Here is a 57671-nt window from a genome sequence, read left to right as displayed (position 1 = left end):
GGCACCGGTCCGGAGCAGGTTCGTGTCCCGGATGTGACCGGTCAGCGTGAAGAGGTGGCGAGGCCCAACATCGAAGGTGCCGGGTTCGTCGTCCAGATCACGGAGATCGATTCGGGACTGCCGAAGGGACAGGTCGTTTCGACCGACCCGACCGGCGGCACGTCGGCCACCAAGGGTTCGACCGTGACGCTGCGAGTGTCCAACGGCAACCAGGTCGCGATGCCTGATCTGACCAACAAGACGGTGTCCGAGGCGTTGACCACGCTTCGCGCAGCCGGCTGGGCGGGAACTGCATCGCAGCTGGTGCAGAACCAGAGCACGACGCTCACCCCGGAAATGGTGGGCAAGATCGTCTCGCAGACGCAGCCTCCGGGCTCGGAGATCTCCAAGGACGCAGTCATCACCGTCAGCGTCGGAGCGCTCGGAATCCCCGGCCGCTAGCAAAGTGAAAAAGTGCCTCCCGGAGATTTCCGGGAGGCACTTTTTTGTGGACAGGTGTCAGAGAATTGCGGGCAATGCGCCACCGAGCGCCGACGCGACCTCGGCCTCGAGGGCTGCGACGAGCCCTTCCGGGGGCGCCTCACCGCAGACTGCGAGCCAGTTCGCGAGCATCCGGTGCCCACCCTGAGTGAGTACGGACTCTGGGTGGAACTGGACGCCGTGAATCGGCAGTTCGCGGTGACGCATCGCCATCACGACGCCGCTCTCGGTGTGTGCGGTCACCTCGAGTTCCTCGGGAATGGTGTCCTCGAGAACCGTCAGCGAGTGGTAGCGGGTAGCGGTGAACGGATCGGGCAGCCCGGCCAGGACGCCGACGTCCTTATGATGAACCAAGCTCGTCTTGCCGTGAAGCAGTTCGGGTGCGCGGTCGACGGTTCCGCCGAAAGCCGCACCGATCGCCTGGTGTCCGAGGCAGACGCCGAGCAGCGGGGTCTTGGTGTCGGCGCAGACCTTCACCAGATCCATCGTCGCTCCCGCGCGCTGCGGAGTTCCGGGGCCAGGACTCAGGAGAATGCCGTCGAACTGCGCTACTGCACCCTCGAGGTCTGCCGTCAGTTGTGGATCGTCGTTGCGCCAGACCACGGCTTCGGTTCCGAGCTGGCCGAGGTACTGCACCAGGTTGAACACAAAGCTGTCGTAGTTGTCGACGACGAGAATCCTCATGAGAGCAGGGTAAACGCCCGTGCTATCCGCCGGTATAGGCGGGGACCGTGATCTGCGACGGTGTCGCCTGCGTGTACCCGAGGCCGAAGCGGGTCGCGTACTGCTTGTAGATCCGAATGCCCGGTTCGGCAGCGAGTGCCGCCTCGAGGCGCGCAACATCGCCGATCGCGCTCATCACGTACGGCGGGCTGTAGGTACGGCCGTGAAGAAGGAGGGTGTTTCCGATGCACCGCGGCGCCGACGTACTGATGATCCGTTGGTCCTGCATGCCCACCGCTTCGGCCCCGCCGGCCCACAGTGCGTTCAGCACGCTCTGGACGTCCTGCTGATGCACGACGAGGTCGTCCGGGGTGGCGTCGACCGGATACTTGCCGTCGGCGTTGCGCGGGGCGTCCGTCATGGTGACCACGACGCCGGGGCCGGTCATCTCCGTCAGTCCCGCGTCGGCGGAGATGTTCTTGATGTCACCGAGAGCGGCGGCCACGCCGGCGTCGGACCGAGCGGCGTCTTCCTGCAGCGAATCGAGCTGAGCGGCAAGTTCGTCCCGGTCGGCCGAAACTTTTTCGGCATTGGCCTGTGCACTGCGGACCAGATCGGAGAGCCTGGTGCTTTCGGTGACCTGAAGCTGATTTTCCTCGGCGGATCTCTGCGCCGTAGCGACCATCAGACCGGCTACCAGGCAGACGGCAAGAACACCGATGTGCCAGACGGTTCGTGAAGATTCACCCGAAGACACGTGGCTCCTCCCGGATTGTGCAGGTCGGCCGGTGACCAACTGGACACAGCTACGTTAGCGTGTAGGTAACACATGCAGGTCACACCGTAGAGCGAGGACGCCATGCCCAAGTCGAAGGTCCGTAAGAAGAACGACTACACAGTCAACCCAGCAAACCGCACTCCGGTGAAGGTGAAGATGGGTCCGTCGAGCACGTTGTACGTCTCCGTGATGCTCGGATTCATGCTTCTCGGCCTGGCGTGGTTGATTGTGTACTACTTGGCCGCGGATTCGATCACATGGATGAACGACTTGGGAAACTATAACTTCCTCGTCGGCTTCGGCTTCATGGTTGTGGGCCTTGTAATGACCATGAGATGGCGCTGACCAGCGATTATCTGATTCGGCTCGGATCGTGACCGTCTCTCAATTACATGGGTGTCATTCATCCCCATTGTGGATAACTCCTGTGGACAACCTAGGAAGTTATCCACATGCTCGAGGATGAATTTCATCCACAGCCTCGTGACAACGCCACCGAGGTCGTCTCGTGGGCCACTCCGATGGGTGTTGTCTACGCGATGTTCGGCGGCGGAATTGCCCTCGCGATCGCCTCGATAATCGCGCCCACGGAGCCTGCCGGACGCTTCCTGCTCGCCCTCGCGGTGATCGGGCTGTTCGTGATGGGCGGCCTCGCCCTGCGTCAGCGCCCCCGCCTGGCGGTGATCGACAACGCAGGAACCAAGTCGATCGCGGTGCAGCGATTGCGCGCCCGCCACACGTTCACCCGCGAACAGATCGACCGCGTGCGTCTCGTCCGCTACCCGCGTCTGGGTCGACGCGTCCCGATGCTCGAGATCGACATCGTCGACCGGCCCACCGACACGGAGAAGCTGTTGATCTTCGGACGCTGGGATCTCGGTACGACGCCGGAGGACGTCCTGGACGTGCTTACCGTCCACGGTTTGGTGCCGCCCGAGAAGTAAGCGCGGGTTACATGGCCAGTGCCGCGAGGTCCGGCTGCACGATGTCGAGAGCCTGCTGCGGCACCGCGACGGCGTCGCTCGACCATCCCCAGATCGAGTACAGCTCGCGGCCGGGGTCGGTGTACCCGTCGCGGCCGTGAAGCACCCGGTAGTTGTCGATGCAGATCATCTCGCCGGCTTCGGCACGGAACATCGGCCCGCTGTCTCGCACGTGAATCACGGCCTCACTCCACTGCTTCACCAGCGGCCACTGCGCTTCTTCCGATTCACCGGCGATCGGCGCGAGGTACGGGTGGTACCGAACCTGGTTGCGTCCACTCGGCACCGTCCGGGCGATCGGCGCAAATGCGTTCTGCGGGAAGTTCGGTTCCGAATGGTCGATGTCTGTGCTCCAACAGAATTCGGCCAGCTCCGCTGTTGCAGGATCGAAGGCGAGCAATCGCGTCAGTTTGACCGCGTCGATGAGAAACGAGTCGCCCCCACTCGGGTACGCCGGGCGCTTGCACCACAGAAACAGGTAATCGGGAGCGTAATCGCCGAAAGCGAAGCCGTCGTTGTGGGCGGTCATCCGCTCGCCGGAGATACCGAACGAGCGCTTGCGCCCGCGTTCGTCCACCGGTTGCGTGTCGACGACAGCGGCTTCGGCATCCTGACTTCTGGCGCTCGCCTCGAACTGGCGGCCGACGCGAATGCACTTCTCACCGAGCAACTTCGACGCGAAAGCAATGGCGTCATCCTCGGTGTGCAGCCCACCGAAGACCGCGGCGCCGTCCAGCGCGATTGCCGCCCGGACGGCCTCGACCGTGTCCACGCGCCGCGGAACAACACTTGCCAGCGTCAAATCGGAAGAGAACATTAATCACTCCATACGTCGAGTTCGCCAAACGGTTCAACTCGAGCGTAGGAACTCGTCATTTCGACGGCGTAACCCCGGAAACCGATTCGGTTACGGAGCCAGCCTTCAGATCACCCAGCCTTTCAAATCACCTTGCCCGGGTTCATGATTCCGTGAGGGTCGAGTGCGCCCTTGATTGCATGATGCATCGCGACGACGGCCGGTGACAGTTCCTGTGCCAGGCCACCCATCTTCAGTAGGCCGACGCCGTGTTCACCGGTGACGGTTCCGCCCAACTCGAGGGCATTGTCGATGATCTCGGCAAAAGCCGCCTGAGCACGCCTCCGCGCCGCTTCGTCGTCATGTGGCGTGATCAGCAGCGGATGCAGGTTGCCGTCACCCGCGTGCGCGATGTTCGCGATGTGCGTGTCGTGCCGGGCCGAGATGGCCTCGATCCGTGCCAGCATCTCCGGGACCGCTGCCTTGGGGACGCAGATGTCCTCGGTGAGCACCGGGCCGAGCCGCTCGAGGGCGGGGTACGCCAGACGCCGGGCGGAGAACAGGGCGTCGGCCTCCTCCTGGTCGGTGGATCTGGCGCTCCAGGTGGCCCCGGAACGGTTGAAACAGGCCAACATTCGCTCGGCTTCGGCGTCGCCGATCTCACCAGGTGTGTCGATGCGGCCGAGCAGGACCACCTCGGCGTCGGCCGAGAGGCCCATGTTCTTCCAGGCGTCGACGGCAAGCAGACACTGTCGATCGATCAGCTCGAGGGCAGACGGCGTGAGCCCGTCTGCGGCGACGGCCTCGACGGCCTTGCCCGCAGCAACGATGGAGTCGAAGTATCCGACGATGGTGCGCTCGGGATCGCGCTGAGGACGTAGCTTGACGGTCACCTCGGTGATCACCCCGAGAGTGCCTTCGGAGCCGACCATGAGCGCGGAGAGATCAAACCCAGCCACTCCCTTGGCAGTTCGACGCCCGAGCCGAACCAGCTCACCGGTTCCGGTAACCACCTGCATGCCCAGCACGTAGTCCTTGGTGACGCCGTACTTGACGCAACACAGGCCCCCGGCATTGGTCGCGACGTTGCCGCCGATCGTCGACCAGGGTGCGCTCGCCGGATCGGGCGGATACCAGAGGCCGTGCTCGGCGCACGCGTCGCGGAGGTGATCGTTGACCACTCCGGGTTCGACCACGGCCAAACGCTCGAGGGTGTTGATCTCCTTGATCGCGTTCATCGCGTCGAAGGCGATCACGACGCCGCCTGCGACTGCGTTGGCTCCACCCGACAGACCGGTGCCTGCGCCGCGCGTGACGACGGGCGCACCGTGGGCGATGCACGCCTGCACAACTGTCTGTACCTGCTCGGCTGTGCGCGGACGGACCACGGCGACGGGCATCTCGTAGGGAGCCCACTCGGCGTCGTCGTGGATGTAGCTCGCCATGATGTCGGGGTCGGTGATCAGTCGATCCGCATCGATCTGCGAGCCGAGCGCCTCGAGGAGTGTCATGCCTCCACGATAGTGACGGCGGCTACACCACCCCATGTAGATTTACTCCGAGAAACCGGAAACCGTATGGACATTCTCTCCATACTCATCGTTGGCCTGACAAGTTGGCCTGACAAGGGAGTGCGGATGCACGAGAACTGGCTACAGCTTCTCCTGGCCGAGGCATCCACCGAGGAACTGATCGAACACCGCGATCAGTTGGCCGCCGGGTCAGCCCCCGAGACCGCTGCCGAAATCGAGCGAGAAGCCCGATCCGCACTCCAACTGCGTAGTCTCCTGGCTCAGCGCCGACAACGTGCCACCGAGCTGGGCGCACTCAACGACATCGCGTCGCTGCTGACCACGATGCACGATCACCACGCCCTTCTGCAGGAGATCGTGGACCAGGCCAAACGGCTACTCGGCGTGGATCTTTCGTACCTCGCACTGATCCACGACGACATCCTGATCATCGAAGTCACCAGCGGGGCGTACACCTCGCAACTGCTCGGCCTCACGGTTCCGTTCCGAGAAGGCCTCATCGGTCGTGTGGTCGAGAATTCTTCTCCTGCTTGGTCTCCCGACTACCGCAACGATCCCTCGTTTGCACACATCGGGCCCGCCGACGACGCAGCGCGAGCCGAGAACATGCGCGGCCTGTTGGCCGTGCCGCTGACATTGAACGGCAAGATCCTGGGTGCCCTGTGCGCGTGCAAGCGTCAGGAGCGCCGATTCGGCAACGAGGAAGTTGCGTTGCTGTCCGCCCTCGCAGCTCATGCCTCGGTAGCCATCGAGAATGCCCGCTCTCTCGAACGCTATCGCGCGACGGTTGCAGAAGTGAATGCAGCGAACACCGAACTTGCCAAGCGCACAGCACTTCTCGAACAGACACTGACCTGGGACCGATCGCTCACACAAGTTGTCCTGCGCGGCGGCGGTGTTCGCGAACTCGTGGAAGAAACCTCCGCGTCGACGGGTTCACCGGTGTTCTTCGTGACCGGAACGTCGGAGATCCCACCGGGACTGCAACGGGTGAGCGATAGCGTCAACCGGGTCTTCGACATCCTTGCCGCTGACCGACGCGAGCAGGAGGTGACGCTCATCGTCGGTGAGCAGTTCCTGTTCGCCACCGAAGTGCGCAGTGCCGGTGATCAACTCGGAGTTCTGTTCCTACTCTCGCGTCATGAACCCACCGCCGCCATGAGATTGGCACTCGAAAGGTCAGCCCCGGCCATTGCGCTTGCCCTGGTAGGCGAACGGGCGGCCAGGGAAGCCACTCGCCGAGCACGCGACGCATTTCTGGTCGATCTGATCACCAGGCCTGCGCCGACGCCGGCCGAAGTCACTGGTCAGTTCCGCCTGGCTGGACTCAACCCCGACCGCTCGTACACCGTCGTGGTGGCCCGCCCGGCCGACGCCGTAGACCGTACGCGTCGCAGTATCGAGGAAATTGCATTCCCGTCAGGAACTGTTGTTGCCGAGCATGGTTCACGGGTCATCGCTCTGATTCCGGGAATGTCACCAGTAGAGGTTGCGGCGGCGTGGGTGCAGCCGGCGGAGAACCCGACAGTGGGAATCGCCGATCCTGCGGTGGGAGCGGAAGGTCTGGCGCGAGCCTATGTCGAGGCACAACACACCGTCGACGTCCTCGAGACTCTCGGTCGGGCCTCGCACGTGGAACCGGCAAGTTCACTCGGCATCTACCGAATTCTCCTCAGCCGCACCGGCCGCGAAGAACTCGAATCGCTGACGCAGCGGTCCCTCGGTCCTCTCCTCGAGGAGGAGCAACGACGCGGCGTTCCACTTCTGGACACCCTGGCGTCGTACCTGTCGCACAATTGCAAACATTCTGCGACCGCCGCAGCGCTCGCGATTCACGCCAACACTCTGTATCAACGCCTCGAATCGATCGACCGATTGATCGGCACACAGTGGCGTCAGCCGGACCAGGCGCTCGATCTTGCGCTCCTGATCCGGCTGCGTGCCAGTGCGGGGAAACTCGGTCAGATCTGAGCGGGCTTGCTCGATCGCTTGGCCAGCGCCACCACAAGAATTGCGGCGCAGAGCATCACGGCGCCCACCACCCACAGGCCTGCCTTGGCATTTCCGGTCACATCGGTGAGCCAGCCGGTGATGTACGGAGCACCGAAGCCCGACGCGTTGCCGATCGAGTTGATCATGGCGATACCCGCGGCCGCACTGGCACCCGTCAGGAACGTGGTGGGCAGGTACCAGAAGACGGGGAGCGCACAGAGCACGCCGACGGCGGTGAGCGAGACCGCAATCATGACGGTGAACGGTGAATCCAGGTACAGCGCAATCGGAATGGATACCGCACCCAGGAGCGTCGGGGCAGCAACGTGCCACATCCGTTCACCGGTCTTGTCGGAATGGCGGCTCCACAGCACCATCGCGACAGCGCCGATCGCGTAGGGGACGGCCACGATCAGGCCTGTCTCGACGAGCGAGAAATCGGTGTTGAACGTCTGCTTGAATCCCGCGACGATGCTGGGTAGGAAGAAGCTCAAAGCGTAAAGGCCGTAGGTGATTCCGAAGTAGACCAGACCGAAACCGATGACGCGGGGATCGCGCAGGGTCTTGCCGGCCGACTGGTGACCGGCGTCGCCGAGTTCTTTCTCCTCGTCGGCCATGGACTTCATCAGCCAGGTGCGCTCCTCGAGGGTCAACCACTTCGCGTCGGCGGGACGGTCGGTGAGGTAGAACCAGACGACAAACGCCAAGATCACGGCGGGCAGACCCTCGATCAGGTACATCACGCGCCATCCGGCCAACCCGAACAGGCCGTCGCCGTACTGGATGATGGCAGCCGAGAGCGGGGCACCGAGCGCCGACGAGAGCGGAAGCGTCAGCAGGAACAAGCCCATCAGGCGTACGCGGTACTTCTTCGGGAACCAGAAGGTCAGGTAGAGAAGAACTCCGGGGAAGAAGCCTGCCTCGGCGATTCCCAGCAGAATGCGGAGGAAATAGAGGCTTCCCACGTTGGGCACGAATGCCAGCGCAGCGGCGAGGATGCCCCAGGTGAGCATGATGCGCGCGATCCACAGCCGGGCGCCGAAGCGGTGCAGGGCCAGGTTGCTCGGCACCTCGAACAACAGATAGCCGACAAAGAAGAGTCCGGAGGCGAGGCCGAACATCGTCTCGGTCATCCCGAGGTCGGCGCTCATGGTGAGCTTCGCGAAGGCGATGTTCGTACGATCCAGATAGTTCACGAAATAGAGCAGGATCAGGAAGGGAATCAGCCGGCGCGCTACCTTCTTCACCACGCGAGATTCGATCTCGCTCGGTGCAACCCCACCGTCAGTGGTGGTGCTATCGGTGGAGGTCATGGCAGGGGTACTCCTCGGAAATGGTCAGCGTTGCTATCTACGAAGTGACTCAAGCCACAGTAGAAGTACCGATGTCCTCAACCTATGTGGACAATCTCTACAGAAGCCGTCCCTGCATGTGCGTTTACTCCAGACGATCCGGCGATCGACCCGCAGCAGCCTGACGAACGTCCCTGAACAGTCGAAGGCGACAAACCCGCCTGAGCTGGGGGTTTAGCGCTACGAGCACCGAGTCACTGGCTAGTGTTATCGGCGAAACAGCCAGAGCAAGTGCGGATGCACCGCGTGACTTGAAGGACAGAACATGACGAAGATGGTTCGGACCACGGTGACCCGCCGGTCCTCCACCGCAGTCGCTGCCACCATCGCGGCGGTCGCACTATTCGCCTCCGCCTGCGGCAGCGACTCCGACAAGACCGACTCCGACAAGAGCGCTGCCGGCGCCTCGTCCGCTACATCCTCGGCCACCGTCGGCGGGAAGACGCTCGACGCCAAATTCGAGACGAAGTGCGCAAAGGACGGCGGCACGACAGTTATGACACTGCTCGACGCGGAAAATGCCACCTACGGCATGTTGACCGTCACAGCCATCATCGATGAATCCGGCACGGTTCAGACTGCTGGAATCGCCGGAAGCGAGGGTGGATCGAACGGTCTGCCGTACACCGCCGGATTCGCACCGGGACTGCCCGGCGGATCTGCCAGTGCCAAGCAGGACGGCAATACCTTCGTGGTGACGGGCGAGGGAATCGGCGCCCGGGACAAGGGCAACCCGATGGAGACGTCGAGCTTCGAGATCACGTTCGCCTGCGAGTCCATCATCGGCGGCTGATCCATAGAACGGCTGGGCCCTAGGATTCTTGCTAGCTGATTCCCAGCTGTTCGCGCAGTTGGACGACGCGGAGCACGATGACTCCCAACGTCACCACGGTGACGGCACCAAAAGCGATCCAGCCGATCCGCACTGCTTTCACACGGTTCTCACCGGCGCCCAACCACTGCGGGGCGTACAGGAAGGCAGCGGCCGTTGCGGCACCTGCCACCAGACCTCCCGCGTGACCCCAGAACGAGATCCCGGGCAGCGAAATGCTGATGATCACATTGATCGCGATCACCGAGATGATCGGGACCGGGCTTCGACGCAAACGCAGTAGAAGGACGGCCTGTGCGCCCATGATGCCGAAGATCGCACCCGACGCTCCAGCGGTCCAGGACAGGGCCGTGAGCGAGGAGAACACCGGCTGGAACGCCATCACCGAGGCGGAACCGCCGAGGAGCGAAACCAGGTAGATGCCGATGTACCGGGAGCGGCCCATCACGATTTCGGTGTCGCGCCCCAGGATGTAGAGGGCGTACATGTTGACCGCGAGGTGCAAGATGCCGAAGTGCAAGAACCCGGAGCCGATGAGCCGGAACCAGTCACCGCTGGCGACCAGACCCGGATTGAGTGCCCAGTTCGCGAAGATCGACGAGCCGACCTGATTGTTCATGATGCTTCGCGACTGCGCGAAGGTGGCGAGGAACGCCAGGACGTTGAGCCCCATCAAGGTGTACGTCACGATCGGGACCGCACGGGCGGGGCTCACGGTGTTTCCGGCGACGCCCCGAACGGGGCGGACATCACGTTGGCCGGCAGCTACACAGTCAACACATTGGTATCCCACCGCCGCCTCGCGGAGGCAGTCCGGGCACGCCGGACGTCCACAACGATTGCAGGAAAGTGCGGTAGGTCGATCTGGATGGCGGACGCACCGCGGTTGGGGCGGGATGCCCTCACTCGCACCGCCGCCCCAACCGGGGTTCGTCATCTGCTTGTTTTACCTGTTCAGGAGATGGTGATGCTGTTGATCACGACGGGCTCGACCGGACGATCGCCACGATCGACGGCGGTGGAGGAGATAGCGTCGACAACCTTCTTGGAATCGTCGTCGAGAACCTCACCGAAGATGGTGTGGCGACGGTTCAGGTGCGGCGTCGGGCCGGTGGTGATGAAGAACTGCGAGCCGTTGGTTCCCGGGCCTGCGTTGGCCATGGCCAGCAGGTAGGAGCGGTCGAACTGCAGTTCCGGGTGGAACTCGTCACCGAACTTGTAGCCCGGGCCGCCGGTGCCGGTTCCGGTGGGGTCGCCACCCTGGATCATGAAGCCGTCGATGACGCGGTGGAAGATGGCACCGTCGTAGAACGGGCCGGTCTTGGTGCCGGCGGCGTTTGCGGTGGTGTACTCCTTCGAGCCGTCGGCGAGGCCGACGAAGTTCTCGACGGTCTTCGGCGCATGGTTGCCGAACAGAGCGATCTTGATGTCGCCGCGGTTCGTGTGCAGCGTTGCGGTTGCGGTCTGATGAGTTGAAGTCACACCACCATCGTGCCATTGCCGGCGTTCTCGCGGATGCCGCCCCGTAAAACTCTCCCTGTCCCCGCCTCACTGTTATGGCACAGTGAAGTCATGACACGAGTGACCGAGTCCCTCAGCACGCAGTTGCCCGACACCTTCGATCACGCGCGCGCCCGCGTCGAGGACACCTTCGACGAGACTGCCGCCTACCTCGAAGAGACAGCGGCTCGTATCAAGGAGTCCGAGGCAGCCGACAACGCTCGCCGCATCGCCGCGGTGGTCGCCACATCGGTCGCTCGCGGCGCCGGGCAGGTCGGGTTGTTCCTGGGTCGTCAGGGCAAAGTCCTCGCCAAGAAGGGCGTAGAGCGCGCAAAGGCTATCCCCACGAAGTCCGCGGAACGCACCGAGAAGCCTCGCGGCCGCAAGCGCGTCGCCGTGTTCGTCATCGCCGGTGTCGCGGTGATCGGTGGCGCGGTGTTCTTCAAGAGCCGCCGACGCGAGCATCCGCCGGTCGCTTCCGCACCCCCTCGGCTCGAAGAGAACTCGGCCGAGAAGACCGCTTAGTCGACACACGAAAAGCCCCGGAACAGATTGTGTTCCGGGGCTTTTCGATGTTCACGTTCAGCAGTTGGACGGTGCCGGGACGTTGTTGAAGCGATCGATCATGTACCCGACGGATTCGGGTGTACCCACCAGGTACGGCGTCGCATGATTGATTGCCATGCCCGGAATGATCGGGGGCAGTTCGTTGACGGAGAACTGCACCGTCGCACCCTTGCCGCACCAGTCTCGCGCCAGTTGCTGTCCCTGGCCGAACGGAACGATGTCATCGGAGCGGCCATGCTGAATGAGCACGGGCGACTCCGGCGTCAGCTTGCCGATCTTCTGCTCGTCGAGGATTGCCTGCGCCATGGGTAGACGCGCCAGAACTGCGGAGAGTGATTCACCGGAATTGGTGAAGCTCGACGACTGCTGGAAGCCGAACTGCAATCCACTTTCGGCGACGCACTGGTTCTTGGTGGCGGCCAACATCTGTCGGCCGCGATCGTTGATCTCGGCGTCGAGCAGCGGCTGAACCTCGGGGTACTGCGCAAGGATCCCGTTGAGCGCGTAGCCGATCACTCCGGTGAGGAACGTGCCGTCGACCTGCTGCAGCGTCGCCGCCAGATCGGCGGGCGGCGCACCTGCGTACGTGCCCTTGAGATCAAGCTCGGGAGCATACGACGGCTTCAATTCCGTTGCGGCAGCGGCAGCTCCACCACCTTGCGAGTAACCCCACAGTCCGACGGGGCCGTCGGCGGGAATGCCCGTGTTCGGGAGCTGCTGAGCGGCACGCACCGAGTCCAGAACCGCGTGCGCTTCGGCTTCGCGGTTGACGTAGGTGTGATCGCCAGGAGTTCCGAGGCCTTCGTAATCGGTGACTACGACGGCGATGCCGTTGAGCAGCAACGTGTTCACCCAGATGGACTCGTAGCCGACCATGACGTCCGTCGGGAACTGGTACTCGATACCGGTGTTGAACAGTTTGGACGGAGCGCATTGATCGCCCTGCCCATGCGTTCCTACCGCTGCGGCAACCAGTGGACGCGCCCCCTGCCCGGTCCACGGGTTCGACGGTTCCAGGTAGGTCCCCGTCACGGCAACGGGAGCACCCTTGGCGTCCTCGCTTCGGTACATGATCTTGGTGGCGGTTGCCGGCCACGCACCGTTCGATCCGGGCACGCTCAGCAGCAGTGGTGACGGCTCACTCTTGATGAGATCTCCGTTGGCACCTGCCGGAAGCTCCGACGGCGGCGTGTAGAAATCCGCCGGCTCCGCCATTGCGGCAGGGGCCGTCACAGCACCCATGACCAGTGCCGCGACGGAAACCCCGGCCGCCCACCATGCTCTGCTCTTCACGTTTCGATCTCCCCACGCTCGCCTGCGCTGTGGCTTGGCACACAGCGAACGCAGAGTAACACATACCTCACGTAACACTTTTTCGTGAGGTTTTCGCCTTAACAGGCTGACTTACAACCGTTTACGACTACTTCGTGGGCTCCAGATTGGAGGTCAGCAGCGAACGAAGCTTGTCGGTATCAGCCGAGGTCCACGCCTCGGGGTGCAGGATCTTGGCCCACATGTCCGCTGCATCCTCGCCGTAATTGTGACCGTGCCCGGACGGGACGTCAGCCGAGAAGACCATGTCGAGGGTTACCTGCCAGAAGGTCACGAGAGGTACCCACGTCATTCCCGGATCCACGTCGCGACCCAGCGGTTCCTTGAGCCAATCCGGCTTGTTGAGCAGCAGGTCGAAGGACCACCATGTGATCGGGTCGCTGGCGTGCTGCCAGTACACGATGCGATCGTCGTCCCAGTCGGACTTCAGCTCCAGATCTTCCGGATCACCGGCAAACCGAATCGCCTGGCCACCGTCGATCACCGGCAGGATCTCCGGTGAGCCCGAGTCGCGGCTGTCCGTGATTTCCTGCCACTGAGCAGTGAAGTTGGGGGTTCCGACCCACAGTGCGCCGTCGACGCGCGTCATCATGTCCTGAGCGCCGGCAAATGCGGCCTGGCCACCGTAGGAGCCGAGGCTCTCACCGAAGACAACCAGCTCGGGTCGCGTCTCCACGGGCAGGTCGATCCACTTGGCGTACACCGCGTTGAAGAGTGCGCGACCGGCAATCATCGGCGTCTCACGGTCGGCGATGAAGGCCAACGGACTCGGAAGGAACGAGTACTGCATCGACGCGATCGCCGTGTCCCCGCCCTCGACGTACTCGAACGCCGACGCGACGTCCTCGTTCACCCAACCGCGGCCGGTGGTCGTGACAACTGCGAGGGTTCCGCGGTCGAATCCGCCGGTGCGCTCCAACTCGTCGACGACCCGCTGTGCGACACCGTTGATCGAGTCCGAGGATTCGCGTCCGGCGTACACCCGGATCGGTTGCTTCGCTTCACGTCCGGTCAACGCGGTGATCTCGGCCGCGGTGGGACCGCTGCCCATGAAGGTGCGCCCCTCCTGGCCGAGCGAATCCCAGGCTTCGGCGGACATCGGTGAACCACTGCGCTCAGCGATCAAGGGTTGTTCGATGCCGTCCGGTGTTTCATGATCCGCACCGGAGAAACTCCAGTTCGCGAAGGCAATCAACCCGTTGTACAGCGCACCGTTCACGATGAAGATGCCGAGGGCGAAGATGACGATCAAGCTGCCGACCTTCGCCGCTTCGAGGGGAACGAACCGAAGTGCGACGGCGGTGAGCTTGTTGGTGGTGAAACGAAGACCACGGCCTGCCTCGAGCAGGATGAACCAGATTCCGAGCGAAATCAGCAGCACCAGAAGGTAATTCGCCTGATTGGTGCGAGGAGCTTCGACAAGATCGCGAACGATCTGCTGCCACCACGAACCGAGGACCAAGAACGTCGGAACCAGAATGACGGCCGCGACCAACAGGATTCGCCAGCCGATCTTCTTGGTGCGATCCGACCACTGCGGTTCGACGCCGCACTTGCGGATCATCCAGGCAACCGTCACGCCGACGCCGTATCCCATCGCGAGCGAGATGCCCGTCGCAACGCCCTGCAAGTACCACGCGCGCGGCAACAGGGACGGACTCATCGACCAGGTGAAGAAGACCAGAGCAAAGGCAAGCCCGACCGGGTGCAGCGTCTTGCAGTAGAGGCGCAGCCGTTCCCACACACGTTTCATGCCGGAATCGTATGCGCCCCGTGCCCGAATCAGGTCACGAAGCGCACACGCGTCCAGTCTGTTTACGGGGCGAAGCGCAAAATCGCGGCAACTGCGCCGCCGCCCGGAATGTCCTCGGCGCGAACAGCGAGGACCCGAGCACCCGTCAGGAGCGCACGACGAGCGATCTCGTCGACGACCCCGTATGTACTTCCGTTGGTCGACTCACCGGTCGTGAGAGCGCCCGTCTGGGGATCGAGACTTCCGGGTACAACGGAGTCGATGTCGATGAAAATGGTGTCGACCTGTCCGTACGTCGCGGCCGTTGCCACGTCGGCGACGTCGGTTTGAGTACGTCCCTGTTCGGTGCGCACATTGAAGGTGTCCCGCACCGCCGCCAACTGCTCGGCGTGGAAATCGTCGAGCGCCGGTCGCGATCCGTCCGCCACCTCCTGCGTCGACAAGGCTTCCGGATTTCCCTCGACGGTTGTGTCGACCAGGTGGCGGTACGAATTCACGGAGCGATACACCGACGCGATAGGTTCGGCAGCGGCCAGGATCAAGGGGACGTCACGGCCGGCGAGGACACCACGGACCTCGTGATCGACTGCGCGGGCGTACTGATTGACGCGCAGCTTTCGGCTGTCCGAACCCGAGAGCCGACCGGCTTCAGTTCGGCTGTTGATCGAGGACTTACCAGCGTGATCGGCAGCGTTCTTCGGCATTCCCTGAACACGAACCTCGTCGGCCGGCTGATCGGCGGCGATCTCGATCAATCGCACCGAACCTTCGGCGAGAGCGAGAACAAACGCCGTCTGGGGGAAGGTCACCGAACGGAGCAGTGGCTTGAGATGAAACCGATCGCTGACCGTTTCGAGCGCCTGCAGACGGTTGGGGAGGCGGAAGGTCACCAGACGCTCCGGCGTCGCGTACGTGACCAATGAGCGCGACTGGAAGCGCCAGAAATCGTCGTCGTCGTCGAGCTCTGCGTATTCGGCCTCGAACAGCTTGCGCTCGGCCGGATCCTCCACTGATGCGAGTGCCGAGCGGACCTGGTCCTTGAAGGCGATGCGCGCTTTGTCATGATCCTGCGGCGCATCTTCAGTCGGAGTCACGATGGTGATGCAGGTGGGCCCTTCCACCTCCGCGAGTGCGGCAATTTCACCGTGGCTGGGAATGTCGTTGTGAAGCACTACGAACCTCCTGAAATTGGGTTCTCCTCACGCTACGCCCGGCTGGTTATGACCACTAGACTTTCCGGAGAATTCGGGACGAACGGTCCATAGTGGGCGCTGTTCTGGCCACCCCACTCCGAGCGAACGGCATGTTCATCGCCTTCAGTGCGCCGAAAGTGCCGTTCGCTCAAAAGGGGAGGGCCACGAGTCGGACACCGGTTGGCCGGACATCGGCACATCGGCATACAAAAAACACCCTCCCGGATCCCGGGAGGGTGTTTTCTTACTGTGGAGCCTAGGAGATTCGAACTCCTGACATCTGCCTTGCAAAGGCAGCGCTCTACCAACTGAGCTAAGGCCCCGTTCGGTTTTCTGACCGGAGTCAGAGTACCTAGGTTCTATCCTGTTTCCAAATCGTGCCAAACCTTGTCTCCGCGCTGACTTTTGATCAGCTTGGTGACCCCGAGAGCTACCAGAATTCCGGCCCCGACAAGCAGGAAAACCTTCATTCCAGCAACCCTTCTTCGGCACATGGGAGTGGGCCTAGGAGGACTTGAACCTCCGACCTCTTCATTATCAGTAAAGCGCTCTAACCACCTGAGCTATAGGCCCCTGAACCGATTCCAAAGATTACCCCACCGGGCCGCTGACACCAAAACGGGCCCGGCGGAGCAATGTTTTCGCAGGTCAGTCGCGGTCGGCGAGAGTTACCTCGACGCCGCCAACCAGGTCGCTGCAGAGGTTGTAGATGAACGATCCGATCGTGACGAGTGCCGTGAAAAGCACCATGTTCGCGATACCGATCAGCGCGGCGTAGCCGAACACCTGGCCGGCCGTCACCAGACCGTCGGAGCCGCCGTCGGCAACGATGTCGGTGAACGCGTTGTTCAGGCGATCCCAGACGCCCATGCCGTCGAGAACGACGTAGAGCAGTCCGACGGCCACCATCCACACGAAGAACAGCGACACCGAGATCACGGACGTGATCTTGAGCGTGGACCACGGGTCGATACGACGGATCTGGACCGTTGCGCGCAGTGGCGCACCGTCCACGACCGAAGCCGATACGGCGTGAGTTTTCTCACCCTTCACCGCAGCAGGCAACGGATGCTTGGCCTCGGAGAGGTCAGGCATGTCCTTCGGCAGATCCTTGCGATCGATGTGCCGAGTCGGCCCGTCGATCGCGGCGGCTTTTGCTTTCGGATTAGCGACGGTGGGATTGGCGACCGTGGCATTTGCAGCCTTGGGATTTGCGCCCGAGGGTGCAACAGCCTTGGCTGCCGCTGCGCCGGCGACGCCACCGGTAGCTGCGGCAGCCGCCGTTCCTGTCACGACGGGACGTGCCGACGGGTTGCCGGCAGGACGGCCTGTCTGTGCACCCGCAGCAGGGCGACCCGCCTGCGGCTGTCCCTTCGGCGCACCACCCTGTGCGGCGGTTTTGGCCGGACCACCCTGTACCGGACCACCCTGTGCCGGGCCTGCCGCTGCAGGACGCTGCGGACCCGCAGGCGGCTTACCCCCAGCAGGAGCTGCCGGTCGACCTGCAGGAGCACCAGCGCCGGCCGCACGCGTGATGTTGGTCTGCGGCTGACTTTGCGGAGCCTGATTCTGCGGTGGCTGAGCCTTCGACGCCGGGGCCTTGGACGCCGGATTCTGAGCAGCGGGGTTCTGAGCTGGCTGACCCTGAGGCTGGCCTGACGGCTGGGGTCCCCGCTGCCACGGCGGTGCCTGGCTGCCACGAGCCTGATTGGCGACCGGTTGCGGCGGAGCCTGACCATCACCCTTCGCCGGGGTTACCGGCGCAGCCGGAGCCACAGAAGGAGCGGAAGGAGCCCGACCCTTGGCCGCACCCGCGGCGTCGGGAGCCGCAGCCGCCGGTTTCTGGGCCGAATCCGACGGGCCGCGAGGCGGCTCCGGTGCCTTGGGCGCCGGAGCTGCCTCGGAAGCTTTGGGTCCGCCGTCCGCTGGAGCTGCAGGTTTCGAGGTCTGCGGCCCCGCCGGAGCAGTTGCCTGCTCCGGCTTCGGTGGCGTCGAACCTGAAGTGCTTTCACTCTTCTGGTCACTGCCCGGCTGGTTGGGAGTGCTCACTAGGACTCCTTAGCTCCATCGGCATTGTCTGCGTTGTCGGTGGTCTCTGCAGCGAGCTCTTCGGGCTCGTCGGCGTTGCGCGCAATCGCGAGCAATGTGTCGCCTTCGCCGAGGTTCATCAGACGCACGCCCTTGGTCTGGCGTCCCGCCTTACGAACCTGCTTGGCAGCCGTCCTGATGACGCCGCCGCCCGAGGTGATCGCGTACAGCTCGTCGTCGTCGTCGACGATGAGCGCACCGACCAGAGTGCCACGTTTCTTGTCGTACTGAATCGTGAGCACGCCCTTGCCGCCGCGACCCTGCACCGGGTAATCCTCCATGCCGGTTCGCTTGGAGTAACCGCCCGAGGTGGCGACCAGGAGGAACGTTCCTTCACGAACGACGTTGAGCGAGAGCAGCTCGTCGTCACCGTTGAAACGCATGCCCTGGACACCGGAAGTGGCGCGGCCCATCGGACGCAGTGCCTCGTCGGTGGCCGAGAAGCGGATCGACTGGCCCTGTGCCGAGACCAGGAGCAGGTCGTCGTCGGCGGAGCAGAGAACAGCGCCGACCAGTTCGTCTTCACCGCGCAGGTTGATGGCGACGATGCCACCGCTGCGGTTGGAGTCGAAGTCGGTGAGCTTGGACTTCTTGACCAGACCGTTGCGAGTGGCGAGCACCAGGTAAGGCGCGTCTTCGTACGTCTTGATCTGGATGACGGACTGGATGCGCTCGTCCGGCTGGAAGGCCAGGAGGTTGGCAACGTGCTGACCGCGAGCGGTACGGCTCGCCTCGGGCAGCTCGTAAGCCTTCGCGCGGTAGACGCGGCCCTTCGTGGTGAAGAACAGCAGCCAGTCGTGCGTCGAGGTGACGAAGAAGTGCGAGACGATGTCGTCCTGCTTGAGGCCGGCACCCTGAACACCCTTGCCGCCGCGCTTCTGCGATCGGTAGAGATCGGTCTTGGTGCGCTTGGCGTAACCGGTCTCGGTGATCGTGACGACGACGTCTTCACGGGCGATCAGATCCTCGTCGTTGACGTCTCCGTCGGCGGCGATGATGCGGGTACGACGGTCGTCGCCGTACTTGTCGACGATTTCCTTGAGCTCGTCACGAACGATCGCGCGCTGACGCTCCGGGCGAGCCAGAATGTCTTCGAGGTCCGCGATTTCGAGTTCGATCTCGGCCAACTCGTCGACGATCTTCTGACGCTCGAGGGCGGCCAGACGACGCAGCTGCATGCCGAGGATGGCGTCGGCCTGGATCTCGTCGACGTCGAGGAGTTCCATCAATCCGGCGCGAGCGATGTCGACGGTCTGCGACGCACGGATCAAGGCGATGACCTCGTCCAGAGCGTCGAGGGCCTTGACCAGACCGCGCAGGATGTGGGCGCGCTCCTGTGCCTTGCGAAGCAGGTACCTGGTACGACGAACGATGACCTCGAGCTGATGCGTCGTGTACAGACGGATCATCTGGTCGAGGCGCAGCGTGCGCGGCACTCCGTCGACGATGGAGAGCATGTTGCAGCCGAAGCTGGTCTGCAGCTGGGTGTGTTTGTAGAGGTTGTTCAGCACGACCTTGGCAACGGCGTCACGCTTGACGGTGACGACGATGCGCATGCCGACGCGGTCCGAGGACTCGTCGTGGATGTCGGAGATGCCACCGATCTTCGCGTCACGAACCTGCTCCGCGATGGAAGTGATCAGGTTGTCCGGGTTGACCTGGTAGGGCAGCTCGGTGATGACGATCGTGGTGCGGCCCTTGGCATCTTCTTCGATCTCGACGACGCCGCGCATACGGACTGAGCCACGGCCGGTGGTGTAGGCATCCTGGATGCCCTGTCCACCGACGATGAGCCCGTGCGTCGGGAAGTCGGGTCCCTTGATGCGCTCCATGACGGCCGCGAGGGTGGCTTCCTCGTCCGCCTCGAAGTTCTCGAGCGCCCAGTAGATGGCCTCGGCAACTTCACGCAGGTTGTGCGGCGGAATGTTGGTGGCCATACCGACGGCGATGCCGTTGGAACCGTTGATCAGAAGGTTCGGGATACGGCTGGGCAGAACCGTCGGTTCCTGCGTCTTGCCGTCGTAGTTCGGGGTGAAATCGACTGTCTCGTGGTCGATTTCGCGCAGCATTTCCATCGCGAGCGGCGTCAGCCTGCACTCGGTGTAACGCATGGCGGCTGCGCCGTCGTTGCCGCGGGATCCGAAGTTTCCCTGACCGTCGACGAGCGGGTAACGCAGTGACCACGGCTGGGCCATACGGACCAACGTGTCGTAGATCGAGGAGTCGCCGTGGGGGTGGTAGTTACCCATGGTCTCGGCGACCGGTCGGGCAGACTTCACGTATCCGCGGTCTGGGCGATATCCGTTGTCGTACATCGCGTAGAGCACGCGGCGGTGCACCGGCTTGAGTCCGTCGCGGACATCCGGCAGAGCGCGACCGACGATGACGCTCATGGCGTAGTCGATGTAGCTGTTCTGCATTTCCTGCTGGATGTCGACCGGTTCGATCCGGTCGTGTTGCGGACCGTCCGGTGGCAACGTGGTGTCGGTCATGAGCTCACTTTCTTAAAAGAGGGGGCAAGCCCCTGTGCGCGGAAAAGGAGTCCGGGGACTCCGCAACCGCTCACAGGGCCGCAGGCCTACACGTCGAGGAAACGAACGTCCCGGGCATTGCGGGTGATGAAGCTGCGTCGTGCTTCGACGTCTTCGCCCATCAGCACGCTGAACAGCTCGTCGGCAGCAGCCGCATCGTCGAGCGTGACGAGACGCAGAACGCGCACCGTCGGGTCCATCGTGGTTTCCCACAGCTCCTTGGCGTTCATCTCGCCGAGGCCTTTGTAGCGCTGGATGCCGTCGTCCTTGTTGATCTTCTTGCCGGACTCGAGGCCTGCCTTGACCATCGCGTCGCGCTCGCGGTCGGAGTACGCGAATTCCGGCTGCGCACCCTTCTGCCACTTGAGCTTGTACAGCGGCGGCTGCGCGAGGTAGACCTTGCCGTGCTCGACGAGCGGCCGCATGAAGCGGAACAGCAGCGTGAGCAGCAGCGTTGCGATGTGCTGACCGTCGACGTCGGCGTCGGCCATGAGCACGATCTTGTGATAGCGCAGCTTGGCGATGTCGAACTCGTCGTGGATGCCCGTGCCGAACGCGGTGATGATCGACTGGACTTCGGTGTTCTTGAGGACGCGATCGATACGCGCCTTCTCGACGTTGATGATCTTTCCGCGAAGCGGGAGGATCGCCTGGTACATCGAGTCTCGGCCGGACTTGGCCGAGCCGCCTGCGGAGTCGCCCTCCACGATGTAGATCTCGGACTTCTCCGGATCGTTGGAGCGGCAATCGGCGAGCTTGCCTGGCAGGCCACCGAGGTCGGTCGCACTCTTACGACGGACCAGCTCACGCGCCTTACGCGCGGCGACGCGGGCCTGCGCCGACGAAACAGCCTTGTTCACAATGGTTTTCGCGTCGGCGGGGTTCGCCTCGAACCAGTGCGCGAGGTGCTCGTTGCACGCCTTCTGTACGAAGGACTTGACCTCGGTGTTGCCGAGCTTGGTCTTGGTCTGACCCTCGAACTGGGGTTCACCGACCTTCACCGAGATGATGGCCGCGAGTCCTTCACGGATGTCGTCACCGGTGAGCTTGGGATCCTTGTCCTTGAGCAGCTTCTTTTCGAGCGCGTACTTGTTGACCGTTGCGGTCAGTGCGGCGCGGAAGCCCTCTTCGTGGGTACCACCCTCGTGGGTGTTGATCGTGTTGGCGAAGGTGTGCACGGACTCCGAGTAGCCGGAGTTCCACTGCATTGCGACCTCGAGCTCGTGGCCGGTGCCCTTGGCGGTGAATCCCACGACCGAGTTGTGGATCGGGGTCTTGCTCTTGTTGATGTGCCGAACGTAGTCCTCGAGTCCACCGGGGTAGTGGTAGATACGGGTCTTGGACTTACGCGGCGCTGCCTGAGCAGCTTCTTCGGCTTCTTCGGCAGCAGACTTGGGAGCCTCGGCTACCTCGGCAGCTTCGTCGTCGATGACCTCGGCGCGCTCGTCGGTCAGCGTGATGGTCAGGCCCTTGTTGAGGAAGGCCATTTCCTGCAGACGACGCGCAACGGTCTCGAAGTTGTAGCGGGTGGTCTCGAAGATCTCGGGATCAGCCCAGAAACTGACGGTGGTGCCGGTCTCCTTCGTCGGGTCGCCCTGTACGAGCTCTCCCGGCTTGGAATCGGTGTACGTCTGCTGCCACCGGTAGCCGTCGACCTTGATGTCGACGTCGAGCCGGGTGGAGAGCGCGTTGACCACCGAGATACCGACGCCGTGCAGACCACCTGAGACGGCGTAGGAGTCGGAGTCGAACTTGCCGCCGGCGTGCAGCTGGGTCAGCACGACCTCGACGGTGGGTACTCCGGAGGCGTGCATGCCGACCGGGATGCCACGGCCGTCGTCGATGACGCGGATTCCGCCGTCTTCGAGGAGGGTGACCTCGACCTTGGTGGCGTGTCCGGCCATCGCCTCGTCGACCGAGTTGTCGACGACCTCCCAAATGAGGTGGTGCAGGCCGCGTTCACCGGTGGAACCGATGTACATGCCTGGACGCTTACGTACCGCCTCGAGTCCTTCGAGGACGGTGATGGACGACGCGTTGTAGTCCTTGCTGGAAGTGCTTGTATCTGACTTCTGGGCAGCCACGGGTGGGTAGCTCTCCTTCTCCGTCAATACTCGAGCGCAGCCGTCAGCAAGCCCTTGCGGGTGTCGTCGGAGCGGGTTCGAGAATGTTGCCGCTAGTTACCGTTGACCATCTTACTGGTAAGCACCGACTAGAAGCGGCCAATGACACCCCTGGCTGCGCCGCAGACGAATTTTTACGATCCCCTGAAGGTGAAACGCTAGGAACTTTGCTTCTCCGAGCGACGCTCTCTCAGGCTCGCGATAAATGCCCGCGCATGTTCGGCAACCTCGCCCGGATGTGAAAACGGCGACCAGTGTCCCGCGGCAATTTCACGTCGCTGCAGGTCGGAGACCCATTTTTCGGTGTCTTCGTATCCCACCGGGCGAACGGCTTTGTCGTACTTGTTCAGAATGAGCTGAACAGGCACGTCCGTGTACCGATCCCGCGGCTTGCCGAGAGACGGCCGGATGTTCGCGCGATAAAGCTTGAGTCCGTTCACCATGTCGTCGGCGATGGTGGGCGCGGTGTTGACCACACGGGGGTCCAGACCGTCGAAGAAGCCCAGAAATGCCGGCCAGTGCTTGGAGAACCACAGACGCAACGGGAGGGTGCACAGCCCGGGAATCTGGAACAGAACGGTGTAGGCCGACGCAATTCCCTGCGCCGCCGGGCCGAGGAAACGACGCTTGGACACGCTCGCCCGGATCCACTTGCCGAGATGATCGAGATTGGGGCCCGAGATGGACGAGAACGACGCGATCTTCTCTTCGGCACCCGGCTCGCAGACCGCTTCCCACGTTTCCACGGATCCCCAGTCATGTGCCAGGACGTGCACCGGCTTGCCCGGGCTGACCGCGTCGATGACGGCAAAAAGATCGCCGGCCAGTGCGCTCAGTTGGTAGTCCTGCACCCTCGAGGGGATCGTGCTCTCACCGGCCCCGCGGCTGTCGTAGCTGACGACGCGGAAGTCGTCTGCCAGCAAAGGCACGATGCGGTTCCACAATTCATGGGTGTCGGGCCAACCATGCACCAGGACGATGGTCTCGCCGTCTGCCTTGCCCTGCTCGAACACTGCCAGGCTGACGGAACCGTTGGTCACGCGACGCGCGGTAACGGCATGGACAGGAGAGTGCTTCGACATTGTCGAACCCTTCGGAGTCGGGAATATCTAGAGATCGAGAACGAGACGTCCACCGTCGGAACGGGATACGCAGATGAGCATCTCCGTTTCCTGTTCGGTGTCGGTCAGACGCCTTTCGCGGTGATCGGGCTTACCCGCGAGCACCTTCACGCGACAGGTTCCGCAGAAACCCTGCTGACACGAGTACCCGACACCGGGCAATGTCTTCTTGATGACGTCGAGCGCGGACTCGTCGGCGGGCACGGTGAGCACCTGTCCCGAATTGACCAGCTGCACTTCGAATTCCTTGCCGTCGATCACCGGCGGAGCCCCGAACCGCTCGAAATGCAAAGCGGTGGAGGGTGTATCGCGGAATCCGCGGCGGACGGCGTCGAGCATCGGCGTCGGGCCGCAGCAGTACACGGCGCCGCCGACTGGTGCTCGCCCGAGAAGGTCTGCGGTGGTGGGTAATCCGAACTCGTCGTCCGGGCGCACGAAGACACGCTCAGGTTCCCAGCTCGCGATCTCGTCGAGGAACGGCATGGATTCACGAGAGCGGCCCGAGTACACGAAGTACCAGTCCATCCCCAATTCTCTTGCCGCACGGACCATTGCGATGATCGGCGTGATACCGATGCCGCCGGCAACAAACAGCGCACTGCCTTCACCCACGAAGGGAAATCCGTTGCGAGGGCCGCGCACCGTGACGTGCTCACCCGGCTGGAGAGCGTGCATCTCGATGGAACCGCCACCGCCGTCGGGGATCCGACGAACCGCGACGCTGTATCCCGTGCGATCGGCAGGGTCGCCGCACAGCGAATACTGACGCCGCAGACCCGAAGGTAGATGGAAGTCCAGGTGCGAACCCGGATGCCACGGCGGAATCGGTGAACCGTCGGCGGATTCGAAGCGCAGCCGAACGACGTTCTCGTCGGTCGCCACCACCTCACGCGTACTGACCACCATGTTCATGGCCGTGTCGGGGTTGTGGCCCGCGATCTCCGGGTTGTAGTCGTAGGCCGTCAACACCCGAAGGTACTTGTCCGCCAACAACTCCGTGATGCGCATGGCACGGTCGGGACGGTTCTTTCCGGACAAATCGGGTGGCGCCGGAAAACGCGGCAACCCGTCGTGCCCGGAGATGACGTCCTTGACCCTCGAGAGTGAAATCACCGTGCAGCCGCCTGAGCTGCGGGTGACGACGCCAGGTACTGCACCGCCTGGGCGGTCGAGCCCTCGTTACTGGGGTGATAGGACTTGCTGAAGTACGTCGACATCCGCTTGACCAGCTCGAACGACGTGGGGACTGTGCCGCGCTTTCCGGCTGCGATGAAATCGGACAGGTGGGGCCGTCGACGGCTGGGAGCCTGAGCGGCAAGCTCGGGATCGTTGCGCATCAAGAACCGGGTACCGCGAATCCACAGCCACACGATTGCGGGCGTGACGAGGATCTGGGTACGGATCCGGCGGGTCTCACGCTTGTCGAAGTAGCGCATCACGTCGTACGCGACGGCGCGGTGTTCGACTTCTTCGGCGCCGTGCCAGCGAAGAAGATCAAGCATGGTCGGGTGCATGCCGGCTTTGTCGAGCCCCTTGGCGTTGAGCACCCAGTCGCCGAGGAAAGCAGTGATGTGTTCGATGGCCGCGATGATCGCCAAGCGCTCCACCAGGTGATTCTCGGCGCGCAGACCCGTCATCGGGCGCGGTCCGAGCAGTTTCGAGAATGCCCACTCCATCTGCTGGGTGTACGGCGTCGGATCGAGGCCGTTTTCCTTCAGATGGACGAGGACACCCGAGTGCGCGTTGGAGTGCATCGCCTCTTGGCCGATGAAGCCGACGACGTCTTCACGGAGCTTCTCGTCCTCGATCAGAGGAAGAGCTTCCTTGAAGGTCTCGACAAACCACTCCTCACCGGCGGGGAGGAGAAGGTGAAGCACGTTGAGAACGTGTGTGCTGAACGGATCGCCCGGAATCCAGTGCATGGGCAGATCGGACCAGTCGAACTCGACATTGCGAGCCTGCAACAGGATGTGATCCGGCTCGGCGAACGACGAAGCGGGTGTCGATATCTTCTGCGACATCTAGCTACTCCTTCATGCCTGCCGATCGGTAGGGAACGACAGCCTTGTGACACAGTTCACTCACTAGCGAGTTTTAACTGTAACACGAAGTAATAGGTAGAACCAGGTCCTGGTTGAGTTTTCCTCAGCCGTACGTATCGCGAGGTCCGCGGCCTTTCACATGCCTTTCGCCCTTGCGCCAGCTAGGCGCACTCGGACCGGTGATGCGCAGTGTCTTCACGACGCCGTCACCGACGGCAGCAGCGATCTTGGCCAGAACCTGGGACTGCATCATGCGCAACTGGGTAGCCCACGCCGTCGACTCGGCGGAGATGCTGAGAACACCTTCTTTCAGAGAGATCGGCTCGGCGTGCGCGGAGATGTCTTCTCCGACGACCTGCGGCCACCGACCGAGGACCGTGCCCTCGGACACCTTGGGGGACCACCCACGCGATTTGGAGATAGCGCTGGTGAGAGCACCGAACGGCTGAGGGTCCCGCGCATCCGGGCCGGGGCCGGACCAACCGCTGCGTCGACGCGGGCGGCCACTTCCGTATTTGGGCGACGAGCGCCCCTGCCCGACGGCCTTGCCGTTGGCTTTGGCTGTCGCGCGTGCCTCCTCGAGGGCACGGCGCGCCAGATCGATCCCCTTGAGCTCGGGCTCCGGGGCCGCGCTGCTGTCTTCAGTCATCGAACTCGACCTCCTGATCCGTCGAGCCTACGGGCACTATCCGGGATATCCGACCGTCTCCGGTATCGGAGGCTTCGACGCCGAACTTGGCCGCCTCGAGTTCGTCCGGTACATCCTCGGGAACGGCGGCCGTGATCAGCACCTGTTCTGCGGTAGCCGCAACGGTGGCGAGCGCACGACGCCGACGACGGTCCAATTCCGCGAATACGTCGTCGAGCATCAGGACCGGGTCGCTGCCGTCCGCGCGCAACAGGGCAAAACCTGCCAGTCTCAGCGAAAGCGCGAACGACCACGATTCACCATGACTGGCAAAGCCTTTCGCCGGACTGTCGCCGAGAACCAGCTCCAGGTCGTCCCGATGCGGACCGACCAGACACACTCCGCGATCGATTTCCTTCGACCTCATCTGTGCCAACTCGAGATGGAATCTCTCCTCGAGGTATGCAACGTCGTCGATGCCGGAAATCCTTGCAGGATCAGTGAATTCGGGATCCAACGACGAACCCAGGCTGCTCTTGTATCGAATCGACGCCGGCCGGGATTCGGGTGCGATGGAACGATACGACTCCGCCAGGTGGGGCGCCAGATCATGGACCAACTCGAGGCGCCCGGCCAACAATTGTGCGCCGTGAGCGGCCAGATGCCCGTCCCACACCTCGAGGGTGGAGAGGACGTTGTCGGACTCGCCACCACGAGAACCGCGGCGCAAGGCCGCACCCGCAGTTTTGAGTAGGGCTGAGCGCTGACGCAGCACTTTGTCGTAATCCGCACGGACAGCAGCCATTCGGGGTATCCGGGACGTCAACAACTCGTCGAGATAGCGCCGACGATCACCAGGATCACCGCGAACCAACGACAGATCTTCCGGCGCGAACATCACCGACTGAAGAATCCCCAACACTTCACGCGGACGGCGTGTCGGCGACTGATTTATCCTGGCGCGGTTGGACTTTCCCTCGATCAGTTCGACGTCGATGGTCAGTTCGCGCCCGTTGTTGACCACGGTTGCACCGGCAAAAGCACTGGCGGAACCGCTGCGGATCATCGGTGCATCCGTGGACACTCGATGAGACGACAGCGTGGACAGATACCCCAGTGACTCGAGGACGTTGGTTTTACCGTGCCCGTTCGAACCGAGGAAGACAGTTGTTCCCGGCGTGAGGTCCAGCGTCAGCGAATCCCAGGATCGGAAGTCCCGCAGCGAAAATCTACGAACGAACACTTAGCTTCCAGAAGCCGAATTCTTGGGCGAAGCGCTCTTGACCGCGTGACCACCGAACTGATTACGCAAGGCCGACACCGCCTTCATGGCCGGTGAATCATCCTGTCGTGAAGCAAATCTCGCGAACAGAGCAGCGGAGATGACGGGAGCGGGGACAGCGTGCTTGATGGCTTCCTCTACCGTCCAACGGCCCTCACCGGAATCCTCGGTATAGCCCGTGATCTGCGCAAGCTCCGGATCCTCCTCGAGGGCGTCGACAAGCAGATCGAGCAACCACGAGCGTACGACGGTTCCCTTCGACCAGGCTCGGAGCACACCGGGAACGTCCGCGATCAGGCTTTCCGCCTCGAGGAGCTCGTACCCCTCGGCATACGCCTGCATCAGGCCGTATTCGATGCCGTTGTGCACCATCTTCGCGTAATGACCAGCACCGACGGGGCCGGCGTGGACAAAGCCGTCTGCAGCGTCGCCGTCGGGGCGAAGGGCATCGAAGATCGGCATTGCCTTCGCCACGTCGGGCTCGGATCCGCCCACCATCAGGCCGTAGCCGTTCTCACGGCCCCAGATGCCACCGGAGACACCGCAGTCGAGGAAACCGATCCCACGGGCGCCCAGAAGCTCGGCATGGACAGCGTCGTCGGTGTAACGCGAGTTCCCACCGTCCATGACCAGATCACCGCCCTCGAGGGCATCCGCCAGTTCGGCAATGGTGCTCTGGGTGATTTCACCGGCCGGAACCATCACCCAGACTACTCGAGGTCCCTCGAGGGATGCAGCTAGTTCGGCAAGTGACCCGACATCGGTGACTTCCGGTCGAGGGTCGTATCCGATCACCTCGAGGCCATGCGCGCGCAAGCGCTCACGCATGTTGAAACCCATCTTGCCGAGACCTACGAGTCCGATCTTCATACTGTTCTCCCTGGTCAGGCGCGAACTGAAGTGCGGGGTACCACTCAGCCCGGGAGGCGAACCGGCATCAGCAGGTACGTGTACTCGCTCGAGGGCGCAGCGAAGTTACCGGACTCGTCTGCCGTGGGCTCTTCCTCGGCCGCGGGGCGAAGAACAGCCGGACGGCTGGGAGTGGTGAAGCCGAACAGAACGTTTTCGCTGTGAAGCGAGTTCAACCCGTCGATCAGGTAACCGGGGTTGAACGCAATGGTGAGTGCTTCGCCCTGGAACGACGCGTTGAGTGTCTCTTCTGCTCGGCCGGCGTCGTCGCCACCCGCAGAGAGGAGCAGGCCGTCAGCCGAGAACTGCATGCGAACCTGTGCGCCACGCTCGGCGACGAGTGCTACACGCTTGATGGCCTCGATGAGAGGCGTGACCTCGACCGTAGCCATCGCGGTGTGCTGAGCAGGCAGCAACTGACGGAACTTCGGGAACTCGGCGTCGAGGAGGCGCGTCGTGGTGCGGCGTCCGTCGTTGACGATGCCGAGGAGTCCGTCGTTTCCGATGGTCGTACCGGAACCGAGAGCCAACTCGACCGGCGAATTTGCATTGCCGGCAAGAGTTTTCGCGGACTCGGACAGAGTCTTGGCAGGGATGAGAACAGCAGCCTGGACGTCAGGGTTTGCCGGAGTCCACTCGAGTTCACGAACGGCGAGACGGAAGCGGTCGGTAGCGGCGAGGACGATCGAATTCTGTTCGATCTCGACACGGATACCCGTGAGCATCGGAAGGGTGTCGTCCTTGCCGGCTGCAACGGCTACCTGGCTGATGGCTTCGGAGAACAGGTCGACGGGAATGGACCCGGACTGCTGCGGAAGCGTCGGAAGCTGGGGGTAGTCCTCGACCGGCATCGTGGGCAGGGAGAACTTGGCGCTTCCGCACGAGATGAGCACGCGAGTGCCCTCGAGGGTCACATCGACCGGCTTGTTGGGAAGCGACTTGGTGATATCGGCAAGGAGGCGTCCGGAGACGAGTGCCTGACCTGCAGTCGTGACATCTGCCGAGACGCGGACCTGCGCAGATACCTCGTAGTCGAACCCGGAAACGGTGAGGCCGGCTTCGGTTGCGTCGAGAAGAACTCCGCCGAGAACCGGCACAGGCGGCCTCGAGGGCAGGCTACGAGCAACCCACGCTACTGAATCAGCGAACTCTTCCCGGGAAACGCGAAACTTCAGGCTTCCAAGCTCCATCGCCGGGTTATTCCTCTCGGTAGGCATGTTCGTCTGCTGCGGATCTGCATCAGCTCACTTGAAGTCTGACACAGACCAAGCGATGCCCACCGTATGCCCTCGAGGGCGCAAGTGGAAAGCCGAAGCCGGGACGAGCGCAGCCTGAGGCGAGGTTCTCAACAGGAGTTGTCCCCAGAACTATTTTCAAAGAGCTTTTCCTAGGAAATTCTCAGTAGTAGTAATAAGTCCTGTGCAATCTGTGGAGCAACGGTTGTCGACGCTGGTAGGTCCCCTCGAGGGCCTGTGCACTTCTCGAGGACAGACTCGAGGACCAATCGACCCCCTCTGTGCACTCTCTGAAAGTTTTCGGATTCCTCCTCGAGAACTCCACAGACTTTCGGAGTTATCAACACAGTTATCCACAGATGTGAATACTGTTCACAAGAAACGAAGAGTTTGTTCTCATCGGCGTGTCCGACTCCGGCGTGTCGTCCCTCGAGGTGGACAACCGCCCTCGAGGGGACCCCACGTGGAACCCTTCGAATACACCGATGCCGCTCGAGGGAACCTCTGCCTCGAGCGGCATCGATCGAAATAAGTGCAGGTCAGCGCTTGGAGCGCTGCTTGATCCTTGCGGTCAACTCCTGAACCTGGTCGTACACCTTGCGGCGTTCCGTCATTTCCTTACGGATCTTCTTGTCGGCGTACATGACCGTCGTGTGGTCACGGCCGAACGTCTGACCGATCTTCGGCAATGACAAATCAGTGAGCTCACGGCACAAATACATCGAGATCTGGCGGGCCTGAGCGAGTGGCCGGGCCTTACCCGGCCCACACAGGTCGTCGATCGACATGTTGAAGTATTCGGCCGTCACCGCCATGATCGTCGCCGCGTTGATCTCGAGGCTCGACGAATCGGGCATCAGATCGCGCAGGACCACCTCGGCCAACGTCAGATCCAACGGCTGGCGGTTGAGCGAGGCAAAAGCGGTGACGCGGATCAACGCGCCCTCGAGTTCACGAATGTTGCGCTCGATACGGCTGGCGATCAACTCGAGGACGTCGTGCGGGACCTCGAGGCGATCCATCCTCGCCTTCTTGCTCAGAATCGCGATACGCGTCTCGAGCTCAGGCGGCTGAACGTCGGTGATCAGGCCCCATTCGAAGCGCGTCCGCAGACGCTCCTCGAGGGTTGCCAACTGCTTGGGCGGACGGTCCGAGGAGACGACGATCTGCTTGTTCGCGTTGTGCAAGGTGTTGAAGGTATGGAAGAACTCCTCCTGGATACCTTCCTTGCCTTCGATGAACTGGATGTCGTCGACCAGCAGGACGTCCGTTTCCCGGTATCGACGCTTGAATGCGACCTTGCGGTCGTCACGAAGACTGTTGATGAAGTCGTTGGTGAATTCTTCGGTCGAGACGTACTTGACCCGCATGCCGGGGAACAGTCGCTGTGCGTAGTGGCCGGCGGCGTGAAGAAGGTGCGTCTTGCCCAGGCCCGAAGCTCCCCAGATGAACAAGGGGTTGTACGCACGCGCCGGCGCCTCCGCGATCGCGACGGCAGCGGCATGAGCGAATCGGTTGGACGATCCGATCACAAAAGTGTCGAAGGTGTACTTCGCGTTGAGACTGTTCGCGCCGGACCCAGAAGCAGAAGGAGTAGCGGGCGGCTTCGTGAAGTAAGACGGCCACGATTCGTGAACGCTCGCGAGTGCTTCGCGGTCGTCGTCGACTTCTTCGGTCTCGGCAGTCTCGGAGTCCGAAGGTTCTCCGTCGCCTTCGGTGAATCTGCGCCGACGGTATGCGCCCGATGAGTTGACCGACTCGAACTGACGGCTGCCCGTGCGCTCCTCGATCGGTTCGGCGGGTGCGTCGGCATCGTCTTCGAGTGCGATGCGGACACCGAGTCCCTCGACCTGGCCGCCGAGGTGGCGTCCGAGTGCCTGCAGGATCGGCTCGCGTAGATCGCGCTCGATCGTCTCTTGAGCAAATGGCGATGGAACCGAGAGGAGTGCAAAACCCTGAGCAAGTGTGAGAGGCCTCACCAGACGGACAAATGCCTTCTGCTTGCTGCTCAAAGCCGGAAGATTACTTCCGGGGTCATCACTCGTGAGTTCTGCAACCACGTCGACCCAGACCCGTGCGAGCGCGTTGGGATCGTCGTTCACGTGGTTCCTTCCCGTGTTTCGCCGACAGTGGGTGTGCTGCAGCTGCCGAGCGTATGGCTGCGGCGTCGAATGATTCGGTGGATTACCACCCGGGGTGAGAACCCCGTAACAGGCTACGAATATGCCACCTGGGCTGTGTTTCCACACAATTATCCACAGATGTGGACAAACCTGCACTGAGTCGGTTTTTTCGTCAACCAAATTCGTCAAAGTGATCGAGAAATTGATCTACCTGCAACTTTGTCGGAACTCGAGGCGTTCGCCACTTGGTGTCGGGGATGCGTCAACACTCACAGCCCTGTGGATGAATGTGGAAACTCGGGATTCGGGGTCGCGTCCGGCGCTCGTGCCCGTATGTGCTGATGAGGCCTTGTCGGGAGCATGCGCCGGTGGAACTGTCCGGGTTGCCTTCAGGTCACCTGCAGTCCGTAGCGGAACTGTTGCCAAGGTCACACTTGCCGCCTCGCTCGAGGTCACGGCCGTATGCACACCGCGAATGGAATCTGCGGAATGATGGAAGTATCGGCGTGTCGTCGCGGTTGCCGCGAGAGGGCTCCGAATCGGGCTGGTTTGACCTTGGCAACGGTGGTAAGTAACCTCGAACGGTCACCCGCTGGTGGTGATCGCTTCGTGCTGGCTACATATGTCAGGTCGGATCGGTCTTCCAAGCCACAACGAGTGAAGTTGATTGTTCTGTACCTGTTGGATCCAAAGGCGCCGTAAGGCGTCGATCACTGAATGACGCCGGGAGGCGTCAATGAACTTCGAGGAGTGTTGACCGTGGCCAAGGGCAAGCGGACGTTCCAGCCGAATAATCGCCGCCGCGCGCGTGTTCACGGCTTCCGTCTTCGTATGCGTACCCGTGCGGGTCGTGCAATCGTTTCGGCGCGTCGCCGTAAGGGCCGCGATTCCCTCACCGCCTGATCTGATCTCGAGTTCAGGAGCTCGGGGTGTTGCCTGAGCCGTCTCGGTTGCGTCGCCACGCGGATTTCTCCGTGGCGGTGCGACGCGGGCGTCGTATGGGAAGACGCGACCTTGTCGTGCACGCGTTCGATCGCGAGCAAGTAGAGGCGCTGGTAGTAACAAATCACGGTCCCCGTTTCGGGCTGATCGTGAGCAAGGCTGTCGGGCCGGCGGTGATTCGACATCGAGTCGCACGCCGGCTTCGTCATATCTGTGCAGATTTCGTCGGGCAGGTTTCGCCGGAGACGGACGTGGTTATCCGCGCACTTCCGGGCGCAGCTACCGCCAGTTCAGCCGAACTGGCCAAGCAGTTGCGTGGGGGCCTGACCAAAATGAACCTATTGGTGTCGGTAAGTGAAGAGCCATGAGTACTCCGCTCTCTGAGCAGATCGAGACTCCCAGAGCCTCCCGTGTCATCACGGTGTTGAAGGCTGTGCGTCGCGCTCCCGCCACTGTTCTCATCTTCTGTATCGAGTTGTACCGGACGTATGTGTCGCCCTTGAGGATGCCGACCTGCCGGTTCACCCCCACCTGCAGTGAATACGCGGTCGAAGCGCTGCGCACTCACGGGGCGATCAAAGGCCTTTTCTTGACTGTGGTGCGGTTGGCGAAGTGTGCCCCCTGGCATTCTGGAGGGTGGGACCCTGTCCCTGCCCGTCGTGACCGTGATGCGGGTAGCCGCCATAGCTGTCCGGAAGCACGCGCAGCGTGTCACAGTCCGACGGACGAACAGAGGAGTACTTAGAGCCGTGCTCAATTTCATTTACTATCCGGTATCCGCGATTCTGTGGGTCTGGCACAAGGTCTTCGGGTTCATTCTCGGCCCGGACAACGGAATAGCCTGGGCGCTCTCCGTGGTGTTCCTGGTGTTCACCTTGCGTGCGGTTCTGTACAAGCCGTTCGTGAAGCAGGTCCGCACGACCCGCCAGATGCAGGAACTGCAGCCGCAGATCAAGGCATTGCAGAAGAAGTATTCGGGCGACCGTCAGCGCCAGGCCGTCGAGATGCAGAAGCTCCAGAAGGAGCACGGATTCAACCCGATCATGGGCTGTCTCCCGGTCTTGGCTCAGGCTCCGGTGTTCATCGGTCTGTTCCACGTCCTGCGCTCGTTCAACCGCACCGGCACCGGCATGGGCCAGCTGGGCATGAGCGCCGAGGACAACCTCAACACCCCGAACTACGTCTTCTCGGCCACTGACGTCCAGTCGTTCCTGGATGCTCGTCTGTTCGGCGCGCCCATCTCGGCCGCGATCACGACGCCGGTTGCGCAGCTTCAGGCTTATGTCACCGAGAACGTTCCCGAGCTTCCGTCACGCCTGAACATCATTCTCGTGGCCGCTCCGTTGATGATCATTGCCAGCATCGCGACCCACTTCAACTCACGCGCTTCGGTTGCCCGTCAGAGCGAAGCAGCTGCCGCGAACCCGCAGTCCGCGATCATGAACAAGCTCGCGCTGTACGTCTTCCCGCTCGGCGTTCTGGTCGGTGGACCGTTCCTTCCGATCGCGATCCTCCTGTACTGGGTGTCGAACAACATCTGGACCTACGGTCAGCAGCACCTCGTCTTCCGCAAGATCGATGCCGAAGAAGAAGCGAAGAAGCAGGAAGCGATCACTCGCCGCAACGACAATGCGCCTAAGCCCGGTGCCCGTCCCGATCCCGGTAAGAAGAAGGGATCCCCGGCTGCGCTGAAGACCGCGGATTCAGCCGACGACGACGGTGACGCCCCGGAAGTTTCGCTCAAGAAGCCTCAGCCGAAGCCCTCGGGTTCCAGTGGTGGTTCGACGTCGAAACCGAAACAGAACCGGCCACAGAGCAACCGCGGCAACTCCCCCAAGCGCAATAAACGGCGCTGATCCAGGAAAGAGAACGACCAATGTCCAGTGAAGCTGACATCGTTGTGGATGGAGAGAACGCAGACGTGAGCACCGAGACCACTGCGCCGGTTACCGATGTGGATGTAGACATCGATGATTCCGATGACGATTTGATCGAAGAGGGCGAGATCGCCGGCGACTACCTCGAGCAGTTGCTCGACGTGCTCGATTTCGACGGAGACATCGACCTTGACGTCGAGGGCGATCGGGCGATCGTCAGCATCGACGGCGGCGACGACCTGACCAAGCTTGTGGGACGTAAGGGTGAGGTTCTGGATGCTCTCCAGGAGCTGACTCGTCTGGCTGTTCAGCAGTCGACCGGCGAGCGCAGCCGCTTGATGCTCGACATCGCCGGCTGGCGGGCGGGCCGCCGCGAGGCACTCAGTGCTCTCGGTGCGGAAGCCGCACAGCGTGTTCTCGAGACCGGCGAACGCGAAGAGCTTGCTCCGATGACGCCGTTCGAACGCAAGATCGTGCACGACGCCGTCGCCAAGGTCGCCGGTGTTTCCAGCGAGAGCGAAGGCGCTGAGCCGTCTCGCCGAGTGGTTGTCCTCAAGGACTGACACTCCCCCCTGATCGATGCGGGCCCCGGATTTTCCGGGGCCCGCTTTTGTGTACGAGAGGTGTTTCACGTGAAACCGAATCCGGCGGCACGGTGAAGGTCCGGTGCCTATCGTTGTCGACATGTCCTATCTCTATTTCGGAACCTGTCGTCAATGAAGCGTCGTGAAGGGAAACAATGGTGCTGATACGACCCGCGACGCGGGCCGAGTTGGAAGAGCCCGTGGGCTTCGCGATGAACGATCCGGTCGGGTTCGTCGACGCTGACTCGCTCCGGGAAGAGGTGGCGGCCGGACGGCTTCGTCCGGAATGGAGTTGGTTCGCCGTTGACGGCTCCAGGATCGTCGCGCGTGCGCTGTGGTGGGGGCGTGAGGACAGCGAGCGTCCGCTCGCCCTTGATTTCCTGCACGTGCTGGCTGACGTGCCGGATCGTGCTGCGCTTGCCGCCGAACTCATGTCGCGGGCGCACACCGAGTTCCACGCGAAGCCTGAGTATGTGGTGGTCGTGCCGACCGCCGGGCATGACGCGGATTCCACCGTCGCAGACGCCGTGTCCTGGCGTCGCGAGGCGGCCCAGGCGGCCGGACTGACCGAGATGATCGAGCGGCTGCGTTTCGAGTGGACGCCTGCGGCCGGTGTGCCCGCCCCCTCCGAGCGTCTGATGTTCCGTCCCGCCTCGGATGATGAGTTCCTCGCGGTGTTCCAGCGGGTCGCTGTCGGCAGCCTGGACGTCGCCACGCAACGAGGCATTGCGGCCACAGACATTGTCAGCCAGGCCCGGGACGATCTCGAGTTCTACCGGTCGTGCCCTGGCGAACGATCGTGGTGGCGGCTGGCGGAGACCATGGACGGGACGCTGGTCGGCTTCGCGATCCCGTCCGCGACGCCCTACCATCGCAACGTCGGATACCTCGGAGTAGTGCCCGAGCTGCGCGGGTGCCGCTACGTGGACGACATCCTCTGCGAGATCACCCGCGTTCACGCAGCCGATGGCGCCAATCGCATCACCGCGACCACGGACGTACCCAACACGCCCATGGCCGCCGCGTTCAAGCGGGCGAACTACCAGGTGACCGAGGTGAGGATGGTGTTCGAGGCCCCGGCGGGCTGAGACGGGCGTCAACCGGAGGTTCGTCGCCGAATCGCGCCGGCGCGGGCCTTTCTGTTGCCGCTGGGAGTAGTCGCCGTCGTATTCATTCCACTTGCACTGGCATGGGGATCCGGGAGAGCAGTCATGCTCAGCTTCATCATTGCCTTATTGGCTGTCGGCGGCGCACTGTGCACGTTCGGATATTCGATCGACAACACGGCGTACTACATGTGAGCCCCTCCCCTCCCCCAGCCGGAATAGTCAGCCCTTCGTTTCACGTGAAACAGGATCGATGGTTGTTGCCCCGAGCTCTCGATCTCCATCCCAGATTGGTAGTGGACGCCTATTGGATGGCGATCACGAGTTCAATGGCTTCTGGTGTGCCGTCGTCAGCGAGTACTCCAACCTGGCGGATGCTGCCGTGAACTAACTCCAGTCCGTCATCGTTTGCTTGCTCGATCATCGCGATCTGTGCGGCTTCTGCGCCTAGATCGCCGAGATCGGAATCGTCGTCGGATGTTTCGAGTGTCACAAACAGTTCGTCGCGCGCTGGGAGTGTGCCAGATTCGACGATCGTTCCGGAGATGCCAACTGGCTCGGCGGGGATCTGGGTAGTCGGCCAGCAGAACAGAACTTCGACGACCTCAGCTTCTGCAGTTTGGCGCAGTGTTGTCCACCAGGGACCGGAGATCGTGTGGCCGGCTTCTGTCAGGGCCATTCGCAGGGTCGCCAGGGGCGACTCAACCTGCTCGAGTTCGAGGTTACGGATTTCGTGTTGCAGTCCAACCCAGTGTTGAGCCGGCATGGAACGACGGCGCACGGTGTAGTCGAGTTCAAGTGAGTCGATCAACGCGGACCCTTGCGCCGCGTCAGCATCTTGTCGTGCGCGTTCGTCAGCGACATGTGCTCGGTGCCGTTCGATGAAGGAATTTATGTAGTGCGGGTTGCTCAATGCTTCTGCGACGGTGTCGAGCGCGAGGCCGATGTTGCGGAGTGCCCGGATCGTCGCTGCCTCTCGCAGTTGTCTGGGTGAGTAGGTGCGGTAACCGTTCGCGGTCACTCGTGCGGGTTTGAGTATATCGATGGCGTCGTAGTGGTGGAGTGCTTTCACTGTGAGTCCAGAGGCGAGGGCGAACTCTCCGATGCGCATCATGTGGTGCCAAGCTCCTTGGATTGATTTCGGTTTCTGGTGCCAAGTCTCCGGTCTCCCGCAACAGGAGAGTCAAGTCGAAGGTTGGGTAGCTCGTGGCAATCGGCGGCGAGACACCGAAACTGTCCGAAGCCGGCCCTTTTCTGAAACTCGCTTTTCGTCGACAATTACCCCTTTTTGGCCATGAATTCCATCCATGTAACTACCCATGGCAGTTTCGTCACTGTGATGATATTGAAAACCGACCTACTATCTGCATGTGACCTTCCGGCTATGTTTCACGTGAAACGGGTCAGATTTCGGCGAATTATCAGCGCAATGTTTCACGTGGAACGTGAACCCCTCCCCTCCCCCACTTGAATTTTGGGCCGAATACTTCCCAAAGAATGAACGAGTCGGCAGACTCACAGCGAGTCGGTGTGCAGAAGCGAACACATGTCGGCTCCAGAGCGGATAATGATTTCGGTCTTGATTGTTGATTTCGCGGTTTACGCGGGAGGATGTTTCACGTGGAACAGAATGGTGCGGCGTCGGTTGACTGGGACGAACAAGAGACTGCGCGCGCAGTGTTCGGTGACAGATATGAGATCGCGGAACGGTACTACCAATCCCTGGCAACGGATGGTGTCGAGCGCGGGCTCATTGGTCCCCGTGAGGTTCCCCGACTGTGGGAGCGTCACCTTCTCAATTGCGCAGTGATCGGTGAACTGATCGCCGAAGGTGAGTCGGTCGTGGACGTAGGAAGCGGTGCCGGCCTACCCGGAATCCCTCTCGCGATCGCCCGCCCGGACTTGAAGGTGACTCTCGTCGAACCGTTGCTTCGACGCTCTGTGTACCTCGCGGAGTTCATCGAGTCCAACGGATTGGACGTATTGGTAGTCAGAGGGCGAGCCGAGGAATCGGGTGTTGTGAAGGAAGCGGGCGGTGCGGACGTGGTCACTTCGCGGGCCGTGGCGCCTCTGGAGAAGCTCGCACGTTGGTCCCTCCCACTCATTCACGAGCACGGCCGGATGTTGGCACTCAAAGGTTCGAGCGCCGCCGAGGAGATCGAGCGCGACCGTACGGCGCTCACCAAATTGGGCGCAGGTAAGTTGGAAATACTCGAATGTGGAGCCAAGATTCTCCGCACCCCCACCGTGGTGGTGAAGGCCGAACGTCTCCCGAAGCGTCGCCAGCGTTGATGATTTACACGCATGCAATCGAGAGCAATGTACAGATGATGAGAGCACCTAGTGATCGATTCCCAATCGAAGGAGCAGTCAATGTCGGGTCGATCTGAATCCGCCGTTTCACGTGAAACACCGAAGCAGCACACGGGCGCGGGTGCGGATCAGATCGTCAACGACGACGACGACAATTTCACCGCCCCCTACGCGGCGATCTCCTCGGAGGAGACTCCCATCGGGGCGGCCGCGCATCGAGCGAGCCAGGTGCTTCACCCCCATTCGGTGACGCTGCCGAAGCCGGCGTTCCGCCGCGTGATCACCATCGCGAACCAGAAGGGCGGCGTCGGTAAGACGACGACCACGGTGAACCTTGCGTCGGCGCTCACTCTTCAAGGGCTCACTGTCCTCGTGGTCGATTTGGACCCTCAGGGCAACGCCAGCACGGCTCTGGGCGTCGTCCATACCTCGGGCACCCCCTCCAGTTACGAGTTGCTCATAGGCGAAGTGAAGGCCCCGGAGGCGATCCAGACCAGCCCGCACAGTGAGCGCCTTCTCTGCATCCCGGCAACGATCGATTTGGCGGGCGCCGAGATCGAATTGGTCTCCATGGTTGCCCGCGAGAATCGACTCAAAGGCGCGCTCAACGACAAGGTGCTCGCAGAGCTCGACGTCGACTTCGTCCTCATCGACTGCCCGCCCTCGCTGGGGCTGCTGACCGTCAACGCGATGGTTGCTGCCAAGGAAGTCCTGATCCCGATCCAGTGCGAGTACTACGCCCTCGAGGGGGTCGGTCAGTTGCTCCGCAACATCGAACTCGTCCAGGCTCATCTGAACCCGGATCTGCATGTCTCCACGGTCCTTCTGACGATGTACGACGGGCGCACCAAGCTGGCCGACCAGGTCGCCGAAGAAGTACGCAAGCACTTCGGCGAGGCCGTACTGCGCGCTGTGATTCCCCGCAGTGTGAAGGTTTCCGAGGCTCCCGGATACGGAATGACAGTTCTCGATTACGACCCCGGTTCACGCGGCGCCATGAGTTACCTCGACGCCGGACGCGAACTTGCCGCCCGCTCTGCCACCACGACGACCCAGGAGCAGTGAGATGAGTCAAGCACGCAAAGGTGGATTGGGCCGCGGCTTGGCTGCTCTCATCCCCACTGGGCCGGCCACGGCACCGGGTTTGGGATCGGCTGCAGCGGACGTCGTAATCGGCGTCGACAAGCGCAACCCCTCCCCTCCCCCACCGACGAAGGCAGCTCCGAAAACGCCGAAAGCCACCAAGGCGACGGCTGCGAAGGCTCCGGTGGAAGCTGAGCCGGAGACCGAACTCGAGCCGACCGGCGCGGTCTATCTCGAGATCGAACCGAGCCTGATCGAGACGAACCCGAAGCAGCCTCGCAGCGTTTTCGACGAGGAAGCACTCGCGGAATTGGTTCACTCGATCCGCGAATTCGGCTTGATGCAGCCGATCGTGGTCCGTCGTCACGGTGACAAGTACCAACTTGTCATGGGTGAGCGTCGCTGGCGCGCGAGCCAGGAAGCCGGGCTGGAGAAGATTCCGGCGATCATTCGTGAAACCGATGACGACTCGATGTTGCGCGACGCGCTCCTCGAGAACATCCATCGAGTGCAGTTGAACCCCCTCGAGGAGGCAGCGGCGTATCAGCAGTTGCTCGAGGAGTTCGAAGTAACCCACGAAGAATTGGCCAATCGGATCGGACGTTCGCGTCCCGTCGTGACCAACATGATTCGTCTGCTGAAGCTGCCGGTGGCGGTTCAGCGCCGCGTTGCGGCTGGAGTACTTTCGGCCGGCCATGCTCGCGCACTGCTGTCCCTCGAGGCGGGTGCCGACGCTCAGGAAGTCATGGCGGCACGCATCGTCGCCGAAGGAATGTCGGTTCGCGCGACGGAGGAAGCCGTCACTCTTGCCAACCGGGCGGACAACGAGATCGCTCCCCCGCAGAAGCGCAAGCCCATCGTGATGCCGGGTCTGCAGGATGTAGCCGAGCGGTTGTCGGACTCGTTCGACACCCGGGTGACTGTCAGTCTGGGCAAGCGGAAGGGAAAGATTGTGGTCGAATTCGGCTCGGTCGACGACCTACAACGCATCGTCGGAATGATGGAAGCGCAGAAATCGACGTAGTGAACTCGGATGCCCGTTTGGTGACGTAATTACGATGACCGGGCACACCACCTATTTTCGTCACTGTGACGAATTTAGGTGGTCCGAGCTTCTCGAAATCTTGAACCGGGACGAAAGATGTTGAACAGCAATACATTAGAGCGATCAACTCTCGCGCCACTGCCGACTCGGTACAGCTGGCCTATCCTGGAGAAGAAAAAAGCGGCGGGCGAACATCAAAACCGCTTCGGGGACCTACGGAGAGTGAGTTAGTCAGTGTCGACTCACGTCATCACCTCTCTCACGCTCGACAGCCTCGATCAGCTTTCCGCCCATGCGCGTCGATGCGTGTTCTGGGAGATGGACCCGGGCGCGCTTCACGACGCCCGAGGATTCTGCGATCAGGAATTCGAGAAGGAAGCCTGGCTGTCGATGGTCATGCTCGAGTGGGGTTCGTGCGGACAGGTCGCCGTCCGCGACGGAAAGCCGCTTGGAAGTGCGTTGTACGCCCCTCCCCGCATGATCCCGCGCGCGCAACTGTTTCCGACAAGCCCGGTCAGCTCGGACGCAGTGCTTCTGACAAGCCTTCGCCTCGAGCCCTCGGGCATAGAGGAAGAACTAGGACCAAGCCTGATGGCCGCTGTCGTGACAGATCTGGTTCGACGCGGAGTTCGTGCGCTCGAGGCATTCGGTATCCGTAGCGACGACTTGGGACCTGCTTCCGACGTGGCCAGCGCAACGGCCGCTCTGGAATGTTCACCCGCAGAATGCATGATCAGTGCCGAGTTCCTCGAGGACTACGGTTTCGAGGTCGTGGCACCGCACCATCGCTATCCGCGGCTTCGTCTCGAACTCAATCGAGATCACGAATGGAAAGTCGACGTCGAAGAAGCCCTCGACCGTCTACTGAAGGCCGCAGCTCTCGAAATGGTGGAGATCAGCGAGCTCGCCAGAGTGTGAGCAGGTGCCGACCGCAGGACCTACGAAATGCGGTCGGCTACCGAAAGTTCTTCTGCGAGAAGCTCGGCGAAGGTGAAGGTGCCGGTCGGCTGATCGTCTTGACCCAGCAGGTACAGCCGCTTGACCGAGATCAAGATGGCTTCGGCAATGGTGTCCCGCATTCGCGGATTCGTCAGTACCGCAACGTCGGACGCGTTGGACAGGTAGCCGAGATCGATCTGCACCGTCGGCATGTTGGTGAGGCGCAACAACTCCCACGTCCGACCGTGAGTTCTGCAGTCCCGCAACGGAGTTCGCGCAACGATCTCGCGCTGAACGAAACCGGTCAACACCTGCCCGATCATCGAGACCGAACCGTGCGAATTACCGAAGTGGAAGCTCGCGACGCCGTTTGCCGACGGGCTCGAGTTGCTGTCGCAACGCAGGGAGATCATCAGATCCGCGTCGAACGCATTGGATGTCAGTGCGCGCTCGGCCTCGGTCGGATCGGCGTTGTGCGGGCGGGAGAGGAAAGTTTCCATCCCGGTTGCAGCCATCCGCCCCTCGAGGCGCATGGCCAGATCCCAGAGGATGTCAGCTTCGGAGATGCCGTTGACGATGTTGCCCGTCGACGGCCCGCCGAGGCCGGGATCGATGACGATGCGCTTACCGCCAAGCTGCGGGCCCTTACGCCGCACCAGTTCCTCTTCGCTGATCGCATGTGGGGAACCACCGGTGACGCGGGTTCCCAGAAGTTCCAGCGAACGGAGTGTCTGCGGTCCGCAGATACCGTCGGCAGCGATCCCGATTTCACGCTGGAAAGACGAGAGAGATTCGTGGGTTTGCGGACCGAAGAAACCGTCGACCCGCCCGGCGTAGAAGCCCAGATCTTGCAGTTTTGCCTGCAACGCTGCGACGTCGTCGCCGTACAGCGGCGCGGACAACTGGTAGATCAACGTACGGGCACCCAGGCGGTACGAGGCCTCACGAAGTGACCGATAGGTTGCCGGGCCCACAATGCCGTCGACAAGAAGCCCACGCTGCTGCTGGAAGGCACGAACGGCGCTGTCGAGTTGATGATCGAAGATGGCGTCGGGTGCAACCCAGTGGGCACCGTCGGCGCTTTCACGTCGAATGCCGGAAGTTCCGTGATGGAGGTATCCCAGCTTCGTCAATGTGCCCCGAATCTCGGCGACGGCCGGGCCGTGATCGCCGTGTCGGAGTCTGTGCATGCGTGAAAGCCTCTCGGATCGGTTAACGAATTCGATCGATGTGCCTGGTCGTAGACCCGATCAGGCACATCGATCGATTATCTCAGAAATTCTGTGGATTGCGAGAATCCACGATGCTCACCCAGCCGTCAGAGAACGTCTGCGAGGTCCTTGAGCAGCGCGGCCTTGCCCTTGGCGCCGACGATCGTCTTGATCGGCTTGCCGTCCTTGAACAGGATCATCGTCGGGATCGACATGACCTGGAAATCGCGCGCGGCCGCGGGGTTGGCATCGATGTCGAGCTTGGCGACGGTCAGCTTCTCGCTGTTCTCGCCGGCGATCTCCTCGAGGACCGGGGCGACCATCTTGCACGGGCCGCACCAGGTTGCCCAGAAATCGACCAGAACGGGCTTGTCGCTGCCCAGGACGTCCTGCTTGAAGGAATCGTCGGTGATGGTGACGGTATTCGACACTGTTACTCCTCGAGGGTTGGGTACGACAGCTTGGTGAATCAGGGAGCGCCGACGACGTCGACCGTGTGGCCGGCTGCGTCGAGCGTGTTGGCGGTGATGTCGCCGCGGTCGGCCAGCCAGCGTTCGGCGTCGATTGCTGCGGAGCATCCGGTGCCGGCAGCGGTGATCGCCTGACGGTACGTGTGATCGACCAGGTCACCGGCAGCGAAGACGCCGTCGATGGAGGTCGCGGTAGAACCGGGAGCGACGCGCACGTATCCGGCGTCGTCGAGATCGACCTGGCCCTTGACGAGTTCACTGCGCGGGTCGTGGCCGATGGCGACGAACATGCCGGTGATCTCGAGTGTGGAGGTCTCGCCGGTGACGGTGTCGCGCACGACAAGGCCGGTGACGCTGTTCTCACCGAGCACCTCGACGGGCTCGGCATTGGTCAGGAAGCGGATCTTCTCGTTGGCCTTGGCGCGCTCGAGCATGATCCGTGAGGCGCGGAACTCCTCGCGGCGGTGCACCAGGGTGACCGAGCGAGCGAAGCGGGTGAGGAAGGTTGCTTCTTCCATCGCGGAATCGCCGCCGCCGACCACGACGATGTCCTGGTCACGGAAGAAGAAGCCGTCGCAGGTGGCGCAGGCGCTGACGCCGCGGCCGAGGAGGCGTTCTTCACCGGGAATGCCCAGGTAGCGGGCTGCTGCGCCCATGGCGAGGATGATCGCGTGCGCGGCGTAGGTTTCGCCGTTCGCGACGACGGTCTTGATCGGGCCGCTGAGGTCGATCTCTTCGACGTCCTCGGTGCGGATGTCGGTGTCGAAGCGCAGTGCCTGCTCGCGCATCTGTTCCATCAGATCGGGGCCCATGATTCCTTCGCGGAATCCGGGGAAGTTCTCGACCTCGGTGGTGGTCATGAGGGCGCCACCGAACTGGGTTCCCTCGAAGAGCAGGGGCTGGAGCTCAGCGCGCGCGGTGTAGACACCAGCGGTGTAGCCGGCCGGTCCGGAACCGACAATGATGACGTCATGGACCGCGGGCGTGGTTTCCAGCTGGGTGGTCATGCGAGCCTTCCAATAGTGAGTGCAGACCCTCCGCTTCTTGGAGAGCCGTACCGATCAACACCAGGATAAGGGGTGTTGTTCCCGCACTCCGCTGGAAAGTGGCTCACAGCCGGCAGCTCACAGCGCGGGACTCACTGGGCGGGGCGCGGTGCCTCCCGAACCACCAGCGCGTCCCGAACCACACAGCGCGTGCCGGTGTAGATGGTGGGCATGCACTTGTTGCAGTGGATACACAGACCCTCGTCGACGCTCTCGGCCTGAAATTTGTTGACCAGTTGTGGGTCCCTGAGCAGTGCGCGCGCCATGGCGACGAACTCGAATCCTTCATCCAGTGCGTGCTCGATGGTGTCGACGCGGTTGATGCCGCCGAGCAGGATCAGTGGCATCCTCAGCGCCTGTCGGAACTGGCGGGCGAAGGGCAGGAAGAAACCCTCCTCGAACGGGTACGTCGGAAAGAGTTTGGGACCGTAGAACTTCAGCCCATGCCCGACGAGTTTGGGTTGGGAGGCGACAAACTCAGCCAGTGGGACCTCGCCGCGGAAGAAGTACATTCCGTTGAGAAGTGAACTGCCACCGGTCAATTGCATCGCGTCCAGGTGGCCGTCGGCTTCGAGGATCTGGGCGATCGGCAGGCTCTGGTCGAGCCACAGACCTTTCGGCACCCCATCGGACATGTTGAATTTCGCGGTGACCGCCACGCTGGATCCAGCGGCCACTCGCACCGCTTCGATGACTCGACGCGGATACTCGGCGCGCTTGGCGACGCTGCCACCGTATCGGTCGTGGCGCTTGTTCAGATTGGGGCTCATGAATGAACTGAGTAGATAGTTGTGACCGAGATGGACCTCGATGGCGTCGAATCCTGCGTCCACTGCGACGCGGGCGGTCCGTTCGAAGTCGGAGACGACACCGTCGAGTTCGGCGAGCGTCGCGCCTTTGACGAGGCCCATTGCGGGCGGACTCAGCCGGGTCGACGGCGCCAGGGTCTTCGTCTTGTTGGAAAGCGTGTTGGCAACCAGTCCCGCGTGGCCGATCTGCGCCGCGGCAAGCGCGCCTTCTGAGTGGACGGCGTCGGTCAGTCTGCGTAGTCCCGGCAGCGCGCGCTCGTCCATGACAAGGGTGTCGCGGTGGACTCGTCCACCTGGTGAGACCGCGCAGTAGGCGACGGTGGTCATCGCGGCCCCGCCCCGGGCCACTTCGGCGTGGAAGTTGATCAGATCGTCCGAGACCGCTCCCCGCGGCATGACGCCCTCGAACGTCGCAGCCTTGACGATGCGGTTGCGCAAGGTCAGAGGGCCGAGACGTGCGGGTTCGAATATCGACGGTGTGGGCGCTGTGGTCATTTTCAACTTCCTGCGGCGGCCTGATCTTTACGATGCCAGTGGACTCGTAACTACGACGATATAGCGCCTACTCCCAATCTGTCCGACAATTCGACACGATGAACGCCACAGGATCAGGTCGCCCACGAGACCCACGCATCGACGACACAGTCCTCGAGGTCACCCGAGCGATGCTCCTCGAGGTCGGATGGGAGCAACTCAGCCTCCGGGCGATCGCGGCACGGGCAGGGGTCAGCCGAGCCTCGATGTCACGACGATGGCCGTCGAAGGCACATCTAGTTCTCGGGTCGATCCTGGGTGCGACACCAGACCTGACACCGTTCGAGGGCACCGACCGTGACGGCTGGATCCGTTGGGTGGTGGAGGGAAGTGCTCAGCTGTTCTCGCGGCCCGAGGTTCGCGCCGCGTCGCCGGGACTGCTGGCTGCGCTGCGCGACCATGACGACTTACGCAACGAATTGTGGCGCGGTTTCAGTGGGCCGAGCACGCAACTCTTCCTTCAGAACGCCGAAGATCCCGAATCGGCACTGCTCGATGCCAAGGCCGTGCTGGTATTGGCGGCCGGAGCAGCGATGTTTTCAAGTCTGATAGCGGTCGAGGACGATACGGATGCGTTGCGCGGGAGAATCCTCGAGCTCCTGCTACCCGCGGCAACACCGCGCTGACCGTCGACGTCAGCCGATGTTTTTGACCGACAACGTATTCGGATTCCCGTCGCTGCAGTTGATGCCAACAGTGAGTGCAGTGATCTGACGCGGCTGCGATCCGGTGAAGAGGAGGACTATCGCCGGTGCACCGGCGATGCGAACCTCACCCGAACCGAGCACCGGCCTGCCCTCGTCGATGCCATTGGCGCTCAGGCAGCCGGCAAGCTTGGACGGATCATCCAGTGGTCCAAGGTTTTTGGATCCGATGAATGAAAGCAGGGACGCCGAATCCGGATCGTCCACAGCAGATGTCGCCGGTGTGCTTGGTTGAGCGACAACGCTTTCGGCAGGTTCGGAATCTCGGGTTCCGATCACAACGATCACGAAGGCCATCAACACGGCTGCTGCGGCACCGAGCAGCCACGCTTGTGGGCGTCGCCGGAACGGCACGACGGTTGTCTCTGCTGATGGCTCGACCTGGCCGGACTGTAGATCCAGTGCCGAATTGATTCGCTCGGCAAGCGAATTCGGAATCCGTTCGTGAGAGGCCTCGCGCGAGTTCAGTGTCGCGAGTGATGCTGTGACGCTGTCGAGAGTAGTGACAAATGCATGGGCGTCGGCGTCTGCGTGTACCAGCGGCCACAGAGCTGCACTGGTTTCGGGATCGAGAACCCCGGCGTGAAGATCCGCCAAGAGGTCCTCCGAAAACGGAGGCGACGGAACGCGAACAGACGGATCTGTCATGAACCCTCCCTCGGCAGTCGGTGTGGACGCTTACAAGATAGGACGCGGCCGGTTCACGAATGGTTCCCGCCTTCGCGAAAGTCCTCCAACTGGGCGGCGAGGCGCTTGCGCGCGCGGGCGCAGCGACTCTTCACGGTCCCTACGGGCACGCCCAACCTCTCGGCGGCCTCGGCCACCGGATACCCCTCGACATCGACGGCGACGACGGCAGCGCGCTGCTCAGGGGGCAGCGATGCCAGCGCTTGTTCGACGGTCAGGCTCATGTCCACTCCCGCCGCGTAATCGCGGTGATCACGGGGTTCCTCCGCATTCTCGGAAGACAGAGAGAACGCGGCCCGCGATTTGTTGCGTCGGATCCGGTCAAGGCAGGCATTGACCACGATGGTGTGGAGCCAACTACGCACCGCCGCATCGCCGCGGAACTTCGCCGCCTTGCGGTGCGCGGAGAGCAGACCCTCCTGGAGTGCGTCTGCCGCGTCCTCGTCCGAGTAACTCGTACGCCGGGCAACGTGCCACAGATGATCCTGATGCCGGACCAGTAGTTCACGGAACGCGTGTCGATCGCCCGCGACATGAGCGGTCAACAATTCGAAATCCGTCGCCTCGAGATTTTTGTTCTCGAAACTTCTGGATTCGAAATTTCCGGCTCCGCCCCCGGTGCCCCCCGATAACTGTGCACGGGCGGATATTAGCCCAGTCGGTAGGTTTCAGAAGGGCCAAGGGCGATCACTTTGCAGCAGTGAATGCAATCTCCGAGATGGATGTCTGGTTTTGTCCGGATTCGGTGCTGAGCTGCGTAATCCAAACCAGGACATACTGACCCGAGCCGTCCGACGAGAGCGGAATGTCGGTCACACCGTTCTTCAGTACACCGGATCCGATTTCCTTGGTCTGATCCAGCGAAGTATTCGCAGAAGGGGCAGAACGGATTTCAACGACGGTTCCGGGCGAATCGGACGTGATCGCAATGTTTTTCAGGTTGGCCGCATCGGCGAGCGTCACCATCAGGCCGACGCCGTTCTTCAGGGACGGGAAGGGCTGGAAGTACGAGTCCGACGACCATGCGGTGGCCGGATTGCCGTCGATGGCGTTCTTCGCCGTTGCCGGCTGATCCGGCGTGCCCTGGGGCGAGAACACCGTTACGGCCGAGGCGGCTACCGGCACGGTTGCGGCCGCCGGTGCGGGGGCAGGTGAATTGTTCTCGGGCGCAGTAGCTTCGGTGGTCAAGCCGAAACTCTGCTCGCTGAGCGGGGTGTCGTTACTGCCGCCCGAGAGGAAGCTCGCTACCCACACCACAAGGAGAATCAGGACGATCACGGTGAAGACACCGAGCGCCGTCAGTGCCGCGAGCATCCGCGTCGACTTCTTCTTCTCGGCCTCGATGGCTTCGGGGTCGTTCAGTGCGTGACCCGACGCTCCCTGTTCGCGGTGGCCGAGACGAAGTGCCGGAATCATTTCCGTCTTGTCGTTGACGACGGACGCCTGATCGAGAATGTGCTGCACGGTGGCAGCAGTGCGGATTCCACTCTCCGACTGCAACGCTCGAACTGCCACGGCCGAGATGTCGAACGGGACCTCCGGACGGACGACCCGAGGTTCGACGATGTTGCCGTCGGCGCCGCGGCCGGCGGGAAGCAAACCACCGACGGGACCGGCGGACGGATCGGCGAGCGGCCAGCGCGCCGTGATGAGCGAGTACAGCATGGCGCCGAGACCGCGGACGTCGCTGGTGGAATCGGCGTCGGCAAGCGTCGCCGGGAACGCCAGTACGGCGTCACCGTTGATGCTGATGCGAACGCGGTCCGGGTGATCGATGGACAGCGCGCCGCCGGTGCGGTGAGCAGCTTCGGCAGCGGCCGCGAGGGCGCGGATGGCGCGGGCTGCACCGATCGGTGACGGCGTGGTCTCGGCCATCTCACGCAGCGAGCGGCCGGGAGTCCATTCGGCGACGACGATGCCGCCCGAACTTCCGCGGACGACGTCGAGGACGCGAGCCAGACCGGGCGAGTTGATCCTTCCCAGGCGCAGTGTGCGCGAGAGAACCGCCTGCGGTCCGGACTGGCTGTCGTCGTCACCGCGCTGATCGGCGTCGACGAACGTTAGGGCTACTTCACGGTCGAGCTTGACGTCGAGAGCTTCCCAGAACTGCAGTCCGCGGGTTCCGCCGTGCGGCGCGAGCAGACGGTAGCGTCCGCCGGCGACAGAGGCGCCCGGGATGAGCTTGGGTCCACGGGGCATCGGTCGCTGGGCCGGTCGTGCTGCGGATCCGGCGGCAGGTGTGCGAGGCGCAGCGGGCGGCGGTGTCTGAGCTGCAGCCGTCTTCTGAGGTTCGGGTGCCTTCTTGTCCGGAGCAGGCGTCTTCGGCGCGGGTGTCTTCGACACAGGTGCTGAAGGTGTCTTCGACACGGGAGCCGAAGGTGTCTTCGACACGGGAGCCGAAGGTGTCTTCGACACACTGACCGGAGGCACCGGCGGTGCGGCCTTCTGCACCGGCGGCTGTGGCTTCTGGCCCTGCTGTGGCTTCTGGACCGGCCGCTGCGCGGGCTGCTGTGGCCTCTGACCCTGCTGTGGCTTCTGGCCGGCAGATGCGGAGGAACTCGTGGATGCAGGTGTGCCCGACGATGCCGTTGACTTCTGTTCGGACGCTTTCACGGCAGAAGTCCCGGCACTCTTGTTGCCGGAAACGTTGTCGTCGCTCACCCTCGCTCCTTCTCCATCGATAGCCCGTCCCCGAATACGCGCGGGTTGCGATCCTGTACGCCCATGACCAGGGTACGGGAGCGCACCCGGTCGTTCTTGCTCGTTTGATTCCGTTCTGATTGCAGGAATCAGCTCGGTGACGTCGTCGTCGGTGTTGTTACGTGTGTCCGGTTCGGCGCGACCTGTCAGTGAACGAATCTTGCGGGAGACCGCAACCGTTACCGACAGAACTTCCGGAACCTTCTTGAAGTAGAGAATCGTGAAGGTGATCGCGAGCATCAGGATGCCGCCGACGGCGACGCGAACCATCGAGCCGGGTCCGCCGAAACGCTCGGTGAGTTGATCGAATCCGAGGACGCGGTCGACCGCGAGCATGGTCAGCGAACCGGCCAGCGAGGCGAGTACGACGGACCAGACTGTCTTGCCCACGTTGGCCATCTGCAGGTTTCCGAGGCTGCGGTGCAGGAGGTATCCGCCGATGACGGCGCCGGTGATGTATCCGAGACCGTTGGCCGCACCGAGCAGGATCACGACCTGATCGCTGTTGGAGGCGAAGACCGGAGCGAGCGCCGAGAAAGCGATCTTCACTGCAGTGATGCCGAGAACGATCCACGTCGGCGTCCAGGCTTGTTCGCGGGCGTAGAACACACGAAGTTGGATCAGGACCAGCGCATACGGAATCAACGTGAATGCCGACCAGCTCACGGCAGTGCCGAGACGTTCGGCCTGTTCGGGCCCGAAGCGGCCGTAACCGTAAAGCGCTTCACCGACCTGCGGACCCATGAAGGTCAGGAACATGATGATCGGAACCAGCGTGATCATGGTCAGACGTGTTGCCACCGACAGGTCGTCCACGACGGCCGGGGTGTCGTCGGCCGCAGCGTTGCGGCTCAGGCGCGGCATGATCGCGGTCAGAACCGTCACTCCGAGCACGCCGTAAGGGAGCTGCAGGAGCAACCAGGCCTGGCTGTAGATGGCAGGGCCGGCTTCGTCGGCATGTGAGGAAATCTTGGTCGCGAAGATCATGCCCATCTGGCTGATCAGGACGTACAAGACGATGGCGACGGCCATGCCGCCGAACTGGCGCAGGCGATCGTCGAGACCCCACAGCGGCTTGAGCGAGATCTTCTCGCGGCGAAGTGCGGGGATCAGGCTGGCTGCCTGCACGATGACGCCGATGGTGATGCCGATGCCGAGGGTGAGCAGCTTGGCGTCGCCCATCGAGACCGGATCAAGCGAGATCTCGCCCGGAGTCAGGCGGTAGACCACGAGCACCACGAGGACGACGACGTTGTTGAGTACGGGAGCCCAGGCTCCGGGCTTGAAGATCTGCCTTGTGTTCAGAAACGCTGTGAACAGTGCCGACAGCCCGTAGAACAGGATCGCCGGCAGAAGTAGATACGACAGCGCCGTGGTCAGGTCGGTGCTGACCTTGCCGTCTTCGGACAGGAAGACGTATTTGGTGAGTACGGGTGCTGCCAGGGTCGCGAGCAGCGCGGCCATTCCCAGTAGAACGAGCGACGCCGTGAAGAGGCGTCGGACAAATGCTTCGCCGTGATCGGCGTCCTCCCGCTCGGCGCGGACCAGCACGGGGACGACGATCGCGGTCAGAACGGCGCCCAAGACGAGCTCCGCGATCATGTTCGGGATCTGGCTGGCCACGGTGAACGAACTGGCGATGGCCGGGCCGAGGACCATCAGGATCATCAACTGCTTGGCGAATCCCGTGATGCGGCTCGTCAGCGTCGCGATCGCGATGGAACCCGTCGCCGCGAGGAGGCGGGAGTTCGTCTCCTTACGATCACCGACCAGGGCGTGCGCGTCGGTGTCGAACTCGTCCGACTTGGTCGCCTGCCGATCGGCGAATTCCATCTCGGCTTCGCGATATCTGGGATAGTCGCGGATCACCGGGATGGTCATGGTGGGTGCGTCGTCGAAACGTGCGTCGGGGTTGACCGGCTGAATCGGGTAGCCGCGCTCCCACGGTGGCATCCGAGGATGCGAACGGGTCGTGGCACTCTTGCGGGTGATCGCCGAGCGGCGACCCTCCTCGGGTGGATTCCCGGTCATGAGCGTTCGTACCCTTCATCTGCTGGGTCCGGCTGACCCTTGAATCGATGCCACAGCCGTCGCCCTGCCAGGAACAGCAGCAACCCTCCCGCTGTCGCCGTCACGGCGGCCAGGGGACGACCGTACGCATTCGACCGTACGGTCACGCTGGTCGGCGTACCCAATTGGCGGCCATCTGTCGTGGTCAGCGAGAAGTTGACTTCCAGCTTGCGAGAATCGTTCATTTCGGCGGGCACAGTCAACTGTCGGCTACCTCGCGGTGGCAGCTGTTTGGGACCGATGTCACTGATCTGCATCTCGGGAGGGGCTTCCACACGCAGGTCGACGTTGATGGCGATGGGCAACTCGTTGCGCGCCACCAGCAGGAGCGGGCTCTGCCCCGACGCGAGGGTGTAGACGCCGCCCGGAGACACCACGCTGACGGCCCGGTACATCCCGTCGACGGCTTCGGTGACGTTGTCGGCGCGGATGGTCGCAGCGCGCTCCGCCCGATTGACCGATGCGGAGGCGACGTTGCGGCGATCCGCCAAGGTCATCGAGCGAAGTAGATCTTCGCGGAGCGGTGCCGTGAATCCCCGGGGGGTGAGCGAAGCCGCCGGATCGTCCACGAGCGATGCTTCGAGCCCGTCGATACGCGGAAGTTGGGTGGTTGCGGTCTCGACGACGGATGTCTGCGGACCGTCCTGGGTGGCTCGGTCCGGGTAGTCGAGCGTGGCGGCGTCAGTGGCCCCCGGTTGTCTGCCGAGTAGTGCGGGCAGGGCCTGAGGTGAGGCGAGGCCAGAGCGAATGAGGGTCGCGAGCATCGAGAGCACGGCGGTGGCGTCGTTGCTGTCCGCGGTCCACAGTTGCGGCGGCGCGAAGATCTGATTGCGCGGCAGAGAAGTCGGCGTCAGCGCGGCCCAGGCCATCGCTCCCAGCGCGTCCTGGCGCCGGGCGCTGCGCGATTCGATGTCGATGGTCGGCGCGGTGTCGTCGGGGATGTACGACGGGACCTGCGGCTCCGAGCCGGTGGCGGCCAAGGCTGCGGCTGCCGAGGTGTCGAACGCAAGCGCGTCGAGTGAGCCGGTTATCCGCGACGACAGTTGCGGGGCTGCCGAGTCGACGGAGGTGTCAGCCACCATCGCTGTGGTGGGATTCACGCTCAGCACCTCTGCGGTGGCCGAGTCGAGGACACCCGAATCCGGCCAGACGAAATCTCGCAGTGACGTCACGCCGAGGATGTTGTCGACGATGTCTGCCGGGCGTGCGAGCGCGGTAGCCGTCAACTCCGGATTGGCCACCGAGGTGACCGCGGCGAGATCGGCCTGGGCGAACGGAACCGCCGTCGTGCACATCGAGGACGCGAGGGTCTTCACCCGGCCGAGCCATTGGTTGGCGGCGTCGCTGCCACGGCCTTCGTGCGACGGTCCGGTGGGATCTGACGAGTTGTCGGCCACGAGGTATCCGCGAGTCATGTTCTCGACGGTGATCAGAAGGTCGGGGTCGATTGCCAGACAGAGCGCATCCGTGACGCGGCGATCGGTGTCGCTCTCGGGCTTGGTGGCGTTCTCCACCGCATCGACCAACGCGTCCAGGCGCCCGCCGTCGGAAAGTTCGGTGGCAAGTTCGTCGTCGATCAGGCGCACGGGCTCGTTGACCGCGCCCGGGATTCCGCCGACGAGTCGTGGCGCGTCGGCCAGCGGCCACATGAGCGTGACGCCGATCGGGGCGGACGTGTCGGGGGGAACGACGGCCGTCGCCGACGAACTGGGTGTTCCGGATGTGGCGTTCGATTCGGCCGCGGCCGGCACACCGAGCACTGGGAGCAGGAATCGTGCGTCGTCGAGTCGGGCGGCCCCGCCGTATTCCGGGGTGCCGTTCACGTTGACGAGCATCGGGTAGACGCCCGGTTCGGTGATGTCGAGAGACAACCCGGTTGTGCTCCGGAGCGGCAAGGCGAGTGTGAACTGCTTGGACTGGCCGGTGTCGAGGGTGGTGGCAACGGTGTCGAATTCGCCGACCGTGTCGAAAACAGCCTGGTCGAAATCGAGTGCTGCGCGCACGTCCGAACTGGAGTCGATCGCGGGAGCGCGTTGCAGCCTCACTCCGACGTCCTCGACGGGACGGTCACCGACGTTCTTCACCGTGCCCTTGACCACGACGTTGCGGTCGCTGGTTGTCGTCACGGTGGTCGGTGCGGTGGAGTCGATGGTCAGCTGCAGAAATTTGGCATCGTTGGTGTTTCGCGCCGGGGCGCGCTCACTGGGCTGGCTGGACGGAGCGGCCCAGGAGACGGCCGTCGTCGCGGGCCCGAAACCGACAGCGGCCATCACCAAAGCGGCCACACCGGCCCGCCGCAGAGCCATTCTCATCCGGCGTCCGGTTCCTTCGGGTGCTGGACTCGCGGGATTTCAGGTCGGTGCATTTCAGGTCGCGGCATTTCGGCGATCATCTGCGATGCAAGTTCGGCCAGCTTGCGCTCGTCGGCGTATGCGAGTCGCTTGTGCAGTTCCGTCAGCGGCACCCAGGCGACTTCGGTGACCTCGATGTCCTCGTCGGAGAGTTCACCGCCGAGAAAGCGGAGGAGATAGTGGTGCACGGTCTTGTGGACGCGTCGACCTTCGGTCACGAACCAGTAGTCGATGCTGCCCAGCGGTGCCAGGACGGTTCCCTGGATACCGGTTTCTTCTTCGACCTCACGCATTGCGGTCTGTTCGGCCGTCTCACCCTGCTCGATATGGCCCTTGGGTAGCGACCAGAGCAGGCGTCCGCGGCGGTCGGTTCGGCCGATCAGTGCAGCGCAGAGGCGTTCGGGAGGTCCGCCCCAGCCATCGACGACCAAGCCGCCCGCAGAAGTTTCACGGACGGTTCGCATCAAAGGTTTATCGGGGTTGCCGACGGCAGGTCGACGCCGCGGGTTGCGGCGACTCCTGTTTGTTCGTTCGGCACCAGACACCTCATCGATACTAGTTGGCCTTGCAGCGTTGCCCGGTAACCCGCGCAAAGCGGTCTATCGCGTTCGTATGCGCGTTCTGCTATTTGCGCACCTTAAGTAAGCTCCTTTCACGTGACTGTCCCTACCTCCGACGCTGATCGCCGCCTACGACTGCTTGCCGACGCCACTGCAACGCTCGGCACGTTGTCCGACGTGTTGAACCCGCTCGGTGAGCGTTTTGCCGAGGCCGGTCACGAGCTGTTCCTGGTGGGTGGCAGTGTTCGCGACGCGATCCTGGGCCGCTTCAGTGGCGATCTGGACTTCACGACGGACGCCAGGCCGGAGAAGGTTCAGGCTCTGCTCAAGGGCTGGGTGGACAAGCAGTGGGACACCGGCATCGAGTTCGGGACCATCAGCGCCATCAAGCACGGCCAGGAGATCGAGATCACGACCTTCCGGGCCGACGCTTACGACCGTGTCTCGCGTAATCCGATAGTCGAGTACGGAACGACGTTGGCCGACGACCTGGTGCGCCGCGATTTCACCGTCAACGCGATGGCGATGAAGATCGGCGCGGACGGTTCCTACACGTTTGTCGATCCGCTGAACGGCATGGACGCCCTGCTGGCCGGGGAACTCGATACGCCGTCGGCGCCGGAGAACTCGTTCAACGACGATCCGCTGCGGATGCTGCGCGCAGCCAGGTTCGTCTCGCAGCTTGGTTTCACGTTGAACAATCGTGTTTTCGAGGCCATCAAGGAGATGGCGTCGCAGATCGAGCGGATCACCGCCGAGCGTGTGCAGGTGGAGCTGAACAAAATGATGCTGGGCATGTACCCGGTGGACGGCATCAACATGATGGTCGACTCCGGACTGGCTGCATACGTGCTGCCCGAGGTTCCGCAGATGAAGCTCGAGATCGACGAGCATCACCAACACAAGGACGTCTACCAGCACTCCCTCACCGTGCTCCAGCAGGCGATCGACCTCGAAGAAGGCGATCCCGATCTCGTATTGCGTTGGGCTGCACTGCTTCACGACATCGGCAAGCCGGACACCAAGCGCAACGAACCGGGCGGCGGCGTCAGCTTCCACCACCACGAGGTGGTTGGCGCCAAGCTGGTGCGCAAGCGCATGCGTGCCTTGAAATTCTCGAAGCAGATGGTCGACGACGTTTCGCAACTCGTGTTCCTGCACTTGCGTTTTCACGGCTACGGCAAGGGGCAGTGGACCGACTCCGCGGTGCGGCGGTACGTCACCGACGCGGGCGAGCTGCTCCCCCGGCTGCACAAGCTCGTCCGGGCCGACTGCACCACGCGTAACAAGCGCCGCGCCGCGCAGTTGCAGGCCACGTACGACGACATCGAAGAGCGGATTGCGCGCATCGCGGAGCAGGAAGACCTCGCTCGCGTGCGTCCGGACCTCGACGGCAACGCCATCATGGAACTGCTCGGCATCCCGGCCGGCCCGCAGGTGGGCAAGGCATGGACGTTCCTCAAGGAACTACGTCTGGATCGCGGCCCGCTCGAACGTGACGAGGCCGAAGCCGAACTGCTGAAGTGGTGGGCTACCCAGCAGGGTTAGTTTCTCGTTTCTTGCGGTTGATCAGCACCGCTGACAATCCGGCGGCATAGACACCCGCGCCGGCAAGGGCCAGGCCGACGCTCTTGCCGTCGGGTGCGATCACCGTCGACGCTGCCGCGATCGCACCGATGAACGCGACGTTGAACACGGTGTCCTGCAAGGCGAATACCTGGCCACGACGGTCGTCGTCGATGTCGATCTGCATGGCCGCGTCGCCGCTGAGTTTCACGGACTGCCCGGCGATGCCGAGCAGGAAGGCGGCGATCAGCAGCGATCCCTGCGTCAGGGTGGTTACGAAGACGAGCTGGACGGCCACCGCGCACACCAGGGCGTACGTGATCGTCCGTGAGCGACCGATCCGCGGGATGAGGAACGGTGTGATCAATGCCGCGATCAGCATTCCGATGGCCGTTGCACCGACGGCGACGCCGAATCCGGCCATCCCTCCAGGTAATTGGGAGCCGTTCGAGGTGTCGCGTAGGACCAGCACCATGATGAGGGTGTTGATGCCGAAGCAGATGCGGTGCGCTCCGATCCCGATCATTGCCGTGGTGACGCCAGGCGCCTCCCAGACAGCGGTTGCCCCGGTGCGCAGTCCGGCCGTTACCGAACGGACGGCGCTGGCACGAATCACTTCGTCGGCCACTGGACCAAGTGAGCGGGCGGTGAACCTGGCCGCGGCGAGGGCTGCGATCACCGATCCCAGTGCTGCGATGGCCACGGCGGCGCCTGACGCTCGATCCCCCGCGCCGATCACGCCAATGATCGCCACCGCTGCCGAAGCACCAAGAGCGGCTACCACCGAACCAGCCGTTGTGAGAACGGAATTGGTTGCCACCAGCCACGATTGTCGAACGACCTTCGGCAGGGCTGCGGATACGCCTGCCCCGACAAAGCGGCTGACCCCGATCGCAGCAAGCGCACACGTCAACAACAGAGTGTCACCGCCGCCGGCGACCAGCAGCACCGCGGTGGTCAGGATGAAGAGCCCGCGGAGCACGCTCGCCCACAGGAGCACCAGGCGGCGGTCCCAACGATCCAGCAGAGCGCCGGCAAAGGGGCCGATCACCGAATAGGGAAGGAGCAGTACGGCAAAGCCGGCCGCTATCGCCACCGGATCGGTTTCACGTTCCGGGTTGAAGAGGATTGCGCCGCCGAGCGCGGCCTGGAACATTCCGTCGCCGAACTGGCTGGAAAAGCGGACGAGCGCCAGCCTTCCCAGGCCGGGTGATTCACGCAGGGTGTGCAGTACGCGCT

Annotated in this window: 50 protein-coding genes and 2 tRNA genes (2 of these 52 running past the window's edge); 18 read left to right on the top strand and 34 right to left on the bottom strand. The window is 62.8% G+C overall.

What is annotated here, in order from left to right:
• A protein-coding gene (pknB, locus tag AC3WQS_RS13705) for a Stk1 family PASTA domain-containing Ser/Thr kinase (RefSeq protein ID WP_378642385.1) crosses the window boundary here: on the top strand, window positions 1-441 show its final stretch. Its footprint begins 1485 nt before the window's first position; only the last 441 of its 1926 coding nucleotides appear in the window; its start codon lies off the left edge, out of view; the stop codon is at window positions 439-441.
• 57 nt (window positions 442-498) lie between these two features.
• Here pknB and AC3WQS_RS13700 read toward each other — a convergent pair whose 3' ends face one another.
• The gene (locus AC3WQS_RS13700; protein WP_003942537.1) at window positions 499-1164 is read right to left on the bottom strand and encodes an aminodeoxychorismate/anthranilate synthase component II; all 666 of its coding nucleotides are present in this window, start codon (window positions 1162-1164) and stop codon (window positions 499-501) included.
• 22 nt (window positions 1165-1186) lie between these two features.
• A complete protein-coding gene (locus tag AC3WQS_RS13695; RefSeq protein ID WP_020967993.1) occupies window positions 1187-1900 on the bottom strand; it encodes a DUF881 domain-containing protein in 714 nt (237 codons plus the stop codon).
• A 102-nt stretch (window positions 1901-2002) separates the two neighbouring features.
• On the opposite strand from AC3WQS_RS13695, the gene crgA reads away from it, so the two are divergent.
• Together crgA and AC3WQS_RS13685 are read left to right on the top strand one after the other, a co-directional pair.
• Entirely contained in the window at window positions 2003-2266 is a 264-nt protein-coding gene (gene crgA, locus AC3WQS_RS13690; RefSeq protein WP_019746229.1) for a cell division protein CrgA, read from the top strand.
• Between the two features lie 107 nt (window positions 2267-2373).
• Complete coding sequence (locus AC3WQS_RS13685) at window positions 2374-2865, top strand: PH domain-containing protein (protein WP_020905623.1); 492 nt, start codon at window positions 2374-2376, stop codon at window positions 2863-2865.
• A 7-nt stretch (window positions 2866-2872) separates the two neighbouring features.
• On the opposite strand, the gene AC3WQS_RS13680 is transcribed toward AC3WQS_RS13685, so the two are convergent.
• Window positions 2873-3721, bottom strand: coding sequence for a TauD/TfdA family dioxygenase (locus AC3WQS_RS13680; protein ID WP_492711996.1), 849 nt, complete (start codon window positions 3719-3721; stop codon window positions 2873-2875).
• Window positions 3722-3843: 122 nt separating this feature from the next.
• Window positions 3844-5211 (bottom strand): FAD-binding oxidoreductase, encoded by a 1368-nt coding sequence (locus tag AC3WQS_RS13675; RefSeq protein ID WP_024487653.1) that lies wholly within the window; start codon window positions 5209-5211, stop codon window positions 3844-3846.
• A gap of 126 nt (window positions 5212-5337) precedes the next feature.
• Here AC3WQS_RS13675 and AC3WQS_RS13670 point away from each other — a divergent pair, with 126 nt between their 5' ends.
• Window positions 5338-7203 carry a helix-turn-helix domain-containing protein gene (locus AC3WQS_RS13670; protein WP_492711994.1) on the top strand — a complete coding sequence of 622 codons (1866 nt, stop codon included), beginning with the start codon at window positions 5338-5340 and terminating at the stop codon, window positions 7201-7203.
• On the opposite strand, the gene AC3WQS_RS13665 is transcribed toward AC3WQS_RS13670, so the two are convergent.
• A complete protein-coding gene (locus AC3WQS_RS13665) occupies window positions 7194-8537 on the bottom strand; it encodes an MFS transporter (protein ID WP_003942551.1) in 1344 nt (447 codons plus the stop codon). The two genes, AC3WQS_RS13670 and AC3WQS_RS13665, sit on opposite strands and share 10 nt — an antisense overlap.
• A gap of 304 nt (window positions 8538-8841) precedes the next feature.
• On the opposite strand from AC3WQS_RS13665, the gene AC3WQS_RS13660 reads away from it, so the two are divergent.
• Window positions 8842-9369: a lipoprotein LpqH gene (locus AC3WQS_RS13660; RefSeq protein ID WP_492711991.1), complete on the top strand. Its 528-nt coding sequence runs from the start codon at window positions 8842-8844 to the stop codon at window positions 9367-9369.
• 31 nt (window positions 9370-9400) lie between these two features.
• Here AC3WQS_RS13660 and AC3WQS_RS13655 read toward each other — a convergent pair whose 3' ends face one another.
• Both AC3WQS_RS13655 and AC3WQS_RS13650 read right to left on the bottom strand, forming a co-directional pair.
• Window positions 9401-10345 (bottom strand): rhomboid family intramembrane serine protease, encoded by a 945-nt coding sequence (locus AC3WQS_RS13655; RefSeq protein WP_031332619.1) that lies wholly within the window; start codon window positions 10343-10345, stop codon window positions 9401-9403.
• 17 nt (window positions 10346-10362) lie between these two features.
• Window positions 10363-10890 (bottom strand): peptidylprolyl isomerase, encoded by a 528-nt coding sequence (locus tag AC3WQS_RS13650; protein WP_007729190.1) that lies wholly within the window; start codon window positions 10888-10890, stop codon window positions 10363-10365.
• Between the two features lie 90 nt (window positions 10891-10980).
• Between AC3WQS_RS13650 and AC3WQS_RS13645 the strand changes: the two genes are divergently transcribed.
• Window positions 10981-11433 (top strand): hypothetical protein, encoded by a 453-nt coding sequence (locus AC3WQS_RS13645; protein ID WP_019746221.1) that lies wholly within the window; start codon window positions 10981-10983, stop codon window positions 11431-11433.
• Between the two features lie 57 nt (window positions 11434-11490).
• Here the strand turns inward: AC3WQS_RS13645 and AC3WQS_RS13640 are convergent, their stop codons facing one another.
• The 16 genes from AC3WQS_RS13640 to dnaA form a co-directional block, all read right to left on the bottom strand.
• Window positions 11491-12768: a lipase family protein gene (locus AC3WQS_RS13640; protein ID WP_042950194.1), complete on the bottom strand. Its 1278-nt coding sequence runs from the start codon at window positions 12766-12768 to the stop codon at window positions 11491-11493.
• 127 nt (window positions 12769-12895) lie between these two features.
• Window positions 12896-14560 (bottom strand): alpha/beta hydrolase, encoded by a 1665-nt coding sequence (locus AC3WQS_RS13635; protein ID WP_019746219.1) that lies wholly within the window; start codon window positions 14558-14560, stop codon window positions 12896-12898.
• A 62-nt stretch (window positions 14561-14622) separates the two neighbouring features.
• A complete protein-coding gene (locus AC3WQS_RS13630) occupies window positions 14623-15732 on the bottom strand; it encodes a baeRF11 domain-containing protein (protein WP_492711988.1) in 1110 nt (369 codons plus the stop codon).
• A 271-nt stretch (window positions 15733-16003) separates the two neighbouring features.
• Window positions 16004-16076, bottom strand: a tRNA-Ala gene (locus AC3WQS_RS13625).
• A 176-nt stretch (window positions 16077-16252) separates the two neighbouring features.
• Window positions 16253-16326: transfer RNA gene (locus tag AC3WQS_RS13620), tRNA-Ile, on the bottom strand.
• A gap of 75 nt (window positions 16327-16401) precedes the next feature.
• Window positions 16402-17802, bottom strand: a complete 1401-nt coding sequence (locus tag AC3WQS_RS13615; protein ID WP_492711987.1) for a DUF3566 domain-containing protein — start codon at window positions 17800-17802, stop codon at window positions 16402-16404.
• The gene (gene gyrA / locus AC3WQS_RS13610) at window positions 17802-20333 is read right to left on the bottom strand and encodes a DNA gyrase subunit A (RefSeq protein ID WP_019746215.1); all 2532 of its coding nucleotides are present in this window, start codon (window positions 20331-20333) and stop codon (window positions 17802-17804) included. The genes AC3WQS_RS13615 and gyrA overlap by 1 nt, the downstream gene beginning before the upstream one ends.
• Before the next feature lie 86 nt (window positions 20334-20419).
• Window positions 20420-22456: a DNA topoisomerase (ATP-hydrolyzing) subunit B gene (gene gyrB, locus AC3WQS_RS13605; RefSeq protein WP_003942515.1), complete on the bottom strand. Its 2037-nt coding sequence runs from the start codon at window positions 22454-22456 to the stop codon at window positions 20420-20422.
• Between the two features lie 197 nt (window positions 22457-22653).
• Window positions 22654-23577 carry an alpha/beta fold hydrolase gene (locus tag AC3WQS_RS13600; RefSeq protein ID WP_003942581.1) on the bottom strand — a complete coding sequence of 308 codons (924 nt, stop codon included), beginning with the start codon at window positions 23575-23577 and terminating at the stop codon, window positions 22654-22656.
• Window positions 23578-23604: 27 nt separating this feature from the next.
• On the bottom strand, window positions 23605-24726 hold the full coding sequence (locus AC3WQS_RS13595) for a PDR/VanB family oxidoreductase (RefSeq protein WP_024487650.1): 1122 nt from the start codon (window positions 24724-24726) through the stop codon (window positions 23605-23607).
• The gene (locus AC3WQS_RS13590; protein WP_007729174.1) at window positions 24726-25637 is read right to left on the bottom strand and encodes a metal-dependent hydrolase; all 912 of its coding nucleotides are present in this window, start codon (window positions 25635-25637) and stop codon (window positions 24726-24728) included. Before AC3WQS_RS13590 ends, AC3WQS_RS13595 begins: the two co-directional genes overlap by 1 nt.
• Before the next feature lie 124 nt (window positions 25638-25761).
• On the bottom strand, window positions 25762-26307 hold the full coding sequence (locus AC3WQS_RS13585; protein WP_492711983.1) for a DUF721 family protein: 546 nt from the start codon (window positions 26305-26307) through the stop codon (window positions 25762-25764).
• The gene (gene recF, locus AC3WQS_RS13580; RefSeq protein ID WP_020905610.1) at window positions 26300-27529 is read right to left on the bottom strand and encodes a DNA replication/repair protein RecF; all 1230 of its coding nucleotides are present in this window, start codon (window positions 27527-27529) and stop codon (window positions 26300-26302) included. Before recF ends, AC3WQS_RS13585 begins: the two co-directional genes overlap by 8 nt.
• Complete coding sequence (gene gnd / locus AC3WQS_RS13575) at window positions 27530-28438, bottom strand: phosphogluconate dehydrogenase (NAD(+)-dependent, decarboxylating) (RefSeq protein WP_492711979.1); 909 nt, start codon at window positions 28436-28438, stop codon at window positions 27530-27532.
• 44 nt (window positions 28439-28482) lie between these two features.
• A complete protein-coding gene (gene dnaN / locus AC3WQS_RS13570) occupies window positions 28483-29667 on the bottom strand; it encodes a DNA polymerase III subunit beta (protein WP_007729165.1) in 1185 nt (394 codons plus the stop codon).
• A 584-nt stretch (window positions 29668-30251) separates the two neighbouring features.
• Window positions 30252-31814, bottom strand: coding sequence for a chromosomal replication initiator protein DnaA (gene dnaA, locus AC3WQS_RS13565; RefSeq protein ID WP_492711976.1), 1563 nt, complete (start codon window positions 31812-31814; stop codon window positions 30252-30254).
• Window positions 31815-32594: 780 nt separating this feature from the next.
• On the opposite strand from dnaA, the gene rpmH reads away from it, so the two are divergent.
• The 6 genes from rpmH (at window position 32595) to AC3WQS_RS13535 (ending at window position 36326) form a co-directional block, all read left to right on the top strand.
• Entirely contained in the window at window positions 32595-32738 is a 144-nt protein-coding gene (gene rpmH, locus AC3WQS_RS13560; RefSeq protein WP_003942540.1) for a 50S ribosomal protein L34, read from the top strand.
• Between the two features lie 26 nt (window positions 32739-32764).
• Complete coding sequence (gene rnpA / locus AC3WQS_RS13555) at window positions 32765-33145, top strand: ribonuclease P protein component (RefSeq protein ID WP_019746209.1); 381 nt, start codon at window positions 32765-32767, stop codon at window positions 33143-33145.
• Window positions 33142-33522, top strand: a complete 381-nt coding sequence (yidD, locus tag AC3WQS_RS13550) for a membrane protein insertion efficiency factor YidD (protein WP_007729147.1) — start codon at window positions 33142-33144, stop codon at window positions 33520-33522. Before rnpA ends, yidD begins: the two co-directional genes overlap by 4 nt.
• A gap of 4 nt (window positions 33523-33526) precedes the next feature.
• Window positions 33527-34633 carry a membrane protein insertase YidC gene (gene yidC, locus AC3WQS_RS13545; protein WP_019746208.1) on the top strand — a complete coding sequence of 369 codons (1107 nt, stop codon included), beginning with the start codon at window positions 33527-33529 and terminating at the stop codon, window positions 34631-34633.
• A 20-nt stretch (window positions 34634-34653) separates the two neighbouring features.
• Window positions 34654-35217 (top strand): Jag family protein, encoded by a 564-nt coding sequence (locus tag AC3WQS_RS13540; protein ID WP_003942504.1) that lies wholly within the window; start codon window positions 34654-34656, stop codon window positions 35215-35217.
• A 179-nt stretch (window positions 35218-35396) separates the two neighbouring features.
• Window positions 35397-36326, top strand: a complete 930-nt coding sequence (locus tag AC3WQS_RS13535; protein WP_428691626.1) for a GNAT family N-acetyltransferase — start codon at window positions 35397-35399, stop codon at window positions 36324-36326.
• Window positions 36327-36648: 322 nt separating this feature from the next.
• On the opposite strand, the gene AC3WQS_RS13530 is transcribed toward AC3WQS_RS13535, so the two are convergent.
• Window positions 36649-37458 carry a MerR family transcriptional regulator gene (locus tag AC3WQS_RS13530; protein ID WP_492711970.1) on the bottom strand — a complete coding sequence of 270 codons (810 nt, stop codon included), beginning with the start codon at window positions 37456-37458 and terminating at the stop codon, window positions 36649-36651.
• Window positions 37459-37955: 497 nt separating this feature from the next.
• Between AC3WQS_RS13530 and rsmG the strand changes: the two genes are divergently transcribed.
• The 4 genes from rsmG to AC3WQS_RS13510 all read left to right on the top strand — a co-directional run bounded on the left by rsmG (window position 37956) and on the right by AC3WQS_RS13510 (window position 41703).
• Window positions 37956-38636: a 16S rRNA (guanine(527)-N(7))-methyltransferase RsmG gene (rsmG, locus tag AC3WQS_RS13525; protein ID WP_019746204.1), complete on the top strand. Its 681-nt coding sequence runs from the start codon at window positions 37956-37958 to the stop codon at window positions 38634-38636.
• Window positions 38637-38717: 81 nt separating this feature from the next.
• Entirely contained in the window at window positions 38718-39722 is a 1005-nt protein-coding gene (locus AC3WQS_RS13520; RefSeq protein ID WP_492711968.1) for a ParA family protein, read from the top strand.
• Window position 39723: 1 nt separating this feature from the next.
• Complete coding sequence (locus tag AC3WQS_RS13515) at window positions 39724-40764, top strand: ParB/RepB/Spo0J family partition protein (RefSeq protein WP_019746202.1); 1041 nt, start codon at window positions 39724-39726, stop codon at window positions 40762-40764.
• A 255-nt stretch (window positions 40765-41019) separates the two neighbouring features.
• Window positions 41020-41703, top strand: a complete 684-nt coding sequence (locus AC3WQS_RS13510; RefSeq protein WP_019746201.1) for a hypothetical protein — start codon at window positions 41020-41022, stop codon at window positions 41701-41703.
• Between the two features lie 20 nt (window positions 41704-41723).
• On the opposite strand, the gene AC3WQS_RS13505 is transcribed toward AC3WQS_RS13510, so the two are convergent.
• The 4 genes from AC3WQS_RS13505 to nox all read right to left on the bottom strand — a co-directional run bounded on the left by AC3WQS_RS13505 (window position 41724) and on the right by nox (window position 45755).
• Window positions 41724-42914: an N-acetylmuramoyl-L-alanine amidase gene (locus AC3WQS_RS13505; protein ID WP_020909860.1), complete on the bottom strand. Its 1191-nt coding sequence runs from the start codon at window positions 42912-42914 to the stop codon at window positions 41724-41726.
• A 128-nt stretch (window positions 42915-43042) separates the two neighbouring features.
• Window positions 43043-43366: a thioredoxin gene (gene trxA, locus AC3WQS_RS13500; protein WP_003942530.1), complete on the bottom strand. Its 324-nt coding sequence runs from the start codon at window positions 43364-43366 to the stop codon at window positions 43043-43045.
• A gap of 38 nt (window positions 43367-43404) precedes the next feature.
• The gene (trxB, locus tag AC3WQS_RS13495; RefSeq protein WP_020909859.1) at window positions 43405-44412 is read right to left on the bottom strand and encodes a thioredoxin-disulfide reductase; all 1008 of its coding nucleotides are present in this window, start codon (window positions 44410-44412) and stop codon (window positions 43405-43407) included.
• 131 nt (window positions 44413-44543) lie between these two features.
• The gene (nox, locus tag AC3WQS_RS13490) at window positions 44544-45755 is read right to left on the bottom strand and encodes a 4,4'-dithiodibutanoate disulfide reductase (protein ID WP_492711966.1); all 1212 of its coding nucleotides are present in this window, start codon (window positions 45753-45755) and stop codon (window positions 44544-44546) included.
• A 98-nt stretch (window positions 45756-45853) separates the two neighbouring features.
• On the opposite strand from nox, the gene AC3WQS_RS13485 reads away from it, so the two are divergent.
• Entirely contained in the window at window positions 45854-46420 is a 567-nt protein-coding gene (locus AC3WQS_RS13485) for a helix-turn-helix domain-containing protein (RefSeq protein WP_020909857.1), read from the top strand.
• Between the two features lie 9 nt (window positions 46421-46429).
• On the opposite strand, the gene AC3WQS_RS13480 is transcribed toward AC3WQS_RS13485, so the two are convergent.
• The 5 genes from AC3WQS_RS13480 to AC3WQS_RS13460 form a co-directional block, all read right to left on the bottom strand.
• A complete protein-coding gene (locus AC3WQS_RS13480; protein ID WP_492711965.1) occupies window positions 46430-47146 on the bottom strand; it encodes an RsmA family anti-sigma factor in 717 nt (238 codons plus the stop codon).
• Between the two features lie 53 nt (window positions 47147-47199).
• The gene (gene sigM / locus AC3WQS_RS13475; protein ID WP_044480769.1) at window positions 47200-47733 is read right to left on the bottom strand and encodes an RNA polymerase sigma factor SigM; all 534 of its coding nucleotides are present in this window, start codon (window positions 47731-47733) and stop codon (window positions 47200-47202) included.
• 139 nt (window positions 47734-47872) lie between these two features.
• Window positions 47873-51916 (bottom strand): murein biosynthesis integral membrane protein MurJ, encoded by a 4044-nt coding sequence (locus tag AC3WQS_RS13470; protein WP_492711963.1) that lies wholly within the window; start codon window positions 51914-51916, stop codon window positions 47873-47875.
• Complete coding sequence (locus tag AC3WQS_RS13465; RefSeq protein WP_492711961.1) at window positions 51913-54267, bottom strand: glycoprotein; 2355 nt, start codon at window positions 54265-54267, stop codon at window positions 51913-51915. The genes AC3WQS_RS13470 and AC3WQS_RS13465 overlap by 4 nt, the downstream gene beginning before the upstream one ends.
• Window positions 54264-54851: an NUDIX hydrolase gene (locus AC3WQS_RS13460; RefSeq protein WP_019746192.1), complete on the bottom strand. Its 588-nt coding sequence runs from the start codon at window positions 54849-54851 to the stop codon at window positions 54264-54266. Before AC3WQS_RS13460 ends, AC3WQS_RS13465 begins: the two co-directional genes overlap by 4 nt.
• Window positions 54852-54962: 111 nt before the next feature.
• Between AC3WQS_RS13460 and AC3WQS_RS13455 the strand changes: the two genes are divergently transcribed.
• Window positions 54963-56414: a CCA tRNA nucleotidyltransferase gene (locus tag AC3WQS_RS13455; protein ID WP_029256806.1), complete on the top strand. Its 1452-nt coding sequence runs from the start codon at window positions 54963-54965 to the stop codon at window positions 56412-56414.
• Here AC3WQS_RS13455 and AC3WQS_RS13450 read toward each other — a convergent pair.
• A protein-coding gene (locus AC3WQS_RS13450; protein WP_020909852.1) for an MFS transporter crosses the window boundary here: on the bottom strand, window positions 56398-57671 show its 3' portion. It continues 34 nt past the right edge of the window; 1274 of the gene's 1308 nt are visible here — the last part of the coding sequence; the start codon falls outside the window, past its right edge; the stop codon is at window positions 56398-56400. The genes AC3WQS_RS13455 and AC3WQS_RS13450 overlap by 17 nt on opposite strands.

The sequence above is a fragment of the Rhodococcus sp. FW305-130 genome, assembly GCF_058788335.1.
The sequence above is the reverse complement of the archived record's forward strand: the minus strand, read 5'-3'. Positions and strand labels throughout refer to the sequence as shown.

Coding starts and splice junctions, on each gene's coding strand:
- AC3WQS_RS13700 (WP_003942537.1), bottom strand. CDS start 1,164: ATGAGGATTCTCGTCGTCGACAACTACGACAGCTTTGTGTTCAACCTG.
- AC3WQS_RS13515 (WP_019746202.1), top strand. CDS start 39,724: ATGAGTCAAGCACGCAAAGGTGGATTGGGCCGCGGCTTGGCTGCTCTC.
- rsmG (WP_019746204.1), top strand. CDS start 37,956: ATGTTTCACGTGGAACAGAATGGTGCGGCGTCGGTTGACTGGGACGAA.
- trxB (WP_020909859.1), bottom strand. CDS start 44,412: ATGACCACCCAGCTGGAAACCACGCCCGCGGTCCATGACGTCATCATT.
- AC3WQS_RS13540 (WP_003942504.1), top strand. CDS start 34,654: ATGTCCAGTGAAGCTGACATCGTTGTGGATGGAGAGAACGCAGACGTG.
- AC3WQS_RS13675 (WP_024487653.1), bottom strand. CDS start 5,211: ATGACACTCCTCGAGGCGCTCGGCTCGCAGATCGATGCGGATCGACTG.
- AC3WQS_RS13590 (WP_007729174.1), bottom strand. CDS start 25,637: ATGTCGCAGAAGATATCGACACCCGCTTCGTCGTTCGCCGAGCCGGAT.
- AC3WQS_RS13520 (WP_492711968.1), top strand. CDS start 38,718: ATGTCGGGTCGATCTGAATCCGCCGTTTCACGTGAAACACCGAAGCAG.
- AC3WQS_RS13465 (WP_492711961.1), bottom strand. CDS start 54,267: ATGAGAATGGCTCTGCGGCGGGCCGGTGTGGCCGCTTTGGTGATGGCC.
- AC3WQS_RS13635 (WP_019746219.1), bottom strand. CDS start 14,560: ATGAAACGTGTGTGGGAACGGCTGCGCCTCTACTGCAAGACGCTGCAC.
- AC3WQS_RS13505 (WP_020909860.1), bottom strand. CDS start 42,914: ATGCACAGACTCCGACACGGCGATCACGGCCCGGCCGTCGCCGAGATT.
- crgA (WP_019746229.1), top strand. CDS start 2,003: ATGCCCAAGTCGAAGGTCCGTAAGAAGAACGACTACACAGTCAACCCA.
- AC3WQS_RS13585 (WP_492711983.1), bottom strand. CDS start 26,307: ATGACTGAAGACAGCAGCGCGGCCCCGGAGCCCGAGCTCAAGGGGATC.
- AC3WQS_RS13660 (WP_492711991.1), top strand. CDS start 8,842: ATGACGAAGATGGTTCGGACCACGGTGACCCGCCGGTCCTCCACCGCA.
- AC3WQS_RS13670 (WP_492711994.1), top strand. CDS start 5,338: ATGCACGAGAACTGGCTACAGCTTCTCCTGGCCGAGGCATCCACCGAG.
- AC3WQS_RS13645 (WP_019746221.1), top strand. CDS start 10,981: ATGACACGAGTGACCGAGTCCCTCAGCACGCAGTTGCCCGACACCTTC.
- AC3WQS_RS13485 (WP_020909857.1), top strand. CDS start 45,854: ATGAACGCCACAGGATCAGGTCGCCCACGAGACCCACGCATCGACGAC.
- AC3WQS_RS13530 (WP_492711970.1), bottom strand. CDS start 37,458: ATGATGCGCATCGGAGAGTTCGCCCTCGCCTCTGGACTCACAGTGAAA.
- AC3WQS_RS13655 (WP_031332619.1), bottom strand. CDS start 10,345: ATGACGAACCCCGGTTGGGGCGGCGGTGCGAGTGAGGGCATCCCGCCC.
- dnaN (WP_007729165.1), bottom strand. CDS start 29,667: ATGGAGCTTGGAAGCCTGAAGTTTCGCGTTTCCCGGGAAGAGTTCGCT.
- AC3WQS_RS13665 (WP_003942551.1), bottom strand. CDS start 8,537: ATGACCTCCACCGATAGCACCACCACTGACGGTGGGGTTGCACCGAGC.
- gnd (WP_492711979.1), bottom strand. CDS start 28,438: ATGAAGATCGGACTCGTAGGTCTCGGCAAGATGGGTTTCAACATGCGT.
- nox (WP_492711966.1), bottom strand. CDS start 45,755: ATGACCACAGCGCCCACACCGTCGATATTCGAACCCGCACGTCTCGGC.
- AC3WQS_RS13685 (WP_020905623.1), top strand. CDS start 2,374: ATGCTCGAGGATGAATTTCATCCACAGCCTCGTGACAACGCCACCGAG.
- gyrA (WP_019746215.1), bottom strand. CDS start 20,333: ATGACCGACACCACGTTGCCACCGGACGGTCCGCAACACGACCGGATC.
- AC3WQS_RS13600 (WP_003942581.1), bottom strand. CDS start 23,577: ATGTCGAAGCACTCTCCTGTCCATGCCGTTACCGCGCGTCGCGTGACC.
- AC3WQS_RS13480 (WP_492711965.1), bottom strand. CDS start 47,146: ATGACAGATCCGTCTGTTCGCGTTCCGTCGCCTCCGTTTTCGGAGGAC.
- yidD (WP_007729147.1), top strand. CDS start 33,142: ATGAGTACTCCGCTCTCTGAGCAGATCGAGACTCCCAGAGCCTCCCGT.
- AC3WQS_RS13470 (WP_492711963.1), bottom strand. CDS start 51,916: ATGACCGGGAATCCACCCGAGGAGGGTCGCCGCTCGGCGATCACCCGC.
- AC3WQS_RS13680 (WP_492711996.1), bottom strand. CDS start 3,721: ATGTTCTCTTCCGATTTGACGCTGGCAAGTGTTGTTCCGCGGCGCGTG.